The organism is Aquirhabdus sp., from assembly GCF_046462495.1.
GTDB lineage: Bacteria > Pseudomonadota > Gammaproteobacteria > Pseudomonadales > Moraxellaceae > Aquirhabdus.
Genome location: NZ_JBKGVE010000010.1, coordinates 230,687 through 288,357, shown reverse-complemented (window position 1 = coordinate 288,357; position 57,671 = coordinate 230,687). Strand labels below are relative to the sequence as shown.

Annotated in this window: 52 protein-coding genes and 3 tRNA genes (2 of these 55 running past the window's edge); 32 read left to right on the top strand and 23 right to left on the bottom strand. The window is 44.5% G+C overall.

What is annotated here, in order from left to right:
- Window positions 1–377, bottom strand: the 5' portion of a protein-coding gene (locus tag ACLHG7_RS13375; protein WP_410211484.1) for a YebC/PmpR family DNA-binding transcriptional regulator. It extends 373 nt beyond the left edge of the window; 377 of the gene's 750 nt are visible here — the first part of the coding sequence; its start codon is at window positions 375–377; its stop codon lies beyond the left edge, outside the window.
- 206 nt (window positions 378–583) lie between these two features.
- Entirely contained in the window at window positions 584–1,114 is a 531-nt protein-coding gene (locus tag ACLHG7_RS13370; RefSeq protein ID WP_114898449.1) for a DUF6231 family protein, read from the bottom strand.
- 316 nt (window positions 1,115–1,430) lie between these two features.
- On the opposite strand from ACLHG7_RS13370, the gene ACLHG7_RS13365 reads away from it, so the two are divergent.
- A complete protein-coding gene (locus ACLHG7_RS13365; RefSeq protein WP_410211483.1) occupies window positions 1,431–2,282 on the top strand; it encodes a DUF2797 domain-containing protein in 852 nt (283 codons plus the stop codon).
- 61 nt (window positions 2,283–2,343) lie between these two features.
- Window positions 2,344–4,944 (top strand): aminopeptidase N, encoded by a 2,601-nt coding sequence (gene pepN, locus ACLHG7_RS13360; RefSeq protein ID WP_410211482.1) that lies wholly within the window; start codon window positions 2,344–2,346, stop codon window positions 4,942–4,944.
- Between the two features lie 51 nt (window positions 4,945–4,995).
- Here the strand turns inward: pepN and ACLHG7_RS13355 are convergent, their stop codons facing one another.
- Window positions 4,996–6,303: a DUF445 domain-containing protein gene (locus tag ACLHG7_RS13355; protein ID WP_410211481.1), complete on the bottom strand. Its 1,308-nt coding sequence runs from the start codon at window positions 6,301–6,303 to the stop codon at window positions 4,996–4,998.
- Between the two features lie 109 nt (window positions 6,304–6,412).
- Window positions 6,413–7,408: a transaldolase gene (gene tal, locus ACLHG7_RS13350; RefSeq protein ID WP_410211480.1), complete on the bottom strand. Its 996-nt coding sequence runs from the start codon at window positions 7,406–7,408 to the stop codon at window positions 6,413–6,415.
- 237 nt (window positions 7,409–7,645) lie between these two features.
- On the opposite strand from tal, the gene pheA reads away from it, so the two are divergent.
- From pheA to ACLHG7_RS13335, 3 genes are all read left to right on the top strand, one after another.
- Window positions 7,646–8,788, top strand: coding sequence for a prephenate dehydratase (gene pheA, locus ACLHG7_RS13345; RefSeq protein ID WP_410211479.1), 1,143 nt, complete (start codon window positions 7,646–7,648; stop codon window positions 8,786–8,788).
- 60 nt (window positions 8,789–8,848) lie between these two features.
- The gene (gene hisC, locus ACLHG7_RS13340) at window positions 8,849–9,976 is read left to right on the top strand and encodes a histidinol-phosphate transaminase (RefSeq protein WP_410211478.1); all 1,128 of its coding nucleotides are present in this window, start codon (window positions 8,849–8,851) and stop codon (window positions 9,974–9,976) included.
- 69 nt (window positions 9,977–10,045) lie between these two features.
- A complete protein-coding gene (locus ACLHG7_RS13335; RefSeq protein ID WP_410211477.1) occupies window positions 10,046–12,319 on the top strand; it encodes a bifunctional prephenate dehydrogenase/3-phosphoshikimate 1-carboxyvinyltransferase in 2,274 nt (757 codons plus the stop codon).
- 89 nt (window positions 12,320–12,408) lie between these two features.
- On the opposite strand, the gene ACLHG7_RS13330 is transcribed toward ACLHG7_RS13335, so the two are convergent.
- From ACLHG7_RS13330 to cyoA, 6 genes are all read right to left on the bottom strand, one after another.
- Window positions 12,409–14,397: an Ig-like domain-containing protein gene (locus ACLHG7_RS13330; protein WP_410211476.1), complete on the bottom strand. Its 1,989-nt coding sequence runs from the start codon at window positions 14,395–14,397 to the stop codon at window positions 12,409–12,411.
- A 282-nt stretch (window positions 14,398–14,679) separates the two neighbouring features.
- Entirely contained in the window at window positions 14,680–15,534 is an 855-nt protein-coding gene (cyoE, locus tag ACLHG7_RS13325; RefSeq protein WP_410211475.1) for a heme o synthase, read from the bottom strand.
- Between the two features lie 11 nt (window positions 15,535–15,545).
- Window positions 15,546–15,881, bottom strand: a complete 336-nt coding sequence (gene cyoD / locus ACLHG7_RS13320; RefSeq protein ID WP_114898458.1) for a cytochrome o ubiquinol oxidase subunit IV — start codon at window positions 15,879–15,881, stop codon at window positions 15,546–15,548.
- A complete protein-coding gene (locus ACLHG7_RS13315) occupies window positions 15,881–16,516 on the bottom strand; it encodes a cytochrome o ubiquinol oxidase subunit III (protein WP_410211474.1) in 636 nt (211 codons plus the stop codon). Before ACLHG7_RS13315 ends, cyoD begins: the two co-directional genes overlap by 1 nt.
- Complete coding sequence (cyoB, locus tag ACLHG7_RS13310; protein WP_410211473.1) at window positions 16,509–18,512, bottom strand: cytochrome o ubiquinol oxidase subunit I; 2,004 nt, start codon at window positions 18,510–18,512, stop codon at window positions 16,509–16,511. The genes ACLHG7_RS13315 and cyoB overlap by 8 nt, the downstream gene beginning before the upstream one ends.
- A gap of 18 nt (window positions 18,513–18,530) precedes the next feature.
- On the bottom strand, window positions 18,531–19,502 hold the full coding sequence (cyoA, locus tag ACLHG7_RS13305) for a ubiquinol oxidase subunit II (RefSeq protein WP_410211472.1): 972 nt from the start codon (window positions 19,500–19,502) through the stop codon (window positions 18,531–18,533).
- A gap of 549 nt (window positions 19,503–20,051) precedes the next feature.
- On the opposite strand from cyoA, the gene ACLHG7_RS13300 reads away from it, so the two are divergent.
- The 13 genes from ACLHG7_RS13300 to pyrF all read left to right on the top strand — a co-directional run bounded on the left by ACLHG7_RS13300 (window position 20,052) and on the right by pyrF (window position 31,717).
- A complete protein-coding gene (locus tag ACLHG7_RS13300) occupies window positions 20,052–21,434 on the top strand; it encodes an MFS transporter (RefSeq protein WP_410211471.1) in 1,383 nt (460 codons plus the stop codon).
- An 81-nt stretch (window positions 21,435–21,515) separates the two neighbouring features.
- The gene (ung, locus tag ACLHG7_RS13295) at window positions 21,516–22,232 is read left to right on the top strand and encodes a uracil-DNA glycosylase (RefSeq protein WP_410211470.1); all 717 of its coding nucleotides are present in this window, start codon (window positions 21,516–21,518) and stop codon (window positions 22,230–22,232) included.
- Between the two features lie 49 nt (window positions 22,233–22,281).
- On the top strand, window positions 22,282–23,406 hold the full coding sequence (locus tag ACLHG7_RS13290; protein WP_410211469.1) for an enoyl-CoA hydratase/isomerase family protein: 1,125 nt from the start codon (window positions 22,282–22,284) through the stop codon (window positions 23,404–23,406).
- 12 nt (window positions 23,407–23,418) lie between these two features.
- The gene (locus ACLHG7_RS13285) at window positions 23,419–24,042 is read left to right on the top strand and encodes a DUF4844 domain-containing protein (protein WP_410211468.1); all 624 of its coding nucleotides are present in this window, start codon (window positions 23,419–23,421) and stop codon (window positions 24,040–24,042) included.
- A gap of 118 nt (window positions 24,043–24,160) precedes the next feature.
- A complete protein-coding gene (tadA, locus tag ACLHG7_RS13280; protein ID WP_410211629.1) occupies window positions 24,161–24,631 on the top strand; it encodes a tRNA adenosine(34) deaminase TadA in 471 nt (156 codons plus the stop codon).
- 42 nt (window positions 24,632–24,673) lie between these two features.
- On the top strand, window positions 24,674–25,171 hold the full coding sequence (gene moaB, locus ACLHG7_RS13275) for a molybdenum cofactor biosynthesis protein B (protein WP_410211467.1): 498 nt from the start codon (window positions 24,674–24,676) through the stop codon (window positions 25,169–25,171).
- A gap of 135 nt (window positions 25,172–25,306) precedes the next feature.
- On the top strand, window positions 25,307–26,644 hold the full coding sequence (locus tag ACLHG7_RS13270) for a cation:dicarboxylate symporter family transporter (RefSeq protein WP_410211466.1): 1,338 nt from the start codon (window positions 25,307–25,309) through the stop codon (window positions 26,642–26,644).
- Between the two features lie 21 nt (window positions 26,645–26,665).
- Entirely contained in the window at window positions 26,666–27,097 is a 432-nt protein-coding gene (locus ACLHG7_RS13265) for an SRPBCC family protein (RefSeq protein ID WP_410211628.1), read from the top strand.
- Entirely contained in the window at window positions 27,097–27,810 is a 714-nt protein-coding gene (cmk, locus tag ACLHG7_RS13260; RefSeq protein ID WP_410211465.1) for a (d)CMP kinase, read from the top strand. The genes ACLHG7_RS13265 and cmk overlap by 1 nt, the downstream gene beginning before the upstream one ends.
- A 226-nt stretch (window positions 27,811–28,036) precedes the next feature.
- Window positions 28,037–29,722: a 30S ribosomal protein S1 gene (gene rpsA / locus ACLHG7_RS13255; protein ID WP_114900632.1), complete on the top strand. Its 1,686-nt coding sequence runs from the start codon at window positions 28,037–28,039 to the stop codon at window positions 29,720–29,722.
- Window positions 29,723–30,048: 326 nt separating this feature from the next.
- Window positions 30,049–30,345, top strand: a complete 297-nt coding sequence (locus ACLHG7_RS13250; protein ID WP_265935989.1) for an integration host factor subunit beta — start codon at window positions 30,049–30,051, stop codon at window positions 30,343–30,345.
- 155 nt (window positions 30,346–30,500) lie between these two features.
- Window positions 30,501–30,866: a LapA family protein gene (locus tag ACLHG7_RS13245; RefSeq protein WP_410211464.1), complete on the top strand. Its 366-nt coding sequence runs from the start codon at window positions 30,501–30,503 to the stop codon at window positions 30,864–30,866.
- A gap of 170 nt (window positions 30,867–31,036) precedes the next feature.
- The gene (pyrF, locus tag ACLHG7_RS13240) at window positions 31,037–31,717 is read left to right on the top strand and encodes an orotidine-5'-phosphate decarboxylase (protein ID WP_410211463.1); all 681 of its coding nucleotides are present in this window, start codon (window positions 31,037–31,039) and stop codon (window positions 31,715–31,717) included.
- 57 nt (window positions 31,718–31,774) lie between these two features.
- Here the strand turns inward: pyrF and ACLHG7_RS13235 are convergent, their stop codons facing one another.
- Window positions 31,775–35,434, bottom strand: coding sequence for a DUF748 domain-containing protein (locus tag ACLHG7_RS13235; protein WP_410211462.1), 3,660 nt, complete (start codon window positions 35,432–35,434; stop codon window positions 31,775–31,777).
- A gap of 250 nt (window positions 35,435–35,684) precedes the next feature.
- A complete protein-coding gene (gene rpsT, locus ACLHG7_RS13230; protein ID WP_114898474.1) occupies window positions 35,685–35,951 on the bottom strand; it encodes a 30S ribosomal protein S20 in 267 nt (88 codons plus the stop codon).
- 306 nt (window positions 35,952–36,257) lie between these two features.
- On the opposite strand from rpsT, the gene ACLHG7_RS13225 reads away from it, so the two are divergent.
- From ACLHG7_RS13225 to secA, 4 genes are all read left to right on the top strand, one after another.
- A complete protein-coding gene (locus tag ACLHG7_RS13225; protein WP_410211461.1) occupies window positions 36,258–37,010 on the top strand; it encodes an NAD(P)H-binding protein in 753 nt (250 codons plus the stop codon).
- Window positions 37,011–37,061: 51 nt separating this feature from the next.
- Window positions 37,062–37,574, top strand: a complete 513-nt coding sequence (gene rraA, locus ACLHG7_RS13220; protein WP_114898476.1) for a ribonuclease E activity regulator RraA — start codon at window positions 37,062–37,064, stop codon at window positions 37,572–37,574.
- Between the two features lie 49 nt (window positions 37,575–37,623).
- Window positions 37,624–38,412 carry a glutathione S-transferase N-terminal domain-containing protein gene (locus ACLHG7_RS13215; RefSeq protein ID WP_410211460.1) on the top strand — a complete coding sequence of 263 codons (789 nt, stop codon included), beginning with the start codon at window positions 37,624–37,626 and terminating at the stop codon, window positions 38,410–38,412.
- Window positions 38,413–38,753: 341 nt separating this feature from the next.
- Window positions 38,754–41,507, top strand: coding sequence for a preprotein translocase subunit SecA (gene secA / locus ACLHG7_RS13210; RefSeq protein WP_410211459.1), 2,754 nt, complete (start codon window positions 38,754–38,756; stop codon window positions 41,505–41,507).
- Between the two features lie 144 nt (window positions 41,508–41,651).
- Here secA and ACLHG7_RS13205 read toward each other — a convergent pair whose 3' ends face one another.
- The 9 genes from ACLHG7_RS13205 to ACLHG7_RS13165 all read right to left on the bottom strand — a co-directional run bounded on the left by ACLHG7_RS13205 (window position 41,652) and on the right by ACLHG7_RS13165 (window position 50,287).
- Window positions 41,652–42,098 (bottom strand): hypothetical protein, encoded by a 447-nt coding sequence (locus ACLHG7_RS13205; protein ID WP_410211458.1) that lies wholly within the window; start codon window positions 42,096–42,098, stop codon window positions 41,652–41,654.
- Between the two features lie 152 nt (window positions 42,099–42,250).
- Complete coding sequence (gene folE / locus ACLHG7_RS13200; protein WP_410211457.1) at window positions 42,251–42,937, bottom strand: GTP cyclohydrolase I FolE; 687 nt, start codon at window positions 42,935–42,937, stop codon at window positions 42,251–42,253.
- 149 nt (window positions 42,938–43,086) lie between these two features.
- Complete coding sequence (locus ACLHG7_RS13195; protein ID WP_410211456.1) at window positions 43,087–43,800, bottom strand: Smr/MutS family protein; 714 nt, start codon at window positions 43,798–43,800, stop codon at window positions 43,087–43,089.
- 40 nt (window positions 43,801–43,840) lie between these two features.
- Window positions 43,841–44,641 carry an indole-3-glycerol phosphate synthase TrpC gene (gene trpC / locus ACLHG7_RS13190; protein ID WP_410211455.1) on the bottom strand — a complete coding sequence of 267 codons (801 nt, stop codon included), beginning with the start codon at window positions 44,639–44,641 and terminating at the stop codon, window positions 43,841–43,843.
- Window positions 44,642–44,696: 55 nt separating this feature from the next.
- Entirely contained in the window at window positions 44,697–45,761 is a 1,065-nt protein-coding gene (trpD, locus tag ACLHG7_RS13185) for an anthranilate phosphoribosyltransferase (RefSeq protein ID WP_410211454.1), read from the bottom strand.
- Window positions 45,751–46,344, bottom strand: a complete 594-nt coding sequence (locus ACLHG7_RS13180) for an aminodeoxychorismate/anthranilate synthase component II (RefSeq protein ID WP_410211453.1) — start codon at window positions 46,342–46,344, stop codon at window positions 45,751–45,753. The genes trpD and ACLHG7_RS13180 overlap by 11 nt, the downstream gene beginning before the upstream one ends.
- A gap of 357 nt (window positions 46,345–46,701) precedes the next feature.
- A complete protein-coding gene (locus ACLHG7_RS13175; protein ID WP_410211452.1) occupies window positions 46,702–48,018 on the bottom strand; it encodes an adenylosuccinate synthase in 1,317 nt (438 codons plus the stop codon).
- Window positions 48,019–48,099: 81 nt separating this feature from the next.
- Window positions 48,100–49,299: an ATP phosphoribosyltransferase regulatory subunit gene (locus ACLHG7_RS13170; RefSeq protein WP_410211451.1), complete on the bottom strand. Its 1,200-nt coding sequence runs from the start codon at window positions 49,297–49,299 to the stop codon at window positions 48,100–48,102.
- Window positions 49,300–49,549: 250 nt separating this feature from the next.
- Complete coding sequence (locus ACLHG7_RS13165; RefSeq protein WP_410211450.1) at window positions 49,550–50,287, bottom strand: Bax inhibitor-1/YccA family protein; 738 nt, start codon at window positions 50,285–50,287, stop codon at window positions 49,550–49,552.
- Window positions 50,288–50,587: 300 nt separating this feature from the next.
- Between ACLHG7_RS13165 and ACLHG7_RS13160 the strand changes: the two genes are divergently transcribed.
- The 7 genes from ACLHG7_RS13160 to ACLHG7_RS13130 all read left to right on the top strand — a co-directional run bounded on the left by ACLHG7_RS13160 (window position 50,588) and on the right by ACLHG7_RS13130 (window position 54,713).
- Window positions 50,588–51,532: an NAD(+) kinase gene (locus tag ACLHG7_RS13160; RefSeq protein ID WP_410211449.1), complete on the top strand. Its 945-nt coding sequence runs from the start codon at window positions 50,588–50,590 to the stop codon at window positions 51,530–51,532.
- Window positions 51,522–51,809: a YeaC family protein gene (locus tag ACLHG7_RS13155; protein WP_410211448.1), complete on the top strand. Its 288-nt coding sequence runs from the start codon at window positions 51,522–51,524 to the stop codon at window positions 51,807–51,809. Before ACLHG7_RS13160 ends, ACLHG7_RS13155 begins: the two co-directional genes overlap by 11 nt.
- A 204-nt stretch (window positions 51,810–52,013) precedes the next feature.
- Entirely contained in the window at window positions 52,014–52,988 is a 975-nt protein-coding gene (gene sohB, locus ACLHG7_RS13150; RefSeq protein ID WP_410211447.1) for a protease SohB, read from the top strand.
- Between the two features lie 61 nt (window positions 52,989–53,049).
- On the top strand, window positions 53,050–54,117 hold the full coding sequence (gene nadA / locus ACLHG7_RS13145) for a quinolinate synthase NadA (RefSeq protein ID WP_410211446.1): 1,068 nt from the start codon (window positions 53,050–53,052) through the stop codon (window positions 54,115–54,117).
- A 176-nt stretch (window positions 54,118–54,293) separates the two neighbouring features.
- A tRNA-Pro gene (locus ACLHG7_RS13140) sits at window positions 54,294–54,370 on the top strand.
- A 92-nt stretch (window positions 54,371–54,462) separates the two neighbouring features.
- Window positions 54,463–54,539, top strand: a tRNA-Arg gene (locus tag ACLHG7_RS13135).
- Between the two features lie 98 nt (window positions 54,540–54,637).
- Window positions 54,638–54,713: transfer RNA gene (locus ACLHG7_RS13130), tRNA-His, on the top strand.
- A gap of 119 nt (window positions 54,714–54,832) precedes the next feature.
- On the opposite strand, the gene ACLHG7_RS13125 is transcribed toward ACLHG7_RS13130, so the two are convergent.
- On the bottom strand, window positions 54,833–55,324 hold the full coding sequence (locus tag ACLHG7_RS13125) for an energy transducer TonB (protein ID WP_410211445.1): 492 nt from the start codon (window positions 55,322–55,324) through the stop codon (window positions 54,833–54,835).
- 370 nt (window positions 55,325–55,694) lie between these two features.
- Here ACLHG7_RS13125 and ACLHG7_RS13120 point away from each other — a divergent pair, with 370 nt between their 5' ends.
- A complete protein-coding gene (locus ACLHG7_RS13120) occupies window positions 55,695–55,895 on the top strand; it encodes a PA3496 family putative envelope integrity protein (RefSeq protein WP_410211444.1) in 201 nt (66 codons plus the stop codon).
- 222 nt (window positions 55,896–56,117) lie between these two features.
- Window positions 56,118–56,645: a YecA family protein gene (locus tag ACLHG7_RS13115; protein WP_114900635.1), complete on the top strand. Its 528-nt coding sequence runs from the start codon at window positions 56,118–56,120 to the stop codon at window positions 56,643–56,645.
- Between the two features lie 47 nt (window positions 56,646–56,692).
- Here ACLHG7_RS13115 and ACLHG7_RS13110 read toward each other — a convergent pair whose 3' ends face one another.
- Window positions 56,693–57,229: a DUF421 domain-containing protein gene (locus ACLHG7_RS13110; RefSeq protein WP_410211443.1), complete on the bottom strand. Its 537-nt coding sequence runs from the start codon at window positions 57,227–57,229 to the stop codon at window positions 56,693–56,695.
- 160 nt (window positions 57,230–57,389) lie between these two features.
- Here ACLHG7_RS13110 and ACLHG7_RS13105 point away from each other — a divergent pair, with 160 nt between their 5' ends.
- Window positions 57,390–57,671: the start of a phosphoglycerate kinase gene (locus ACLHG7_RS13105; protein ID WP_410211442.1), read on the top strand. It continues 906 nt past the right edge of the window; 282 of the gene's 1,188 nt are visible here — the first part of the coding sequence; the start codon lies at window positions 57,390–57,392; its stop codon lies off the right edge, out of view.

The following is a 57,671-nucleotide window of genomic DNA, read 5'->3' as shown; positions in this document are numbered from 1 at the left end:
GTTCCTAAATTACCGCCTGTTTTACTAAATGCATGGCGTACTTCGGGAACGGTACGATTGATGTTGTCTGTCATGGTGTTTACGAGAACCGCTACACCGCCAACACCATAGCCTTCATAGCTAATTTCTTTAAGGTCATCGCTCTCGGTGTTTCCTGCACCCCGTTGAATCGCGCGGTTGATGGTGTCACGGGTCATGTTCACAGACAATGCTTTTTCAACGACTGCACGCAGTTTTGGGTTTTTTGCAGGATCTGCATCACCTTGCTTTGCAGCACTGACCAGTTCGCGGATATATTTGGTAAATACTTTGCCTTTCGATGCGTCTTGGCGCGCTTTACGATGCTTAATATTGGCCCATTTGGAATGTCCAGCCATGGTGGAGAGCTCCTAAGAAGTGTAACGAACGTCAGAAGACTGATGTTCTGAATTGTTTCGCGATTGATTGGGTCAAATGTGATTGCCAAGGCTTATGTAGACAATCACAGACTCGAAAATGGCGCAAATATTAGCAGATTCAGGTGATTTTGATAAGGTATCAGTATGAAGTGTTAGCCATTGATCAAGATCAATCATGCTGCAGACTACCAGCGATATTTGCCCCAGTTTTCAGGATTTGCCCAATAGCGTGAGTTCAGCCAGTCTGGCGTTTGTTTGTATTCTAAAATGTTGAACTGCCAGAGCTCCCAGCCTTCGATTTGTTCGATTTGGCTAAAGCCTAATGCGCGCAGTCCGGCAGATTGATCCCCAAAAGCAACGACAAGCACACGTCTGGCCAATAAGTCACGTAAATGGGTAAGTCCGTGTGTGATGACATGGGTAGCTGTGGTGTGCGGGGAGTTGGCAAGGGTTGAGTTAGGCACAAGTTTTGTGAAGGTGTTTTCATCTAAGTAAGCTTGATCCAGCACGATGACTGCTAGGTCAAAGCGTTGCTGAAAGGGCAGGCTAGTCAGCAGCCAGAGCTCTTGTTGTTGCCATTCTCCAGGCCATCCTGCACTCCACTCTTTCAGTGATGCCAGTTCACGAGAGATCAGTAGTCCATGTTCAATGGGCTTTTCCTCCGCCAAGCGATGAATCAGTGGCAAAATCTGAGGAGGTAATTGAGAAGAGGGCATTGGGCTAAATCCTTTTGCGGGTGGCATGTTTTTTTATGATGACTTGCGAAGTAATCATTGATGCATTTAATGACGATACATCAAGTACCGCAGCAATCTTTGTCTATAATAACGCACTCAATCTCATTGCAATGCACTGATCATCAAGATTAAGCCATTTTATTCAGTGGCGATTTGGTTAATGGTACGTAAATCACGATTAAAATAGAGAAATCCGCCCCCATTATTTGATCACCGAATTAAAAAACGCAATTAAACAATGCAACTGATTTGCAAAATATTCTCGATGCAATAAGCAGCACAATAGGAACAAGTTATGGAATACGAAGGCATTTGCCACAAAATGCGCACAGCATTAGGTGAGACCGTTGAAACAGATCGTGGCACGCTGGCTGCAAGCGTTGAGTATCATTTGGTCTTGGGTTCATTTGATTGTCCTTTGACCTCAAGCATTGGTCAGGAGATCGAGCTTGAATGGACGGGTCGGATTTTTTGTTTGTCCTGCGGGACCAAAACACCGAAGTCTTATTCGCAAGGGCATTGCTATAAGTGCTTAATCAGCAAGGCCTCATGCGATATGTGCATGATGAAGCCCGAGACTTGTCACTTCCATTTGGGAACATGCCGTGAACCCGATTGGGCATTAGATGTCTGTTTTCAGCCCCATATTGTTTATCTCGCAAACTCATCTGCTCCCAAGGTTGGTATTACGCGGATTACCCAGATGCCTACGCGCTGGCTTGATCAAGGGGCTACACAAGCCTTACCGATTATGCAGGTGAATAGTCGTAAACTTTCAGGTCTCGTTGAGGTTTTACTTGCGCAAGATATCGCGGATAAGACGGATTGGAGAGCGTTGCTCAAAGGTGCAGCTGATCCGATCGATTTAATTGCTATTCGCGATCAATTGATTGGAAAACACCAAGTGGAACTGGATCAATTGCAGCAAGAATCACCACACGAGCTTGTCATGCTTTCTGATGAGCGCATTCGTGAGTTTTCTTATCCGGTAAACCATTACCCCGCGAAAGTGACGGCGCATAATTTTGATAAAAAACCTGTGATTCATGGGAAGCTTAACGGCATCAAAGGTCAGTATTTGTTACTGGATACTGGCGTATTGAATTTGCGCAAGTTCGGTGGTTACGAGTTAAAAGTGCGCGTTTAATCAGGCATTGTTGCTTTATTACATTGTGAAAAATCATTTAACGAATTAGGACTTAATGAATATGAATATTGCCGTCAATCCCGATGATCATGCGGTACATCCGACTATCTATCTTAAGGATTATCAGCCACCTGTATTTGGTGTGAGCACGATTGATTTGGATATTCGTATTCATGATACCGAGACGCTTGTGGTTAGTACACTGGAAATGCAACGTTTGCATGCTGGTGAGCTTGTGCTACTGGGTCGTGATTTAGAGCTGCTCAATGTACAGTTAAACGGCTCAGATTTAGCGCCTAACAGCTATCGTTTAGATAAAGAAACGCTCACGATATTAAATGCTCCTGATCAATGCACGATTAAAACTGAAGTTCGTATTCATCCTGAAAATAATACGCAACTCGAGGGGCTGTATAAATCTGGTGGGATGTATTGCACTCAAAATGAGCCTGAAGGTTTTCGTAAAATCACCTTTTTTCCTGATCGTCCAGATGTATTAGCCGTCTATACCACGCGCCTTGAGGCGGATAATCAATATCCAACGTTGTTGGCCAATGGCAATCTGATTGAAGCAGGTCAAGTCGGTGCGGATCGTCACTATACGATCTGGCAGGATCCGACCAAAAAGCCGAGTTATTTATTTGCGTGTGTAGCGGGTGATCTGGCTGTACTCAAAGATAGCTTTACCACGATGGAAGGCAAGCCTGTTGCACTTGAGATTTATACCGAAGAGAAAGACATTGAAAAATGCCATGTCGCGATGCAAGCGCTGAAAGATTCAATGCTGTGGGATGAGGAGCATTATGGCCGTGCATATGATCTCGATAATTATATGATCGTGGCAGTAAGTCAGTTCAACATGGGTGCAATGGAGAATAAGGGTTTAAATATCTTCAATACCTCTTGCGTATTATCCAGTCCAGAGACCTCAACGGATGCCTCGAATTTCTATGTGAAGTCGACGATTGCCCATGAATACTTCCACAATTGGACCGGTAATCGTATTACCTGTCGGGATTGGTTCCAATTGTGTCTGAAAGAAGGTTTCACGGTATTTCGTGATCAGAGTTTCTCAGATACGTTGCAGTCACCTGCAGTACAGCGCATTGACGATGTCTCAAGCTTAAAATCAGCTCAATTTGCAGAAGACGCAGGCCCGTTATCACATCCACCGCGTCCTGATCATTTTGTGGAAATTAATAATTTCTATACCGCTACGGTTTACGATAAAGGTGCCGAAATTGTCCGTATGATGGCGACCTTGTTGGGCGAAGAAAATTTCCGTTTAGGTACTGATGAGTACTTCCGTCGTCATGATGGTGAAGCGGTCACTGTTGAGGATTTGATCGGTAGCCTGAGTGATGGTTCTGGTACTGACTTATGGAATTTCTTGCCTTGGTATAGCCAGCCTGGCACGCCAGTTGTGACTGGACAGGGTGTTTATGATGCCGAGACACGTCGCTACACGTTGACCTTGTCACAGAGCATTCCGAAGAAACCCAACTATCCAGCACCACAGCCATTACCAATTCCGGTCAAGATCGCATTGTTTAATCAACAAACAGGTCAACCGTTGTTGCTCGATGCACAAGGGGAAACCGAAACAGTTCTCATGCTGAATCAGAGTAAACAGGTTTTTGTATTTGAGCATATTGCAAGCCAACCGATCGTTTCGTTATTGCGGGATTTTTCAGCGCCTGTATTGCTTAATTTTGATTATCAAGATCAAGAGCTGGCTTTCCTGATGCAGTATGAGACCAATGGTTTTAATCAGTGGCAGGCCGCACAGCAACTGCTTGAACGTATTTTATTGCAAGGGCATGATGCGAGTGCGTATTTGGAAGCGTTACTTGTAACGCTTCCAAAAGTCGCCAGTGTCGATCCTTTACTGGCTTCACGTTTACTGGACATTCCGACTGAAACCTTCATTGCCAGTCGTATTGACAGCAATTATGACCCAGTCGCAGTTCGTTCTATCCGTGAAGCTTTGATGAATGCGATTGCTGCCGAGCTTAAAGATTTTTGGTCTGCATCATATGCAGCATTGCCTATCGTGCCTTATGCGGATACCAGTGAAGCTATGGGGCAGCGCGCACTGCGCAATGCAGTTCTTGCTTTTGCTAGTCGTGCAGGCATTGCCAATGCATTGACTCTTGCCAGTCAGCAGTATGATGTCGCTGTTTGTATGACTGAGCGTTTAGGCGCATTGCGTCAACTGGTTAATTATGATGCTGTCGATCATGACGCTAAACTTACCGATTTTTATCAGCGTTTTGAGAATGAGGCTTTAGCCATCGACCTGTGGTTTGGTTTGCAGGCCAGTAAGCCGAATGCAACGATCGATGAAATAACGCGTTTAAGTCAGCACCCTCAGTTTGATCTCAATACGCCAAATCGTGTGCGCTCGATTACGGGTAATTTTGCCACCAATCCAGTCGCAGTCTGGACAACCGAAGGTGCACAATTTTATGCAAATTTGGCGAAGACCTTAGATGCAAAGAATCCAATTTTGGGTTCACGTATTCTACAAGTCTTATCGCGTTGGTATACGCTCAAAGAGCCACTGCGTACTCAGGTGAGAGCTGTGATTGATGGTTTACAAGGTCAAGTGACGTCGAGTAGTGTAGTCGAGACTTTGGCAAATTTGCAGAAGGCTGGGTGATTTATTGAGGGATGGCGGAAACGCCATCCCTGATTTCTTTCACAGGATGCCTTACCCAATCCCTTCAATCGCAAACCGCACCAAACCCAAAATAATCCCAATCATGAAACCGACCACCACGCCGTTGACACGGATCATGTGCAAGTCGCCACCCACTTCGGATTCAATCTTGCCAATCATATCGCGTGTATCCCAGTTGTGGATTTGTTCGCTGATATATTGAATCACCGTATCTGCATAGCGATTTGCTGCGTATTCGGCGAACTGGGCAATTTCATGGTTTAAGGCTTGACGCACGGCAATATCTGAGGCGAGCTGATTGCCAATCCGCATCATCAGGCCTTGCAAACTACGACTGATTGCGGATTGCTCAGATTGTAGATCTTCGATGATGCCTTGCATGATGCTTTCATAGATGTGAAAACCAAAAGCAACTACGGTTGGCGATTGCACGAGGCTTTGTTTGAACGTCTCTAGTTTCTGAGATTCTTCTGAGTTGTCATCTTCAAGTGCAGTCATCCACTGGGCGATGGAATGATTAAGCATCAAATGGATATGGTGATCCGGCTGCGTATTGAGATCACGCACTGTGCGGAGTACGCCCCAAACCACATTGCGCTTTACATCAAAACCGAGAATTGTTGCTCCACGCGACAAGTGCCCGAACACTCCGGTTTCATCCAATATTTTTTGAATAATCTCTTCTGCATACTCTGGATTATTATGAATCCAGTTATCGACGCTATTTAAAATTAAGCTGATCACATCTTGGTGGATTTTATTGTCAAACACAGCTTTCATTGTACGTGCAACAGCTTGATTGATGGGCGTGTCACTTAGCCATTGAATGGAGCTTTGCTTGATAAATTGATTAATCGTTTCGTTCTGAGCAATCTTGAGGAAACGCGGAACCAGACGTTTAAGTTCTTCAGACAGCATCTTGGCATTAGCAGGTTCTGCGAGCCAATTTGCGACGTAGAGCGACATATCAATTGCTTCAAGCTTATTGCGAACGATCTGCGGTGCCAGAAAGTTTTCTTGAACAAAGCGTCCCATCGATTCTGCGATTCGTGCCTTATTTCTTGGAATGATCTCAGTATGTTCGCGGATAAACTTTGGTACCCAGATATGCTTAAACGGATCACGGAAAAGTACTGTGATGGCGTACCAGTCTGCCAAGCCGCCCACCACACCCGCCTCTGCCCCTAAGGTGAGAATATGAATGACACCATTATATTGAGGGAAAAAGCGACTGGAGAAGAGTAGAATCAACCAAATTACAACCATCGTTACAAGTAACACAGTTGCAATTCTTTTATTACGAGATAAGTTGAGTTCTGGACTTAGCAGTGAGTTCAAAAAGTGCTCTCCATGAATCAGTATTGCTTAAAATATTTAAGTTATTATCAGTATTGATTGTTTCAGTCGGCTTATTTCATCATGACAATAAGCCGAAGTCATTGGCAGATTAACGGTGAATATCAGGAATTCCAGCCATTTGACGAAGTTGGCTTGTCAGCTGTTCTCGGGCTTTAACAAAGCCTCCGATACCGCCTTGGAGCAATTCAAAAGCCATCAGGTTGTCGTTGTGCATTTTTTCAAAGACCTCTTGGGTCATGTTGATCGACGCAATCGGCGGTTGCTTCGCATTTTCAATAGAGAGCTGCTGAGTGAGGACGCCAGTTTCTTCCGAGAGCTCAGCAAGTAAAGCCGGAGCAATGGTGAGTAAGTCACAACCTGCAAGTGCAGTCACCTGAGCGATGCTCCGGAAACTCGCACCCATAACTTCGGTTTTGTGACCATGCTGTTTGAAATATGCATAAATTTCACGTACTGAGAGTACACCTGGGTCAAGTTCAATCGGGTAGCTGTCCTTGCCGTCATGCTTCTTGTACCAATCTAGGATTCGACCAACAAAAGGCGAAATGAGTGTGATCCCCGCATCTGCGCAGGCAATGGCTTGATGCAGGCCAAAGATCAGGGTTAGATTACAATGAATGCCTTCTAGCTCCAGAGCCCGTGCCGCCTGAATACCTTCCCAAGTTGCAGCAATCTTGATCAGTACTCGTGATTTATCAATACCCGCTTGTGCATAGAGATCAATGAGTTCGTGTGCTTTGGCGATGGTTTCTGCAGTGTCGTAGGATAGGCGAGCATCGACTTCAGTGGATACGCGACCTTTGATCAGTTTCAGGATTTCAATTCCCAAGCGTACCGTGAGTAAATCGATGGCACGATCCACCAAAGCATCTGCGACTAAGCCTTCAGCGCGCGCATCATGAAGCGCTTCTTCGATGAGAGGTAAGCTTGAGGGCAATGATGCAGCAGCCGTAATCAGCGAAGGATTCGTTGTAGCATCAATAGGACGAAACCGCTCAATTGCACCAATATCACCGGTATCGGCGACGACGGTAGTCATGCTTTGAAGCTGGGATAAAAGTGTCTGTGTCGTGTTGTTTGTCATATGAGTTTACTCTGAGTTCTATTAGGCAATACTATTTGTTCGATTTTAGACAGGTTTGATGATGTTTTGACAGGGCTGTGCCTGCCGTTTAGTGGTTTTTTTGCTACACTAAGAGTTCTGAGTATCTTTGAGATCAACAGGATCATTATTTATTTTGATCGGTCGTCATCGTATTCCAAAGCCGCGCAATGTATCACTTCCATGAATTATTCTTGATTAGACAAGGAAACAACGCTGATGAGTAACAGCGATAGTACAACAAATGGCACCGCAAAAAATGGTTGGCTATTTAATTCAACCAAACCTTCATTAGACCAAATCCGCACTCGGATTGACTCGGTAGACCAAGAGATCCATCGTTTATTGAATGAGCGTGCGACGCTTGCCGAGCATGTTGCAATCTCGAAAAAGGCCAATGAAGATAGCCCTTTGTTTTATCGCCCAGAACGTGAGGCACAGGTTTTACGTGCGGTCATGCAGCGGAATCAAGGTCCTTTGTCTAATGAAACGGTCGCGCGTCTATTTCGGGAAATCATGTCAGCGTGTTTGGCCTTAGAAGCACCCCAGACGGTCGCTTATCTCGGACCTCAAGGGACCTTTACGCAAGGCGCGGCACTGAAGCACTTTGGCGCCGATGCAGTGACGGTACCGATTGCAAATATTGATGAAGTATTTCGTGAAGTGGAGTCGGGCAATGCTCATTACGGTGTAGTGCCGATTGAAAACTCCTCCGAAGGTGTGGTGAATCATACTTTAGACAGTTTTATTTCCTCACCACTCAATGTGATTGGCGAGGTGGAGTTACGTATCCACCAGAATTTATTGATCAGCGATACCACTCGTGTTGATTCTATCACCCGTATTTATTCGCATCAGCAATCTCTAGCCCAGTGTCGTAAATGGTTAGATGGGCACTTCCCGAAAGCTGAACGTGTAGCGGTGAGTTCAAATGCGGAAGCGGCACGCAAGATTAAAAGTGAGTGGCATTCTGCAGCCATTGCAGGTGAAGTCGCTGCCAAAGAATACGATTTAACAATTTTAAATGCCAAGATCGAAGACAATCCAAATAATACCACCCGATTTTTGATCATTGGTCGTGAGGCTGTACCTGTCAGCGGCGATGACAAAACCTCGTTGCTGATCGCTGCGCATGATAAGGCGGGTGCATTATTGGATATCCTCCAGCCATTTGCAAAGCATGGAATCTCATTGACCAGTATTGAAACACGTCCTGCATTACCCGATAAATGGGCCTATGTTTTCTTCATAGATTTGGTCGGTCATCAGGATCAGCCTCATGTTCGTGCTGCACTTGATGAGATCCGCGCCACGGTGAAAGAGCTTCGCGTGTTGGGCTCATATCCGCGTGCAGTTTTGTGATACTGATGTGGACGTTCATTTGAACGTTCATTTGATTTTAAGAAATTGTTGGAAATGACCATGCTGAATCAAGATGCGAATAACAATACTCAAGCCTCGTTAAGCCTTCAAGCGGCAAATCAAGGGATAACTAACATTGCTCCCTATCAAACGGGAAAACCGATTGATGAGCTCAAACGTGAGTTGGGCCTAGATGACATCATCAAACTGGCGAGTAATGAAAACCCATTAGGTTGCTCACCGCTGGCTAAGCAAGCGATGCAAGATGAGCTTTCCGAAGTGGGTCGTTACCCTGACGGCAGTGGTTACACCTTAAAAGCCACCATTGCGCGAACGTTTAATGTCGAGATGCCTCAAATTACCTTGGGCAATGGTTCAAATGACATTTTAGAGTTAGTTGCACGTACATTTGTTTCTGCTGATCATAGTGTGGTGTATAGCCAGCATGCCTTTGCCATCTACGCTTTAGTCACTCAAGCGGTAGGAGCGACAGGCATTGAAGTTCCCGCTAAAGATTTTGGCCATGATCTTGTTGCGATCGCAAAAGCCGTGCGTACTGATACACGGGTGGTTTTTTTGGCCAATCCAAATAACCCCACGGGTACTTGGTTTGAAGAAGCTGAGTTCACGACTTTTATGCAAGCGGTGCCAAAGTCAGTCTTGGTTGTTTTGGATGAGGCTTATGTTGAGTACTTTCCAGATAATTTTGATAGTTTAAAGTTTTTGAAGCAATACCCTAATTTATTGATCAGTCGTACTTTTTCCAAAGCCTACGGCTTGGCATCGCTTCGTGTTGGGTTTGCATTAGCAACCGCAGAGGTCACAGATCTACTGAACCGTGTGCGTCAACCCTTCAACGTAAATTCTTTTGCTTTAGCCGCGGCCAATGCGGCACTGGGTGATACTGACTTTCTTGCGCAAACCCGTGCTTTGAACCATGCTGGTATGGCGCAGCTAGAAGCGGGCTGTACGGCGTTGGGCTTAACGTGGATTCCTTCTCGAGCTAACTTTTTAAGTATTCATGTCGAACGTAATGGTGCACAAGTTTTTCAGGATTTATTGAAATTGGGTGTGATTGTGCGTCCGATCGGTGGTTATGGTTTGCCTGACTATATTCGCGTGTCTATTGGAACCGCTGAAGAAAACCAGCGTTTCTTACAAGCACTGGCTCAGGTACTTGGTCGCTAGGTCATTTTAAAGATTCTATATGAAGATGATCAATCTGCTTAATTGCAACATAAAAAAGGATTTTTGATCATGTCTGAACCTGTAACGACTGCTCAAGATCTGACTCAAAAAGTCATTTTTGACAAGGTTGCTTTTATCGGGCTGGGTTTAATTGGTTCGAGTCTTGCCCGCGTATTGCGTGCTAATCATTTGGCGCGTCAGATTGTAGCGAGTACTCGTTCACAAACCACACTGGACCAAGCCAAAACACTTGGGGTGATTGATGCTGGTTTTTCAGATCCGATCGCAGCGGTTAAAGATGCCGATCTCATCGTGCTTGCAATGCCAGTCGGTGCTACAGAAGCAGTATTACGTTTGATCGCAGGTTCAATTCGGACCGATGCCATTATTACGGATGTGGGCAGCACGAAAGGGAACGTTGTTCAGGCAGCAATCAATGTTTTTGGCGAGCAATTGCCGAGTGGGTTTGTCCCAGCACATCCGATTGCAGGTGCTGAAAAAAGTGGCGTGATGGCCGGTAAGGTTGATTTATTTCGCCATCATAAAGTCATTGTGACCCCACTGGACTCAACCAGTGCTGAGGCTTTAGAAAAAGTCATCATGATGTGGAAGTCTGCAGGCGCAGATGTTTTGAAGATGACGGTCGCTGATCATGATGAAATTTTAGCACATACCAGTCATTTGCCTCACCTACTTGCTTTTAACCTCGTTGAGCAGCTTGCAAGTCGCGCTGATAATCTTGATATTTTCCGTTTTGCGGCAGGTGGTTTCCGTGATTTTACCCGCATCGCTGCCAGTGATCCGCAGATGTGGCATGATATTTTTCTCGCCAATAAAAAAGCAGTTCTCGCTGCCATCGATGGCTTTACGGGGCAACTGCAACAACTGAAGTTATTGATTGAACAGGATGATTCGAGATCGTTAATCGGCACGTTGACCCGAGCCCAAGCTGCACGAACTCACTTTACCCACATGATTGAAAAAACGCCTTATTTGGAAGCCGCTATGAGTAACAGTACCACCTCTCAACAATTTATCGTTCAACCAGGCGGCACCATGTCGGGAACTCTTACTATTCCCGGCGATAAGTCGGTGTCACATCGTTCGATCATGTTGGGTGCGCTTGCGGAAGGTACAACGCATGTCACAGGTTTCTTAGAGGGTGAAGATGCACTGGCGACCTTGCAGGCATTTCGAGATATGGGCGTCGTGATCACCGATCCAAAGAACGGTGAAGTCACCATCCATGGTGTTGGTTTACAGGGTTTGAAGCCGCCTAAAGGTGCGCTGTACATGGGCAACTCCGGGACAACGACGCGTCTCATTTCAGGCATCTTGTCCGCACAATCATTTGATACCGTGCTGACAGGCGACCCTTCACTGACCAAACGTCCGATGGAGCGTATAGCTAAGCCCTTACGCTTAATGGGTGCAAAAATCCAAACTACGGGTGAAAAGGGCACACCACCGATCAGCATCAGTGGTGGTCAAGCATTACAGGGTATTGATTATTTGTTGCCTATGGCCAGTGCTCAAGTGAAGTCGGGCATTTTGCTTGCAGCATTATGGGCCAAGGGTAAAACTACCGTGACGGAACCAGAGCCTACACGTGACCATACCGAACGCATGCTTACCGCTTTTGGTTATCCTGTCAGTGTTGATGGCAATAAGGTGACCGTTGAAGGTGGAGGTAAGCTCACAGCGACTGATATTCAAGTCCCTGCGGATATCTCCTCGGCGACCTTCTTTATGGTTGCCGCCGCAATTACCGCCAACTCCAATGTGGTACTGCGTCAAGTCGGTATCAATCCAACGCGTACTGGCGTGCTCGAAATTTTGAAGCAAATGGGTGCTAACATCAGTCTTGAAAATCAAGCCATGGCTGGTGGTGAACCTGTTGCGGATATCCGCATCCAAGCTGGAACTTTGAAGGGTATTCATATCCCTGAAGATCAAGTGCCACTGGCGATTGATGAGTTCCCTGCACTGTTTATCGCTGCTGCATGTGCGGAAGGACGTACGGTACTGACGGGTGCCGCCGAGCTTCGTGTGAAAGAGTCTGATCGTATTCAGGTGATGGCGGATGGCTTGCGCATTTTAGGTGTGGATTGTACGCCAACCGAAGATGGGATGATTATCGAAGGCAAGGGCAACCTAGCTGCTGTATTTGGCTCAGGTATAATCGAGAGCCATCATGATCATCGTATTGCGATGAGTTTTGCGATAGCAGGATTACGAGCAAGTGGTGTAATCACCATTAATGGGACTGAAACTGTTGCGACGAGTTTTCCGAATTTTACGGTGTTGGCGCAGCAGGCTGGGCTGACGATCGGGGTGAAGTAGTTGCCCCGGTTTGAAATGTTTTTTTACTTAAGTTAGATTAAAAATAGCCCGCAAGTATCTGCAGGCTATTTTTTCATTTTGTACAATGACTAATTAACAATCTTGACATTCGTAGTCACAGTAATCTCTTCAGAAAAAACATTCTTATATTTAGCTGTCAGAGTCACTTGACCATCTTTATGAATGAATGTTGAACCCGTATTAGAGTGTAACGCAGTCCCAACCTCCAATATCGTTTGGTCAGATGTATACCAATAAACCTGAGCAGGTCGTTCGGGATCTAAACCATTGATCAAAATATTATCTTCCTGATTGGAACTCGTCAAAATGTATCCTATTCTTTGGGTTTGATAATTTTGCACGACTATTGGCCCAGCTATCCAATAGCTTCTAAAACTCGGTGTTATCACTGTGGTATTGCCGATCACACCATTAAATGTTGCTGAAATGTTAGTTTGGCCTGCGGTTATGGATTGAGCCAAACCCGTTGAACTGACCGTGAGATTGGCGGTATTTGAAGAGCTCCATATCGGATTTGGAATGGCTTGTGTTGTTCCATCGGTATAAGTTCCTGTTGCCGTGAATTGTTGCGTTCCTACAGTGCCGCTGGATGCTGCTGGCTGTATAGTGATAGAGGTTAGAGCAGCTGTCGTGACAGTTAAAGTAGTACTGCTGGTAAAACCATTATAGGTAGCGGTAATTGTAGTTACGCCCGGAGCTAAAGCGACAAAAATATCTCTTGCTAATGTCGCATTGGACAATGTTGCTACAGTATTGTTGGATGAGCTCCATGTCATTGTCGGGTTCGTGAGTGATGGCGTTGGAATAACTTGTAATGTTCCATCGGAATAATGCGCTGTCGCAGTAAATTGCTGTGTTAAGCCTACAGCCATAGATGACGTTAATGGGACTATGGAGAGGGATTGAACAATAGCGTTGGTTACTTTCAATGTCGTGCTACCAGAAACTCCATTGAATGATGCCGTAAGATTGATTGTTCCTGGGTTTAACGTTTTAACTAATCCTGTTGAGCTTACCGTTGCAACAGAAGGACCTGATGAGCTCCAAACTGGATTAGAAATGATTTGAGATGTTCCGTCTGAATATGTCCCAGTCGCTGTGAGTTGCTGGGTCAAACCAGCGGCAATACTCGATGCTGTTGGTGTTACTGTGATGGCTTTTAGTGTTGCAGCAGTTACTGTTAAAGTTGAACTTCCTGTAACGCCACCAAATGAAGCAGTGATATTGACAGAGCCTGCGGTTAGAGATTTAACCAGTCCTGCAGTGTTAACTGTTGCTATGGAAGGGTTAGACGAACTCCATGTTGGGCTGGCAATGGGCTGCGAGGTTCCATCTGAATAAATCCCCGCCGCACTAAACTGCTGAGTTAGACCAGCTGCAACACTTGGTGCCGTTGGAATCACCGTAATGGATTTTAGAATTGCGCTGGTTATGGTGAGCGGTGAGCTGCCCGTGAAGCCATTAAACGTTGCTGTGATATTGACTGAGCCTGCGGTTAAAGACTTCACTAGCCCAGTTGAGTTAACTGTCGCTATATTAGGATTAGAGGAATTCCATATCGGGTTTGTAATTGCCTGAGTGGAGCCATCAGAATATATACCCGTCGCACTAAATTGTTGCGTGAGGCCTGCTGCAATACTTGATGTTGTTGATTCTACGTGGATAGATTGGAGTATTGCGCCCGTTACGGTTAAGTCAGTACTACTCTTGAGTCCGTTAAAAGACGCTGAAATCTTCACTGAGCCTGGCGATAAGCTCTTTACCAGACCTGCAGAGTCAACACTCGCGACAGAGGTGTTGGATGAACTCCATGTTGGGTTGGGAATGGTTTGCGAAGTTCCATCCGAATAAATACCCGCAACGCTAAGCTGTTGGGTTAAACCCGCAGCCATACTGGGCTGGGCTGAAGTAATAAGGATGTTATTTAATACAGTGACTGGCGGAGGAGGGCTACTGTCATCTCCACCACCTCCACAGGCAGATAATATCAAACCCAGAAACAAAATTAGGTAATAGCTCAAACTCTTCTTAATTAGGGTATTGTAAGTTAATGACATTTCTTATTCCTTGTATTAAATGGGTTTAGAAAATTAATTCATTTTTCATTATTATCATTTGCTTTAGACAGAGTGTAAGGGGAGCAGTTTTTATTAATAGGGTCGTAGTCGACGGTGTCTAAATACACTTGGCGTTTACTGTATAGTTTTTTTATTCCATTCGGCAAAAAAAGAACATCGCCTATTGTTAAAAGATGTTTCAAAAGCGTGTAGTCAGGTTCATAGGCATAAAAAAGGCGAATAACTTTCGCTATTCGCCTTTTTGATAAAACCGCTTAATACCTAGTGCTGATAATCAACCGCCATCAAGACACTCAAAATCGTGATAATGATCACCGAGACTAGAAAGAGTTTCTTTGCCCATACTTGGTCATCACTGGCGGTAAAGCCTTTGATCGCTAAATAAAGCCAATAGAGCCCCATAACAGCCGCAGCGACGAAATAAACATAACCTGTATATCCCGCTAGCGTAAGTGATAGTGTCGCAAGCGTATAAGCAATAATCCAGCCGACTATATGCTTCTTAGCCGTCTGGATTCCTTCTTTTACAGGGAGTACTGGGATCGATGCTGCTGCGTAATCTTGGAAGCGATAAATTGCAATGGCAAAGGAATGGGGCATCTGCCAAATGCTAAAAATCACGAGCAAGATTAATGCGCCTAAATCGAATTGATTGCTAACTGCACAATATCCGATTACAGGGGGCATTGCACCCGAAATACTACCAACTAAAGTGCCATAAACCGAATGACGCTTGAGGTACAAACTGTAAAACCCAACATAGACCACAAAACCTAATACGACAAGCAAGGTTGCAAGTAGATTAGTCATCGTATAGAGGAGGGTAATCCCCAAGAGTCCTAGAACGCTGGCATAAATCAGCGCATGGTGAGGTGAGATAAGACCTGTGACCAACGCTCTATTCTTTGTGCGTTCCATTTTTACATCAATATCACGATCAATGTAATTATTAAATACACATCCAGAAGCCACAATCAGTGAAACACTGACTGCGGTTGCTAAGAATAGAACGGGATCAAAGTTTCCTTTGGAAGCCAGTAAAAATCCACCGATTAACGTAATTAAGTTACCGAAGATAATGCCTGGCTTGGTTAACTGCAAATAGTGCCTAAACATAAAAATAGGCTCTAGTCACCCATAATCATTGTATTGTGATTCAGGTTTTGCATGATCCAAATCGATCCACCGATCACAAGAACGATGATAATCGCAGTGAAGACAAAAGAAACTACAGTATCACGTGATGCCGGTGATAGATCCATATGCAGGAAGTAATGCAAATGAACGACAACCTGCACGGCTGCAAGGATAAATATCCAAGCAATCGTTGCACTGGTTGAAGTCACAGGATGCATGACTAGCGCAAAAGGAATAGCCGTTAAGATCACAGACAGAATGAAACCGATAGCGTATGACTTAAAGCTGCCATGTGATCCTGAATGATCGTTATGTCCGTGTCCCATTACAACACTCCCAATAAGTAAACAACGGTGAATACACAAATCCAAACCACGTCAAGGAAATGCCAGAACAAGCTGAGGCAAAGCAAACGTGTTTTGTTGGTTGATGTGAGACCTTTCTGGCTGACGAGGGCGATCATTGTTGCCATCCAGATCAGACCAGAGGTCACGTGCAATCCGTGTGTACCAACTAGAGTAAAGAATGCAGACAGGAAAGCACTGCGATCCGGACCATGACCTTCAACGATCAGATGGTGGAACTCATTGACTTCCATACCGATAAAGCCGGCACCCAAGAAGAAGGTGATAATCAGCCAGCCGATCACTTGGGCTTTGTTGTTTTTGTACATTCCTAGGATTGCAAAACCATAGGTGATACTACTGAACAACAGTAATGCAGTTTCGCCAAGTACGTAGGGTAGTTCAAAAATATCTTTACCCGTTGGGCCGCCTGCATAGCTGTCATGCAGTACAGCAAACGTTGCAAAAAGTGATGCAAAGAGCATCAAGTCACTGAGAATGTAGATCCAGAAACCATAGATCTTCATCGGACCCGCATCATGGTGAGCATGGTCGTCATGACTGTCATGATGAGCATCATCATGAGTATGTGGCGTGCTTAATACTTCATTAGACATGATTTACATCCTGATACGCTTTTTTCTCTTGGATATGTAGGTTTTCAATGCGCTCTACTTCTGCAGCAGGCACATAGTAGTCAGTTGAGTCATCATAACTACGGACAATAACAGTCACGATAGTTGCAACTACACCAACCGCAACAAGCCACCAGATATGCCAAATCAAAGCAAAACCGAACAAGAAGCTAAAGATACCAACGACCACGCCTACAGCAGTGTTTTTTGGCATATGAATGTCATTGTATTTGACAGGGTGGTTGTTTACCGAACCATCCTTTTTCATTTCCCAAAATGCATCGAGGCTATGAACAGTTGGAATAACCGCAAAGTTATAGAACGGCGGTGGAGATGAAGTTGACCATTCTAAAGTACGGCCATCCCATGGGTCGCCAGTCACATCGCGATTTTTTGCTTGGTTTTTGAAACCAAAGAACAATTGAACGAACTGCAAGAAAATACCCAGTGCAATCACGAGCATTCCAAAAAATGCAACGATCAGCAAAGGTTGCCATGCTGGGTTATCGTAATGGTTCAGACGACGAGTCATACCCATGAAACCAAGGATATATAGCGGAACGAATGCCAAGAAGAAACCTGAAATCCAGCAGAATGCAGAATATGCACCGATTTTGTCACTCAGTTTGAAACCAAATGCTTTCGGGAACCAATATGCAAAACCTGCCAGATAACCAAATACAACACCACCAATAATTACGTTATGGAAGTGGGCAATCAAGAACAAACTGTTGTGCAATACAAAGTCAGCACCAGGAACTGCCAAGAGCACACCGGTCATACCGCCCACAGTAAATGTGATGAGGAAGCCGATAGTCCAGATGATTGGTGGGGTGAATTGAATACGACCTTGATACATGGTAAACAACCAGTTGAAGATTTTGAGCCCTGTTGGGATCGAAATAATCATGGTCGCGATACCGAAGAAGGCATTGACGTTTGCGCCAGCACCCATGGTAAAGAAGTGATGTAACCAAACGACAAATGACAAGATGGTGATAACGCCAGTTGCCCAAACCAGTGAGGTGTAACCAAACAGTTTTTTGCGAGAGAAAGTTGCAACAACTTCTGAAAAGATACCAAATGCAGGCAAAATCAGAATATAAACTTCAGGATGTCCCCAAACCCAGATCAGGTTGACGTACATCATCTGATTTCCACCTAATTCATTGGTGAAGAAGTGCATGTCAAAATAACGATCAAGGGTCAGTAATGCGATAGTCACAGTCAAAACTGGGAACGCAGCAATAATCAGGATGTTGGTACACAGAATTGCCCAGATGAATACTGGCATTTTCATGAGTGTCATCCCTGGGGCACGCATCTTCATGATGGTCACGAAGAAGTTAACACCAGTCAGCAATGTACCAATACCTGCAATCTGAATACTCCAGATCCAGTAATCCACGCCAACACCTGGACTATAAGCCAAACCTGAAAGAGGAGGGTAGGCCAGCCAACCAGTACGCGCAAACTCACCTACGAATAGGGAAAGATTGATCAATACCGCACCGACGGCGAATAACCAGAAGCTGATTGAGTTTAGGAAAGGGAAGGCAACGTCACGTGCACCAATTTGTAGGGGCACAACGATGTTCATCAGACCAACCATCAACGGCATTGCCATGAAAAGAATCATGATCACACCGTGTGCGGTGAAGACTTGATCGTAATGGTGAGGTGGCAAGAAGCCAGGATTATCGCCCTGCGCAATCATCAACTGCGTACGCATCATGAATGCATCGGAGAAACCGCGGACAAGCATAACAAGTGCAACGACGATATACATCACGCCGATTTTTTTATGGTCAACAGTGGTGAGCCACTCAGTCCATAAGTATTTCCATTTACCGTAGTACGTTATTGCACCGAGCAGGGCGAGACCCAGCAAGGATGCTGCAATAAACGTGACAACCAGAATTGGTTCGTGATAGGGAATCGCCTCAAGCGTTAAATTCCCCAATAAGTTTACAGACATTGATTATTCCTCTGATACTTAATGTTGTGTGGTAGTCATAGGCATGTTATGCATGTCTTCACCGCTCATTGCTGCGTGTTCCTCATGGCTCATTGCTGCGTGTTCCTCATGGCTTACTGCTGCAGGTGGATTAGCGCCTTTTTGAGCATTCACGATGATGGTGTCAAACAGATCTGGAGTGACGGTTGAGTAGTACTCAACTGGATGCTTAATGGTTGGTTTTTCTAATGTCTTGTAGGTATCAGCATTTAAAGCTTGAGGTGCCTGTTTGACTTGTTTAACCCATGCATCAAATTCAGCAGGTGAGTTTGCAATTGCCTTAAATGTCATATCAGAGAAACCTGCACCACTATAGTTTGCAGATAGTCCAGGGAAGGTACCTGCTTCATTAGCAATGAGATGCAACTTACTCTGCATGCCGCCCATCGCGTAGATTTGGCTACCTAATTGCGGAATGAAGAAGGAGTTCATGACTGTACCAGAAGTGATACGGAACTCTACAGGGACGTTTACAGGGAAGGCGATTTGATTAACCGTTGCAATCCCTTGTTCTGGGTATATGAATAGCCACTTCCAATCAAGGGCAACCACTTCAATCACTAAAGGCTTTGCTGAGGACTCAATAGGTTTTTGCGGGTTAAGCGCATGTGAGCTTTTCCAGGTCACGATCGCAAGTGCAATGATGATGATACATGGAATCGTCCAAACGACGACTTCGATTTTATTGGAGTGCGACCAGTCTGGGGTGTATTTTGCTTTCGTGTTAGAGGCCCGATATTTCCATGCAAAGTAAATTGTCATGAAAATAACAGGAATAACAACGATTAGCATAAGACCCGTTGCCGTAAGGATGAGGTTTTTCTCATCGATACCGACTTGACCTTTTGGGTTAAGCAGGGCCATGTCGCAACCGCTCAAAAGGCCTGCGGCAAGCACGATACCCAGTAGAGGGAGCATGCGTAAAAGTTTAGTGTATGGTTGGTTACTCATCTTGCGACCTTAACTAGAAATTAGAGGGAGCAGCATATTCGATACATCGGGTGCTTCGTGATTGGAGACCAATGCAATTACTCGAACACTATACAACTTGTTCCTTTCGACTGAAAAACAGTCAATAAACGCAAAAAATGACGTTTTTGCAGACAAAATAGGTCTGTAATGAACGGAAAGCTTTGCAAATAATGCAATAAAGCACCCTTTTAGATTAAAAAGAGACTTCTTTGTGAATTATATCAGGATGTTTGTATCGAAAACATTGCTTTGGTGCGTTTATTACAATTCGTTTTATAAAAACTATTAATATTCATGTAATTAGTAAAAACATTTTGTTTTAGTGAAACATTTGAAAAGGGCTTTATATTAAAAGCAACTTCTGAAAGTAACTAGAGACATTGCCAAAGCACATGGCGGTGTATGCTAAATTACGGCATAATCTGGCTTCGTTATATTTCACTTTGCTGTGTCATCTGGCAAATTTGTAGATTCTCTTTTTTTTGCAAAATTGATTCACAAGATTGATGCCTAGAGCTCCAAACCACTATGAATGTCTCTGAACTACGTGCCACGTTTGCATTAGGTAGTATTTTTGCCTTGCGAATGCTTGGGCTATTTATGATTGTCCCAGTATTTGCAATCTACGGGCAAGGCTATACAGGTGCAACCCCTGCATTGATTGGTCTTGCGATTGGGGTGTATGGCTTATCTCAAGCGATTTTACAAATTCCTGTTAGTCTGTTGGCCGATCGAACCGCACGTAAACCGTTAATTGTTATTGGTCTATTGATTTTTGCTCTTGGCGGTGCCATTGCCGCGATGTCGACTTCAATTTGGGGAGTCATCTTAGGTCGTGCGATTGCCGGTGCAGGTGCGATATCCGCAGTAGTGATGGCGCTTTTGGCCGATGTGACTCGTGAGCAACACCGCAGCAAGGCAATGGCCGCGATGGGTATGAGCATTGGCTTATCTTTTATTATTGCTTTCAGCTTAGGTCCCTTTTTAACTAAACATGTGGGGCTATCGGGTTTATTTTGGTTGACCTCTATTGCAGGTATTTTAGCAATAGGGTTGTTGGCTGTTGTGCCATCGCCATTGCGTCTTTTGAAGCAGAATCCTCTTGGTTTTGGGGTGCAGCTTAAGTCGGTCCTCGTTTTGCCTGATTTAAATCGTTTACATGTCTCTATTTTTGCGCTTCATTTAGTCATGACTGCAGCTTTTGTGATGCTTCCACAGCAATTAGTCCGGTACGCGCACATTCCTGTTGAGGAGCATGGTTGGTTGTATTTACCACTCTTGCTGCTAGGTGCAGTAATGACGATTCCAGCGATTATTGTGGCTGAGGTCAAACGGCGGATGCGGCGTATTTTTATCGGTAGTGTTGCATTGGTTGTGATGTCATTGGCTGTTTTAACGGCTGACCACACACGGGTTGGTTTGTTGCTTGGACTGGGTTTATTTTTCATCGCATTTAATCTGCTTGAAGCAATGATTCCTTCATGGCTTGCTAAGCGTGCACCTGCTGCTGCTAAAGCGACCGCAATGGGTATTAATGCATCGAGTCAATTTCTTGGTGCTTTTGCGGGTGGGGTATTAGGCGGTCAGTTACTCACCTTTGCAACCCCTCAACTAAGTTGGGCAATCTTGGCGGCAATAGCTTTGGTGTGGTTTTTGATCATTGTTGGTTTAAACTCACCCCCTTATTTATCGAGCTTATCGATCCGTTTGCCAGAGTTCCCACACGGTACTCAGCATGTGAATGCCAAGATGAATGACTGGGCTGCATGCTTACTGGAAGTGGGTGGTGTCGAGGATGTAGTTGTTTTGCCCGATCAACATGTGGCTTACTTAAAAGTGGATAAAAAGAAGATGAGTGATACTTCTCGTGAGCAATTGTCACAGTTAGTGGGCCAGCCAGTCGTATTTTAAGTTTTGAATAGGGAGCCAAAATACTTAAATTAAGTGCTTTGGCGTTTGATTCCATTGATTTAGACAAAATAGTAGTGGTTTATGAGCGAGATAGTAAACACAGAAAAAGCCGCCATTCTTGCCCGTGTGCAACTAGAGTCGGGTTGGAAAAGTGCGCTAGCAGATGCGCTAACCAGCGAGTCGATGGGTTCGTTACGTCAGTTTTTGACGGAACAAAAAAAGAAAGAGCTCGTGGTATTCCCGCCCAACAATTTGATCTTCAATGCCTTTAATACAACGCCGTTTGATCAGGTCAAAGTCGTTATTTTGGGACAAGACCCTTATCATGGCGCACGTCAGGCCAATGGTCTGGCCTTTTCTGTACAGCGTAGCATTCCAATTCCGCCATCATTGCGCAATATCATGCATGAACTGTCCACGGATTTGGGAATCAAACCTGCCGGGCATGGTGATTTGACTTCTTGGGCCGAGCAAGGCGTCCTACTCCTAAACAGTGTAATGACTGTCGTTGAGGGACAGCCCACAAGTCATCAGGGAAGAGGGTGGGAAGAGTTTACTGACCATGTGATCGATGTTGTGAATGAGCAGACGAATAATACGGTCTTTATTCTTTGGGGTGCTTATGCCCAGAAGAAAGGCCAGTTTATAGATCGAAATCGTCATTTGGTGTTGACCGCGGTCCATCCATCTCCGCTTGCGGCAAATCGTGGTGGTTTTTTTGGTCTCAAACCATTTAGCAAGACAAATCAATACTTAGTGCAACATGGTAAATCACCCATTAATTGGCAATTGAACTAGTTTCATGTAACTAAAATTAATTATAGAATGAACCTAATAGGGATATTAAATGACATCGTTGAATTTGGTTGATCATCCAGAGTTAATCACAGAGCGTGCAGGAAATGGTTGGACGATTCTGCGTTTAAATCGCCCAAAATCCTTACATGCGCTGGATGAGTCTTTATCTCGTGCGATATTCGAAGTTCTTATTCAGCTTGCTGTAGATGATGAGACGCAAGCGATTTGGTTTGATAGCTCAACGCAAAAATCGTTCTGCGCTGGCGGAGATGTGCGCCAGCTACGCCAGATGTCATTGGACGGCAATCCTGCTGGCGCTGATATGTTTTTTAAAGAGGAATATGCGGCAGACTTGATGCTGCATCAATTTAGTAAGCCGATCGTTGTCTGGGGTGAAGGCTATGTGATGGGTGGCGGTATGGGCTTACTCATGAGTGCACCATTTCGCTTAGTCACTCCAAACTCTAAACTTGCGATGCCTGAGATTAATATCGGTCTATTTCCCGATGTCGGTGGATCCAGATTTTTAGCTGAGCGCGGTTTAGTGGGGCTGTTTTTGGGTTTAACTGGTGCCATGTTGGATGCGGGTGATGCGCATGCATTAAATTGGGCCACCCATATCAGTTATCTGAGTAAAGAAGATGTGCTTGCAAAACTCATCCAGTTGGATTGGTCTGTCCAAGGATCAGCAACAGGGCATTATCATCTAGTCGCAGACGCCTTAGCGAACATTCATCATCCAGTTATTGGTGAGTCGCTCAGCCATAGCCTTGATCAGATTTTACAGGTTTGTCGTGGTGTCGATTTTTTGGAAGATTATCAAGCTATCACTGCACTATCAGAACTTTCAAGCAATCATTGGCTTAAGCAAGCTGCAGATAATCTTAGAAATGGTTCGCCATCAACGGCGGCATTAACTTGGCTGCTTTGGCAGTGGGCCAGTCGCGTTGACCGTCCTTGGCCGCAAGTCTTTAATCTTGAGCGCCAACTCGCGGAGTGGAAAATTCGTCATCCTGATTTTAATGAAGGTGTACGAGCACGATTGGTGGATAAAGATAATGCTCCAGTATGGCAAGTGCAGCATATTGAGTCATTGGTTCAAGCGCTTGGCGCTGTGCCCGAAGCAGAGGATGAAAGTTGGCGAGAGGTGTTAAAGCAGTTTGGTGTAATCTGATAGAGAGTTATTATGAGATGTTTTTCACTTATTGCATTGTTTATTGGTAGCATTTCGTGTTGTGCCAATCAGCAAATATACGCTCAAGAGTCTTCGACAATATTAGTGAGTCAATATAAAAATTCACTAGAAGGTTTGGTTGCCACTGAAAAGTTTACAGCAGATGGAATGTACACTGGCACTCACCCCGAAGTTAAGCGTATTCAATATGAAGCAAGTGTAAATAATTTAATTAAGCGTTTGATTTCGTATAATTCTCAAGAATTAACAAAGCAAGTTGTGTTGAGTGAATTCAAATCCACATTAAAAGAATTTGACGATGCAGATAGTGATGATAAAGATTGTATGCTCGGTTATCTAGAAAGGATCATGGGCATTTTAGGTATCGATAGTTCTGATGGAGTGCTTAATAAATGGCGTTATGGGTTGGATCCTAGAAAGTCTAGAGAGCAGGAGAATATTGAGGCAATTGCTCAGATGACACCGAGTGAGCAGCAACTTTTGTCGAAGCTTAAAGTCCTTAAAGCAGCCACAGCGTTAACTCGTTTGATAGCTATATTGGGCCCACCATCCTCCTATGTAGTAGAATCCTATGTTTGGTTTTTAGATGAAAAAAGCAAGATTTCATTTCTTTAAGTTCTGTAAATAATCAACAAGTTTTAATATGGATGACTGTGGGTCGATTCTCTTATTCGCAGAAAATTGAATAAGTTCATAATATTTAAGTTGTGAGGCAGAATAAATTTTTTCACCAATATTAGAAGTATTTACCGCCCAAGACCATATTTGGATGACGGCTGCTCTAAACCTTGCCAAACGCGCAGCAGAACTTGGCGAGGTTCCCGTGGGCGCACTTTTGGTGCATGATGGGCAGATTATTGGTGAGGGATTTAACCAGCCGATTACGCTAAACGACCCAACGGCCCATGCGGAGATATGTGCGCTCCGTGATGCATGTCAGCGATTGAAAAACTATCGTTTACCTCAAGATGTTACGTTATATGTAACGCTTGAGCCTTGCACACAGTGCGTCGGTGCCTTGATTCATGGGCGCGTCAGTCGGGTGATCTATGCAGCTGATGAACCTCGAGCAGGTTCATTGGTCAGTGCACGACAATTGTTAAGTGATGGTTTTTATAATCATAAATTTACATTTGTTGGCGGGTTGTTAGCTGAAGAAAGTGGCGCATTACTCAAATCTTTTTTTAAGTTACGACGTGGTTAATATCGTTGAATTCTACATTCAAATTCATTGGAATATAGTTACATGAAACCATTAAATATTGCTGTTTTGACCGTCTCAGATACGCGTGAACTGGCTACCGATACTTCGGGTCAGTATCTGTGCGACACCTTGATTGCCGCAGGGCATCATTTGGCTGACCGCGCCATTGTTAAAGATGATATTTATCAGCTACGTGCAATTGTTTCAAAGTGGATAGCCTCTGATGACGTGCAAGTGGTTATTACAACTGGTGGGACAGGCTTCTCAGGCCGTGATAGTACCCCTGAAGCACTGCAGCCTTTATTTGATAAGAATGTTGAGGGGTTTGGTGAGTTATTCCGTCATTATTCTTTGCTTGAGATTGGAACGAGTACACTGCAGTCCCGTGCACTTGCTGGCATGGCAAATCGTACGCTGATCTTTTGTGTACCTGGATCTACAGGTGCATGTAAAACCGCATGGAGCACTATCCTTGAGTCACAATTAAACAGCGAAACGAAACCTTGTAATTTTGTAAATCATGTAAATTCACCTAAGTAACTATTTTTAGATGTAAAAGTTACAGTTTAAAACGCAGCGGTTCGCAAATAATAAGCGACATGGATTCGTTTGGTCTGAATATCGCATGTAATATCTTTAAGACTTGAACTCTAAATTTATCAGGATTGATACCTTATGGCCGACATTGACAAACCAACAGCCGAGGTGAGACACCTTGATTACGCGGCTCCGCCGCCTCCGAAAAAGTCGGGTCTAAAGTTTCCTTCACTCGCATGGCAGATTGTCATAGGCTTAATTGCGGGTATCGTAGTCGGTTGGCTTTTTGCTGGGCAGGAGTGGATTACGACGTGGGTTGCACCGCTTGGCGATATTTTTATTCGCCTTATTAAAATGATTGTTGTACCGATTGTGATCAGTACATTGATTGTGGGTGTGGCGGGTACGGGTGACATTAAGGCGCTTGGGCGTCTTGGTGGGAAGACATTACTGTATTTTGAGCTGGTGACCACGGTTGCCATTATTGTCGGGATGTTTTTTGCGGATATCTTACAGCCGGGTACGGGCATTCAATTATCAGGTTTGACCAAGACTGATATTTCAAGTTACGTCGCAACTGAGCATACAGTTGCTCATCATTCATTTGCGGATACTTTTGTCCACGTTATCCCAACCAATATTATTGATGCGCTTGCAAAAGGTGACATGCTGGCGATCATTTTCTTTAGTGTGATGTTTGGTCTGGGGCTGGCTTCATTGGGTGAAAAAGGCAAGCCCATGGTCAATATGTTTGCATTGACTGCAGATAGCATGTTTTGGATCACACGAAAAATCATGCAATTGGCGCCTTTGGGTGTATTTGGTTTGATGGCTGTGGCAGTGAGTAAATTCGGTCTGTCCGCACTTATTCCATTGGCAAAACTGGTTGGCGTTGTTTATTTGGCCATGTTTACTTTTGTTTTTGTGGTCTTTGGTCTGATTGCACGTTGGGTAGGCATACGCTTGCTTGAGCTCATTAAGCTTTTGCGCGAAGAGTTGGTTTTGGCATATAGTACGGCAAGTTCAGAAACAGTTCTGCCGCGTCTGATTGAAAAAATGCAGACTTTTGGGGTGCCAAAGCATATTGTCGCTTTTGTCATTCCAACGGGCTATTCATTCAACTTGGATGGCAGTACGCTTTATCAATCCATTGCCGCGTTGTTTTTAGCGCAGTTGTATGGCATTGATCTTTCATTGGGACAGCAGATCACGCTTATTTTGGTCTTGATGTTAACCAGTAAAGGGATTGCTGGTGTTCCGGGGGTGAGTTTTGTTGTTCTGCTGGCGACATTAGGTTCAGTGGGTATTCCTGCCGAAGGGTTAGCCTTTATCGCAGGGATTGACCGAATCATGGATATGGCACGTACCGCGGTGAATGTCATTGGTAATGCTTTGGCATCGGTTGTGATCAGTCGCTGGGAAGGTCAATTTCGCACTGGCGATACGACAACGATTGCAGAGATAAAAGAAAGTTAAGTTTTAAATTTTAAGGAAACAATCATGGCTACAATTACAATTCAACAGCGTTTTACGCAGTCCCCAGAGCAGGTGTTTGCGGTTCTTGGAACGCATGCAGGCTTGGGTGCATGCTTTGCACCGTTACAAGTAACGCGAGTTCAAGATTCTGCTGATACCCATTATCCTGATGGCGTAGGCTCGGTACGCAAAATGGGTATCGGTTCTGTGACGCCGCTTTATGAACAGGTTACTGAGTATGAACCGAATAAGTTTATTGAGTATGTGTTGATCAATAATCCTTTGATTAAGCATCATGTCGGCCGTTTGATTTTTACACCAGCAGGTACTGGCACTTTATTAAATTACACAATTGAGTTAGAAGGAAAGGTTCCAGGTTCAGCGCCAATTATTTTAGCTGGGCTAAAAGTGGGTATTGTTCAAGGGCTTAAGAAATTGGCTAAAACACTATAATGACGTACGAATCTGCAAAAGTGCCTAATGTAATTACGATTGATGGTCCAAGTGGCTCAGGTAAAGGGACCCTTGCTGCACGTCTGGCCGTGCATTACGGTTATAACCTTTTGGATTCTGGCGCCTTGTACCGCTTGCTCGGATTAAAAGCTAAACAAGTGGGTTTATTTCACGAAGGCGCGTTTCGTGGAAATGTAATCCCGACTGAGCAATTGGCTAATCTGGCTTTAACGCTGGATATCCAATTTATTCCCGATGCTGACCGGCAATTATTGGTTTTACTTGATGGTCATGATGTCACACAGGTCATTCGTACTGAACAAACAGGTCATTTAGCATCACAGGTTGCCGTGATTCCAGAAGTACGTGACGCTTTGCTACAGCGACAAAGAGATTTTGCGGTGCAGCCTGGATTGATTGCAGATGGTCGTGATATGGGCACTGTTGTTTTTCCAGATGCGCCAGCCAAAATTTATCTGACAGCGTCGGCCAATGCACGTGCGGAGCGTCGGGTAAAGCAATTGCAGAATATGGCAATTGATGCTAATATAGACAATATTTTATCAGACATCGTTGCTCGTGACCGACGTGATATGGAACGAGCGATTGCACCCTTGAAACCTGCTGATGATGCTCTCATTGTGGATAGCTCATCGAAAGGGATTGACGAAGTGCTGGCTGAGTTAATTCGTTACATAGATTTACATGTGTAATTGATTTTGATATTCACGAGTCAATTACATCGTAGTATGTTTTAAATTTCTAGCTTTCAGTTGGCTTTGCTTTTTTTGAGTAAAGTGCATTGAAGGCTTTTTGGTTTTTCTAAAAGCCAAGTGAAAATATGGTCAATGATCTGTTTTTAGATCAAGTGTTTTCATTTGACTCAATCCGATCCGCAGCAGATTGACCCTGCGCGGCTATACACAAACAGGTTATACCATGATGGAATCTTTTGCCGCCCTATTTGAAGAAAGCCTAAAAGGCAAAGGGCTTGACGTCGAAAAGGGCGCGGTGATTCAAGGTACAGTAGTAAACATTGATAGCGATTGGGTCACTGTTGATACTGGACTAAAATCCGAAGGCGTAGTGCCTCGTGAAGAGTTTTTGAGCGAATCTCGTGAACTTGAAGTTGCGATTGGCGACACTGTTGATGTGGTCGTTGAAGCACTTGATAATGGTATGGGTCAAACTGTACTGTCACGTGAAAAAGCAAAACGTGTTGAAACCTGGACTAAACTTGAGCGTCTGTTTGATGCACAAGAAATCGTTACCGGTATCATCTCTGGTAAAGTTAAAGGCGGTTTCACCGTTGATATCGGTCCAGTTCGTGCGTTCTTGCCAGGTTCATTGGTTGACACTCGTCCAATCCGTGACACCACTCATCTTGAAGGTATCGATCAACAGTTCAAAATTATCAAGCTTGATGCTAAACGCAACAACGTTGTTGTTAGCCGTCGTGCAGTTATGGAAGCTGAAAGTTCAGCTGACCGTGAACAATTGCTTGGTAAACTGGAAGAAGGCCAAACCGTTACTGGTTTGATCAAGAACCTCACAGACTACGGTGCGTTCGTTGATCTAGGTGGTATTGATGGTCTCTTGCATATCACCGATATGGCATGGAAACGTATCAAGCATCCTTCTGAAGTGGTTGAAGTGGGTCAAGAAGTTACTGTTAAGGTTCTCAAATTTGACCGTGATCGTAACCGCGTAAGCTTGGGTCTGAAACAATTGGGTGAAGATCCATGGGTAGCAATCATGAACAATTATCCAAAAGGATCAATTGTTGCTGCGCGCATCACCAACTTGACTGATTACGGCTGTTTCGCTGAAATCGCTGAAGGTGTTGAAGGTCTGGTTCACGTTAGTGAAATGGATCACACCAACAAGAACATCCATCCATCTAAGGTTGTTCAAATTGGCGATGAAGTGAATGTGATGGTGCTTGAAGTCGATCAAGAGCGTCGTCGTATTTCTTTGGGTATCAAACAAACCCGTGCTAACCCATGGGATGAGTTTGCTAAAGCGCATGAAAAAGGCGAAAAAGTATCAGGTACTATCAAGTCAATCACTGACTTCGGTATTTTCATCGGTCTGCCTGGCGGTATCGATGGTCTGGTTCATTTGTCTGATATTTCTTGGAGCGAGCAAGGCGAAGAAGCCATCCGCCGCTACAAGAAAGGCGACACCGTTGAAGCGGTTATCCTTTCTGTTGACGCAGAAGGCAATCGTATCAGCTTAGGCGTTAAGCAAATGAGCAACGACCCATTCAACGACTACACAGCGACTAATGATCGCGGTGCACTCGTGAAAGGTACTGTGACTGCAGTTGATGCAAAAGGCGCAACCGTGAACCTCGGTAACGATATCGAAGGAACACTGAAAGCTTCTGAAATCAACCGTGATCGCGTAGAAGATGCCACTAAGCATCTGACTGTTGGTCAAGAAATCGAAGCGAAAATCATCAACGTTGATCGTAAAACACGTTCAATCAACTTGTCGATTAAAGCGAAAGATGAAGCTGAAGACCGTGATGCAGTGAACAACTTGAAAGCAACAACTGCTGCTGCTCAAGAAGGCGCTGGTCCACGTACTATCGGTGATTTGATCAAAGCTCAAATGAAATAAAACTAATCGGAACACTTTTTTGAGTGTTTTGGTTGTTGAAAAAAGCCACCCTAAATAGGGTGGCTTTTTTATGCGCGATGTTTGCTTTGTGTCAATCGACTACATTATTGTATATAAGGAGTATTTTGGGGTAGACGCGCGTGATGACTTGGTGTTATGTTCCAGACCAAGATAGCCGTATTGTTCTTTATGAACAACAGGTTCGGTTGTATCACTTGTTAATTTAACGTATTACTCTGGCTGCAAGTCATTAAGGATTGTTCGACGCAGTAGACGTGCCGATGAGTAAGATACACTGCCAAAAGAATATAAGGAGTGACATTGTAATGACCACTGGATTAAATAAATCTGACATCATTGATCGTATGGCTGGCCAATATCATCAACTTTCTGAACCTGCAATCGAAGATGCAGTGAAAGTAATGCTTGAACAAATGATTGATACCTTAACTGATGGTAATCGTATCGAAATCCGCGGCTTTGGCAGTTTTGCTTTGCACCATCGCGCAGCTCGTGCAGGGCGTAATCCAAAAACTGGTCAATCTGTTGCTGTTGAAGCAAAATCGGTTCCACATTTTAAACCTGGTAAAGCGTTGCGTGACGCTGTTAATCCAGAAAAATAAAGCGCTAACAGAATGGTCTTGGCGATATTGATTTAGGCATATATCGCTTCAAGAAAGATTCGATAGAAGAAAGATCATCTTGGATGTGCATTTTATTAGGTATGCACATTATTCAAAGATAGGGTCTCGAGTCCTTTTAATTTCGGAGTAATATCGTGCGCTTTATTTTAGTGATTTTATTGGTTGCTGTATTTGGTTATTCATTAACCTTAGTGCTGTTTAATCAATCAGTTACACAGGTTGACTTACTGTTTGCACAAGTTCCAACCATGAATTTAGGTTTGTTGCTCGTGATTACGCTGGGCCTCGGTATCATTGTTGGTTTATTGCTGGGTGTTCTGGTGTTTCGTGTAGTGCAAACACGTTGGGAAATTAAGCGTCTTAATAAAGAGCTGGATGTCGTACGCGCACGTCATATTCAGGCCGCCGCCGCAGCTGCAGCGGCTACCGCAGCTGCTGCATCAGCAGCGCCTGCACCAGTAAAACACGAAGAAACAAACATCGTACCGCCGATGATGTAAAGATGTAGGGCGGTGTCGCAGATAATAAAAAGCCGAGATTAATTCTCGGTTTTTTTATGGAGAGTATTTGGTGATATTTGCTGCATATTGGCTTTTATCACTTCTGCATCTTATGGCGTAGCGACCGAGCTGAGTTATAATGTCGCAAAAGCAAAGAAGAGAATGAAGACGTGAGTTTAATAGTTGCATTGGACACCCATTCACTAGACGCCGCACTGGCGATTGCTGATCAGCTTGACCCTACATTGTGTCGAGTTAAGGTGGGTAAAGAGCTTTTTACCTATACGGGTCCTGTAGTGGTTCAGGCACTACATGCACGTGGTTTTGAAGTTTTTCTTGATTTGAAATTTCATGATATTCCCAACACTACTGCCCACGCTGTTCAAGCCGCTGCAGATTTAGGTGTATGGATGGTGAATGTGCATGCTAGTGGTGGTCGTCAGATGATGCAGACGAGTGCGGCACGTTTAAAGCAACGCGGCTATGCGACGCATCTGATTGGCGTCACAGTACTGACTTCCATGTCCGCTGAAGATCTGTTGGATGTCGGGATTACAATTAGTCCGGCAGAGCAGGTTGTGCGTTTGGCGCAGCTTGCCTATGACAGCGGATTGGGTGGTGTAGTGTGTTCGGCGCAAGAAGCTGCACTCTTGCGGGCAAAGTTTGGTCCTGAGTTCTTATTGGTGACGCCGGGAATTCGCCCAGCGGGTAGTAATGCAGATGATCAAAAAAGAATTGTGACGCCCGCCGATGCAATGTGTCAGGGTGTAAGCCATATCGTTGTTGGACGCCCCATTACTCAAGCAGCTTCACCGAAACAAGCTGTACTTGATATCCTGGCCAGCATCTAAGAGCGACGCTTTATCTGAGTTGGATGGAAATCTCAGCGCAGATAAAGCGTTTAATGCTTATTTCAGCACAAAATCAACACGATTCGGTCCTCCTTTATCTTTGATTCCGTCACTGGTCAATTTTGGCGCGATTAAGAATATTCGATCAGATCCAATTTCACCTTTAGTCTGTAAATAGGTACGAATCGCTTCTGTCCGCTGATTGGCTAATGAAATCAAATCATCTTGGCTTACGGCTGTATTGGTCACAATGAGCTTTTCCATTTCGGCAGGCGGAAGAGATTTATTCAGACCAATAAAGTTATGAGGCTTCTCAAATTTTGAAGCGCTGTAGACTTTACCCATATACTTTTGTTTATCCGCATCGGTAACTGGGTTCTCTAATGCGTCTGCATCAGCATTCTGTTCCGCACCATCTTTGCGTTTTAGAGATTTAATCTTGCGATTCAACAAGTTTTGACTGATGCCAATGCTATCTGTTTTGGGGTCTGCGCGACCGACCAAATCCATTTTAAGTGCGGGGCGATCAATGAGTGCTTTTGCAATCGTATCAAGCTTACCTTGAGCCTCTGAGGTTAGCACAGCAGAACCTGGTGCAAATTCCGCATAGCCTAACTCATCCCCTCCGCCAAATGCTGAACTGATCAAGGCGAAAGGAGAGGTAACGGCTTTGGTAATCAAGTTAATAAAGATACGCACAATGATGCCACCAATCGAGAACTCTGGATCAGAGAGCGTTCCTGAGATCGGCAAATTAATATTAATTTGGCCATGACGATCTTTAAGTAGTGCAACGGCGAGGAGTACTGGCAGTTTAGTTGCTGTAGGACTTTCTATACGGTCACCAAAAGTCAATTGGTCGATACGGACATTATTTTGCGCAACGAGCTTATCGTTTTCAATGTGATAGTTCACATCCATCGACAGCTTTCCTTTTTCAATGGCATAACCAGCATATTTAGCTGCATAGGGAGTTAAGCGGGGTAGTTCGACACCATTTGCACTGGCCTTGATATCCAGAAACATGGGTTTAAAGAGCGGGTTGAGCGAACCTGATATGGTAACAGGGGCATCGTTGTCGATTTTGCCATTGAGGTCGATCGGGGCTGCTTGTGGTTTATCTGATGAAACGGCGCCAATACTACCATTCATATTGGTGAGGTTGGCGGTGTAATGCGGCTTCACGAAATTGTCCGTGTAATTGATATTGCCACGTTTGAGGATGACTTGACCAATTTTAACCACTGGGCTGTTGGATTTGGGTTCGCTGACAGTCGCAACAGCAGCAGTAGGTTTTATTTCGGTTTTAGGTGCATCTGGCCTTGGGGTATCCGCGGGTGTATCCGATGTGACTGATTTTGGCGCTGTGCCTGGCGGTGTATTTTTGGCAACGATCACATCCTGCAGATTGAGTTTTGCCGTCTCAGAAAGAATGAGGCGAGCGTAGAAATTATCCAAGGTAATCTTAGATAGCGTGACATTCTGTGCCGCACCGCCAATGTTGGTAGTAATGCCGCTGATATCTAGCGTATTCCATTTTAGAAAGCCATCTGAGGTGACTTTATCGATGGCGCGTAGATTATTGACGCGGAAATTGCCATTATAAGTCGCATGTAGTTGCTGATGGGCAACGGGGGGTGTCAGTTGAAGCTTGCCTTTGGCACTGGCTTGTCCTGCTGCAAGGACGATATTGAGATAATCTGTGAAATAGGGCTGTACTGCTATGATCGGGAGGTTTTGAGCATCAATTGCGAGATTCAGTGATTTAAATTGTGCGGCGATCATCCCATCTACTACCAGTTTCCCGGTCTTATTTAACTGTGTTTTTAGACCGACTTTGAGTGGGGTATCCAGTTTACTTGAGATGTTCTCAACCGTGAGATTGAGTCCATCGGCACGAAGTTCAACAGCAGGTTTGACGGCATTATCCGTCAGAGTCACATGACTATCGTTGATTGCCAGTTGATTAAGATGGACAGACCAGTCGTTTTGAGTTTTTTTGGTTGATGGATTTGCTTGAGTCGAGGCAGATCGCTTTGTATTTTGGGTAGGCAAGATAAATTGCTCAAGATTGATTTTACCCTGTACATCACGACGAATATCACTTTGGAGACCTTGCAAGCGAACCGCGCTGATATTTGCGGTCTTGGTTAATGTACTGACATTGCTACTTTCAAGGCTAATTTTTTGTGCACTGATGGTGTTGACTGGTGTAGAGCGTGAAGTTGCTTTGAGCGCATTGACTTCTGCCCCTAATTCTTTGAGTTCCAATTGCCCATTATGAATATCCAGTAATGTATTGAGCGAGAACTCACCGGAAATTGATGCTGCAAGTGCACGGTTCATATAGGGTTGATATAACGCGAGTGGGAGTGCTGCAATATGAACCTTGCCCGACAGATCACCGTTCAGTGGACTTACAGTGCCGACAAATTGGATGTCTTGATTTTGTACAGTTCCGCTGGACAGTATGACATTACTCGGTGGAGCCTCTTTTGCTAAAGACAGCTTAGTTGCAGAGAATGCAATGTTTTTGAGCTGGGTATTAAATGCGGGGGATGCATTTGCTGCATCTTGCCAATTTAAAGTGCCTCCTTGGATATCCAGTTTTGTCAGGATAATCTTGGGGAGAGTCTCTGTAGTCGTATTTGGCGAAGCTTTAGATTTTATGGGGGAGGGCTTAGTCGGTCCTTTGAGCGTAGCCCAGTTCAATTGTCCTTGGCTGTTGAGGCTACTCCACACTTCAGGATTTTTGATTTCGATTTTATCGATCTCAGCATCACCATTGAGTAGATTCAGCTTATGAAGCTGGGTATTAATGCTCTGAACATGGAGCAGGGGGTTATTTTCTTTGTCTTTCAGCGCTAAATCATCCAGTTTAATTTTGCCAGACAGTGCCACTTCAGGCTGATTCTTATTTCGAGAGAAGGTGAGGTCCAGCTGCGTGGATAATTTACTGCTTTGAATATTGATAGGGAGTGCCACAGGAGAGAAGGCGACATAACTTGCTAGATCCAGTTGGTCGATATCAAAGGCTAATGAAGTTTCTTGATTGCCTGAAAAAGGTTTGCTTCGTCCTTTGAGATTAAAAGCGGTTCCATTAATGATCGCGGATAGATGCGGTTGGACAAAAATATCAATCTTGCTGGGAAAGTTAGAGACATATGGAAGTCCTACATTGAGTGACTCGATCTTAACTTTTTTGCCCGTGACCTGATCATCAAATTGGATGGCACCGTTTTCGAGTTGGATATTCGACACGGAGAAGAGTGTTGTTCCGCTATTTTTCGGTTTTGCGAGAATACGATCTAAAATATCTGAGAAGTTATAGCGCCCAGAATTTGCTGCACTCGTGCGTATGACATGAAGCTTAGGTTGGATCAGTTGAGCTTCGCTAAGAACCGGCGCAAGACGATAAATAGATGTCAGTGATGTGCTGAGTTCAAGTTTTTTTGCTGAAAATGCGGGAGTTACCTTATCGGGTTCGAAAAGTGAGAAGTCTGACGCGGTGAGGGTAAATGTCAGTGGATTAAAGCGAATCTCGCCGATTGTCGCCCGTCTACCGATTTGCGTTTCGATTTGCTGCTCGACGATGTGCTTCGCCAATGGCGGAACAGCAAACCAACTGATTATTGCTAACAGGGCTAGAATAAGTAGCGTGATAATAATCCAACGCAAGATTTTAGGGAGTATTGATGAGAAGTTGAGATTCTTCATGCCCTTTTTTCCTTATAGACGAAAATGTCCAGAAGCCCATCATATATACGATGGTTTGCAAAAGATGTGTAGCAGTTCGCGATATTATGCTTTAGCGATTGGAAGTTTACTGTAAGTATCTTGAAACAAAAGAACAAATACGAGAGGGTAAGCCGAGCTTAAGTTGGATATTATAGAGAGTGGATTGCTTAATTTTGTGCAATAAAAAACGCCCAATAAAGGACGTTTTTTGATCATTAAAAGCGAATGCTTATTTAGCAAGTGCTTTAATGTGAGCGTTCAAACGGCTCTTATGACGTGCAGCTTTATTCTTGTGAATAATGCCTTTGTCAGCAACGCGGTCAATAACTGGAACTGCTTGTTTGTAAGCAGCAGTTGCTGAAGCGTATTCACCAGTAGCAATCGCATTGACTACTTTCTTGATGTATGTGCGAACCATTGAACGTAGGCTTGCATTATGTTGACGTTGTTTAACGTTTTGACGTGCGCGTTTGCGAGCTTGGGCTGAATTTGCCACTCAAGCGACTCCTTTAGATGTAGGTAATTGACTTAGACAACATTCAAAACCAGTCATGCCAGAAGTCATGAACCCGCTCAAACGTGCTAATAGATCAAATTAAGGCGCGAATTATGCCGGAGTCGCATTTTAAAATCAAGCAAAACACTGCTCAAATTCTATGGAATTCTTAGTTTTTACAAAATCACCTTGATTAGAATCTCATGCAAAACCTGAAAACGGATAGGATAGGGCATTCATTGGGGGGATGTACTCTATTTTTTTGATATCAATGAACTTAAAAATAGATTAAATACAGGTGATTATATGGCTATTGTAACACAAGCTTCGAAAAGTCGGTCTTTAGCAATAGTAATTGGGGCAACGGGGTTGGTTGGACGTCTTTTAATCCAGCAGCTGCTACAGTCTGGGTATTATCAAACGGTTTATGCCGTTGTGCGTAAGCCTTTTGATTTATCTAGTTATGATTCAGTAGATGCGCAAACTCAACTTGCATGGATTCAGATTCCAGATTTCAACCAGCTCCATCAAGTGCTTTCGAATTATGATTTATCGGGTGCCGACGCATTTAGTGCGTTGGGGTCGACTCAAAAACAAGCGGGGAGTAAAACGGCTTTTTATCAGATAGATCATGATTTTAGTCTGGCTTTTGCCCAAGTGTGTTATCAGCAAGGAGCACGGCACTTATTGTTGGTTTCAGCAATGGGAGCAAATGCTCATTCATTGGTCTTTTATAACCGGGTCAAAGGCATTCTTGAGGCGGATATTCAAAAAATAGGCTTTGAACATTTTTCTGTATTTAGGCCTTCTTTATTATTAGGTGCGCGTGCTCATGAGAAACGCTGGGCTGAGGATATCGGTCAGAATCTATTTACTTGGGGGCAAAAGCTACTACCCGAGACATTTAGTGCACGTCCCATCGAAGCCAATCGCGTTGCACTTGCGATGAGTCAGGTTGCACGTTTGAAGGCTAACGACAACGCTTTAAAACCGTTGGCTCACGATATTTGCATTTATTCTAATCATGAGATGTTAAAAGCGACATTAAATACTACTTAATATGTTTATAATTTAGAAATTGAATTTAAAAATGACCATGGAGTATCGACAATGACTGTTTCTCAAGCTGTTGATTTTGTGACCTGTGATTTGTTGGATGATCATCCTGACACACAAGTGTGTAGCCCTTCGATAGATGGTAAGTCATTTCGTAATTTTGGTGGTCGTAAAGCGTTTGGTGGATTGGTGGTGACCGTCAAGTGCTTTGAAGATAATTCACGCGTCAAAGAGCTACTTGCAACGGAAGGTGCTGGCAAAGTATTGGTGGTGGATGGTGGTGCTTCTATGCGCTGCGCGCTGCTCGGTGACTTGATTGGCGAAAGTGCAGTTAAGAATCACTGGGCGGGTGTGATCGTCTACGGTTGTGTACGTGATGTCGATGCACTTGCGACTCTTGATCTGGGCGTACAGGCACTCGCTAGCATCCCACAAAAAAGTAATCGTAAAGGGCTGGGTGAGACTGATGTGACCTTGAGTTTTGGTGGTCTCATGATCGAGTCGGGGATGTATGTTTATGCGGATAATAATGGCATTCTGGTTTCAGATGTGGCTTTGATCAGCTAGTTGGTATTGTTTTCAATGCCGATTCAAATATTAAAAAATGGAATTTGTTATGATTGTGCATCAAATTAAAGTTTTGCAGTCGGTTGTTTCAACATTGCTGGAAGGGGGCCGTGGAGTCAGCGGTACAGCTAATCCGAAACAACCCGCACTGACGATTCAACTGTACGATATGGAAGGTTGCCCATTTTGCCGCCGTGTACGCGAAGTATTAACCATGTTGAACTTGGATTTCGAGGTTTATCCATGTCCTAAAAACGGCACTCGTTTTCGCCCTATAGCTGAACAAATTATTCAAGGGATTGGTGGCAGTGTTCAGTTTCCATTACTGGTTGATGAAAATACCGGTGTGAAGCTACAAGAGTCACAGGCCATTATTGATTACTTGTTTCAAACCTATGGCAAAACTGGGAAAACGCCAGCGAAATGGAGAAATCTATCCAAACAGCCTGTTATCGGTACTTTGGTGAGTGGTGCTCGTTTGATGCGTGGTTTGAAAGCAGCCCCTACCAATGCAACTAAAGCGTTACCTGCACAGTTGTTGCAGTTGTGGAGTTTTGAAGCCAGTCCTTATACGCGTTTGGTGCGTGAGCGTTTATGTGAGCTTGAGTTGCCGTATGAGTTGCATAATGTGGCAAAGGAACGTTGGCAAGATATGGGTCCCGCCGTACTGCGTTTGAAGCCAGGTCCTTATGTTCCTCTTGCAGGTGGTAAGCGTGAACGTGAGATCGTCAATATGCAAGGACGATTGCAGGTTCCTTACTTGATTGATCCGAATATGGGTGTTCATCTATTTGAATCAAAAGATATTATTGACTATTTGAATCATACATATAGTTAATTTTTTTTATAGCAGGCTCAGGTGATGGCAAACTGGCTCAAGAGGGCGGTGAAAGTTTGTTGAATTAAATCCACCGGATGTACGGGTTTACCCTTGCACTTCGGCAGCCAGTCACCATAATACACAAAGGTTAAGAATACCATATGGGTGAATATTAGCGCTTAGATCGCTATAACGGATTTAATCATCGTTTTTGTGGTTGTGTCGTTATCCTGCTTTAATTGAAATAGTTTTGCGTTAAAGTTTTATTGAGTTCGCGACAATGTTTGAGTCGCATCGTTTAGAGTCACTTTTAGTATAAGGTGACTTGTTTAAAATCATTTATTTAGAGTCGATAGTCAATGTTAGCTAGTCTGGTCGGTGGCATTTTTGGCACCAAAAATGAACGTGAACTTAAACGGATGCGTAAAAGCGTCGATGCCATTAATGCCTTTGAGTCGACAATTTCGGCACTTAGTGATGCTGAAATAGCAGCAAAGACATCCGAATTTAAAAAGCGTTATCAAGATGGTGCAACATTAGACAGCTTATTGCCTGAAGCTTTTGCGGTATGTCGTGAAGCCAGTAAGCGTGCGCTGGGCATGCGTCATTATGATGTGCAGCTAATCGGTGGTATCACCTTACATGAGGGTCGTATTGCTGAAATGCGTACCGGTGAGGGGAAAACCCTCATGGCGACACTGGCGTGTTATTTGAATGCGCTGAGTGGTGCTGGTGTCCATGTGATTACTGTGAATGACTATTTGGCTGCACGTGATGCAGAGCTAAACCGTCCATTGTTTGAGTTTCTAGGACTCACAGTTGGTGTAATTCGCTCCATGCAGAGTCAAGAAGAGAAGCATGACGCCTATCGTGCAGATATCACTTACGGAACCAATAACGAATTTGGCTTTGATTATCTGCGTGACAACATGGTGTTTACACCGGAAGAGAAGAAACAACGAGGCTTGAATTACGCGATCATCGATGAAGTTGACTCGATCCTGATTGATGAAGCGCGTACCCCGCTGATTATCTCTGGTCAAAGTGATGATTCTTCAAAACTTTATGCCATGATCAACCAACTGGCTCCAGAGCTGACACGTCAAAAAGAAGAAAAAGTTCCGGATGGCGGACATTTCTGGATCGATGAAAAACAACGCAGCATTGATATGACCGAAGCCGGTTATGAATATGTTGAACAGCGCCTGACTGATATGGGATTGCTGGAAGAAGGTGATAGCTTATATTCACCGAGCAAGCTGAATCTAGTTCATCATGTCCATGCGGCATTGCGTGCCCACAATCTGTTTCAGCGTGATGTGCACTATATTGTCAGTGAAGGTGAGATTGTGATCGTCGATGAGCATACGGGCCGTACTATGCCGGGTCGCCGTTGGTCTGAAGGTCTGCATCAAGCTGCTGAAGCGAAGGAAGGTTTGAATATTCAAAATGAAAACCAAACCCTCGCAACAACGACTTTCCAAAACTACTTCCGTCTCTATCATAAACTCGGTGGTATGACTGGTACTGCAGACACTGAAGCTGCCGAGTTTGCCCAGATTTATGCGCTGGATGTAGTGGTGATTCCTACGCATCGCCCAATGGTTCGTATCGATCAAAATGACCTAATTTTCCTATCTAAAGTTGGAAAATACAAAGCCATTATTGAAGAGATTAAGCGTATTCAATTGACTGGTGCACCTGTATTGGTGGGTACGGCGACGATTGAAGCCAGTGAATTTTTATCCAATATGTTGACGCAAAGTGGTATTCGTCATGAAGTGTTGAACGCGAAACAGCATGAGCGTGAAGCGTATATCATCGCGCAAGCGGGTAGCCCTTCAGCCATTACGATCGCAACCAACATGGCGGGTCGTGGTACTGACATTTTGCTCGGTGGTAACTGGAAAGTAGAATTGGAAGCCATTCCAGAGGCAACTGAAGCAGATGCACAGCGTCTCCGTGCTGAATGGGAAGTGAAACATAAACAAGTGATTGATGCGGGCGGTTTGCATATCATTGGTTCTGAGCGTCATGAGTCACGCCGTATCGACAATCAGCTTCGTGGTCGTTCTGGTCGTCAAGGTGACCCTGGTGTATCACGCTTCTATTTGTCACTCGAAGATGACCTGATGCGTATCTTCGCGGGTGATCGCGTCACCAACATGATGCGTGCGATGGGTCTCAAAGATGACGAAGCCATTGAACATAAAATGGTGAGTCGCTCAATTGAAAATGCGCAGCGTAAAGTTGAAGCGCGTAACTTTGATATTCGTAAAAATCTGCTCAAATATGATGACGTGGCGAATGAGCAACGTAAGATTATCTATGGCCAACGTGATGATGTGCTCTATGAACCAACGATTCATGAAGGCATCTTGAATATGCATCATGATGTGATCAATGGTCTAATTGATAACTTTATTCCACCACAAAGTATTGATGATCAATGGAATATTCCGGGTCTTGAGAACTCATTGTCGGTTGAGTTCGGCCTGAGTCTGCCTGTGCAACAATGGTTAAAAGAAGATCGTCGTTTAGATGAAGATGCATTGCGTCAGAAAATCGTTGATGCATCGGTTGCACACTATGAAGCACGTCGTGTTCAGATGGGTGATGAAACGGCGAATATGCTGGAACGTCATTTCATGCTGCAATCACTTGATCGCCATTGGAAAGAGCATCTGGCGGCAATGGACTATTTGCGCCAAGGGATTCATCTGCGTGGTTATGCTCAGAAAAACCCAGAGCAGGAATATAAGCGCGAAGCATTCACTTTGTTTCAAAATATGCTGGCTGCAATCAAGTCTGAAGTAATTCAAGATTTGTCGCGTATGCATGTGCCGAGTGCTGAAGAAATTGCCGAGATGGAAGCACAGCAGCAACGTGATGCTGAGGCGATGCACCTCCAATTCCAACATTCTGGGGTAGATGGTTTAACGGGCGAAGTCTCTCAAGACCCTGAGCTTGCAGCATTGAATCAAGCGGATATGCGTTTGAATGGAACCTTTACCGAAGTTAATCCTTATGCAGGGCAGAACATTGGCCGTAACTCGCCATGCCCTTGTGGATCAGGGAGAAAATATAAGCAGTGCCATGGTGCACTGGTTTAATCGTAGTGCATTAATCGTGTGAAAAAAAACGAACCTTGAGGGTTCGTTTTTTATTTCTGTCTAAAATTTTATTTAAATTGAAGAGGCTTGACGAAATACAGTTTTAAACTCAGCTGTCGTTCACGTCTATTAAAGACGTGTGGTTTAGCGGAGATAAGCGATATGGAATCGTTTATTTGATCCAAGTATAGAGTTTAATAAACTTTTAAAAATTTGATCCGTGATTAGAGTTTCTATTACAAAGGTTTTTGATCCCATTCGCAGATACATTATATAACCCAATCCACCTGAATCGTGGATACCCTTAATACGACAATAGCTGATGAAGGTTTCCCAGAGATCTATAATGAATGGATTAGAAAGATCGACTTCGGATAAATTGATATCAATTGAGTCTGGGGGAAGAACGCGTGGTGCCGTTTTTGGCCAATCATTAGGACCTCCAACAGCTATGATGACTTGTTTGCCTTTTTCTTTGTTTAAAGCGATGCGATTTTCAATCGTGAAAAGATGTTTTCCCTCTGCAGTGAAAACATCAGTAGTTTTATCTCGAATTATTAGCTTTACATCTCTATAACCAAGCGTTCTCAAAAGGATGGGGATGCTACACGTAATAAGAGAAGCCCTATTATTACAGTCAATAATAGGGTGGCTATTGGAATAATTTCTTCGAGAGACATAGAGCCTAAGTCGATAAAAGCTAATTAATTTAAATTATATATGTCATGTGACAGGCGGGGGGGCTAAAATCTCGACGCCGGCAACGCTCTTAAAAACTCATTCCGCGCCTGATTATCCGTCGTAAATTGACCGATCATGGCGACACTACGTGTACTGGAGTCCTGCTTTTGGACACCGCGCATCATCATACACATATGCTGTGCATCCATGACTACTGCCACACCGCGTGCGCCTGTTGCATCCATCACAGCTTGAGCAATCTCTTGGGTGAGGTTCTCTTGAATCTGTAAGCGGCGTGCATACATATCGACAATACGCGCCATCTTGGATAGACCTAGTACTTTACCTTCAGGGAGATAAGCAACGTGGGTGTGACCCATAAACGGCAATAAATGATGTTCACACATTGAGAAGAACTCAATGCCTTTAACCATCACCATTTCATGATTGTTGGAAGGGAAGATCGCGCCGTTGGTAACATCTTCTAGGGTTTGCGCATAGCCTTTAGTCAGAAAAGACAGGGCTTTTGCTGCACGGATTGGGGTATCCACAAGTCCCGGACGTGTTAGATCTTCACCTACACCATTAATCAAAGTCGCGTAAGATTGCTGTAGCGCAAGGAAGGTCGACTCTTGCGTGCTTTCCGCAGCACCTTGTTGCTCTGCAAGCTCTTGTTCAGCCAAAAGCTCTTCAGCAGTTTGATTGCCAGCATACAGGTGAACTGATGGCTGTCTTAAAGGTAATGTCATAACACCAAACTTCCAACATTGCGCTGTGATGCGCTTAAAAAAGAATATCTTTGTTGCATCTAGTCAATTTTCAATGACGATCACTTCAAAAAAGTGATATGGATACCAACAATGTGCATATCATAAAGCCAACGGCTCAGAATGATAAGTTATTTATCGTCATGTCCAAGTGAGCCACGTTTCAGCAGAACCAGTACGGCTCCCGTACCACCTTGTGCAACAGGGGCGCTGACAAAGCCCATGACTTCTGGATGCTGGCGCAACCAGCTATTTACATAGGTTTTTAGGGTGGCTTCAATGCCTTTACCATGAATGATTTTGATCACATTGGGTGACAATGCTTCTGGATCAGCTTGAGCCATTCGAATAATTTCTAAAACGGCCGCTCGGGCTTGTTCTGTGGTGCACCCATGTAAATCAACGGCATGAACCCAGCGCAAATTGCCCGACTTTAATTGGTCGAATACACGATGCTGTAAGGTTTTTTCGCGAAAAGACAGAGTGGCTTCACTGGCAATGGGATTGAGCAAAGCTTTGGTATCCGAAATGCCGTCAATACTTGCGCCATCTGTACCTATCGCAGCTGCCCTGCGTGCTAAAAGTGTTGGATTCAGCGCTTTTTTGATCGGCTTAGAGCTGCGTGGCACAGTCTGTTCTTGAGGGATGGGTTGAATCCCTTGCGTAGCTTTTTGAAAGAGAGCCGCAGCATCGGCATCTTGAGCGGCAAGTTTAGCCGCTTGTTCATCAGCTAGCCGTTTCTCCGCTTTTGCTTTCTCAAGCTCTGCTTGCTTCTTTAAGTCCGATTTCAAGACGTTTAGGCTGGCAAAAGCAGAGGAGGGATTTGGGATCGAGGGTTTAGACATAAGGAGGTTAAAACAGATTCCAATGAGCCTATTGCGCTGTTTAAATCAGCGCAGGCTTGCCAAAAAGATTCGTCAATGCATGACCTGCATGCGCTTCACGCATCATACTTTCACCAACTAGGAAAGCATGAATCCCTTGAGATTGCATAAGCATCACATCGTTCGGTGTAGTGATGCCACTTTCTGTGACGAGCGTGCGATCTGAAGGAATGTATTTGCTCAAGCTTAAGGTGGTATTTAAGCTTACTTCAAAGGTTTTGAGATTGCGGTTATTGACACCAATCAGGTTGGTTGGAATTTCCATCGCACGATCCAGTTCGGCATGATCATGGACCTCAACCAGTACATCTAGATCTAAGCTTACTGCGGTATCATAGAGCTCACGCATTTGGCTATCTGACAAACATGCAGCGATCAAGAGTACACAATCAGCACCTAATGCACGACTTTCGATGATTTGATAGGGGTCAATCATGAAGTCTTTGCGAATCACGGGCAGCTTAGATACGGCTTTGACTTCTTTAACATACAAGTCATTGCCTTGGAAGAAGTCCACATCGGTAAGTACTGATAAACAGGCGGCACCTGCTTGTTCATATTGCACGGCGATTTGGGCTGGACGAAAATCAGCACGAATAATGCCTTTTGAGGGTGAGGCTTTTTTGATTTCAGCGATCACGGCTGGGCGATGATGTTGCATGCTTTTGGTAAAACCACGCACAGGATCTAAGGTTAAAATCTTTTGTTCCAAGTCATGCTGCGATATTTTATTGCGGCGTTCAACCAGTTCAACGCGTTTACGCGCAACGATTTTATCAAGAATAGTAGGGGCGTTGCTCATGCTGATGCTCGTATATCTAAATAGGTTTTGCAGACTTAATAATGCTGATACATCATTAAGCGGATTGCTTTAAGGAGTGCGTGAATTCAGCCAACATGGTGAGCTTTTCTAAAGCTTGGCCACTGTAAATCACATCTTGAGCGAGTTCCACGCCTTGCTTAATGCTATGGGTTACGCCCGTGATAAACAGCGCAGCACCGGCATTAAACGAAATCATTTGTATCGCGACTTGGCTGGCTTCAGTCGTCTGTTTACCAAAGGCATCCTTAATCAGTCGTAATGAATCTTTAGCATCGACGATCTCAAGAAGTTCAATAGACTGTGTTTTTAAACCGACATCTTCAGCACGAAGCTGATATTCAGTAATGACGCCATCTTTGAGTGCTACAACTTGATTCGGCGCGGCGATGGATAGTTCATCAAGCCCATCATGACTGTGAACAACCAATGCATGCTCACTGCCGAGCTGCGACAAAACTTCGGCCATCGGGCGACACCACTCCAGTGCATAGGCACCGATGAGGTGATGAGTCAGTCCCGTTGGGTTAGTCATCGGGCCAAGTAAATTAAAAATGGTCCGTATGCCCAAAGCACGGCGTACACCGATCGCATGCTTCATTGCAGGATGATGCTGTGGGGCAAACATAAAGCCAAGACCTAACGTATCGATACAACGTGCAATTTGTGGACTATCCAGCTCTAAGCTGACACCTGCTGCTTCTAGTAAGTCAGCACTACCTGATTTACTGGATGCCGAGCGATTGCCATGTTTTGCGACGCGTGCTCCTGCCGCAGAGGCCACAACAGCAGCAGCGGTTGAGACATTGACTAAATTTGCCCCGTGGCTTGTACCGCCAGTTCCGACGATGTCGATTGTTCGTTCTAGCTTAGAGAGCGGCACACGTTTCATCAAGGCGCGCATCGCACGTACTGAGCCTTCAAGCTCAGAGGCAGACTCGCCTTTGATTCGTAGCGCGACTAGAAATGCGGCAATCTGTGCATCATTTGCTGCACCCTGCATGATGTCGAGCATGACTTCTTGCATGCTTTCCATAGACAGGGATTGGCCTTGCAGCAGTGGATCTAAGGCGGCGCGAATCAGCTTAGAGTCAGGCTGCATAATCTTTCCATTCTTCCAGAAAACTTTTCAGTAAATCATGGCCATGCTCGCTCAAGATTGACTCAGGGTGAAACTGTACCCCTTCAATCGGCAGTGTCTTATGGCGCAGACCCATAATTTCATCAAGCTTGCCATCAAGCGATGTCCAGGCCGTGACTTCTAAACAGTCGGGTAGGGTATTTTTATCCACGACCAGTGAATGATAGCGGGTAGCATCGAAGGGTGTTTTTAACCCTTTAAAGACACCTTTATCTGCATGATGGATCGCTGAAATTCGTCCATGCATCACCTCACGCGCGCGAATCACATCTCCGCCAAAGGCTTGGCCTATAGCCTGATGGCCAAGACAAACACCCAGCAGCGGAATTTTGCCTGCAAAATGGTGAATCGCGGCAAGAGAGATACCCGCTTCGTTTGGAGAGCATGGGCCGGGTGAGATCACCAGATATTGCGGCTTCATCGCTTCGATATCTGCAATCGTCAGTTCATCGTTACGCACGACTTTGACGTCTTGACCCAACTCGCCAAAGTACTGCACGATGTTGTAAGTGAAGCTGTCATAATTATCGATCATTAAAAGCATTTTGCATTCAACTCTATGATAAATATGAATTCTGTTTTGTGTATCTGCAAAGCATACGCAAATCCATACTCATACTAATAAATATAGCCATTCGTTTTACCACTTGCGTGAATAGCGCAAGCTTTTGACTCAATACGACATTGTATCATCATCACGATGTATTGCGTGTTTAAGCTTGATGACTAAAAATGAATTGCTATATTCATTTACGTCTTCATGCTTAGCAAAACTTCGATCAAAAAGCACATCAAATAAAAAAACGACCATCAAGATGATGGTCGTTCTTTGAACGCGTCATAGGCTTGCTTAATAGAGCATTTATAGTGCAAGCGTGATGACAGTTAAAAGACGTTGACCTTATTCAAAGGGATGACGCAATACAATCGTTTGTTCACGGTCTGGACCTGTAGAAATAATATCAACAGGGCAGCCAACCAGCTCTTCAATGCGCTTAATATAAGCACGTGCATTAGCCGGCAGTTGTTTTAAAGTCGTTGCACCGATGGTCGATTCCGACCAACCAGGCATGCTTTCATAGATTGGGGTGACGTTTTCAAATGCAATCGCGTCTGAAGATCCGATACAACCACCATTATTACCTTGCTCGTAACGTACACAAACTTCGATGGTATCTAGACCATCCAAAACATCCAGCTTGGTTAAGCAGATCCCGCTGATTGAGTTTAGCTCAACTGCACGGCGCAATGCGACCGTGTCAAACCAACCGCAGCGACGCTGACGACCAGTAGTTGCACCAAATTCATGACCTACAGTACCCAGATGCTTACCGATCGCACTGCCAATATCCGTGCTTGCATCGTAGTGCAGTTCGGTTGGGAAGGGGCCTGCGCCAACACGGGTGGTGTAGGCTTTGGTAATCCCGAGGACATAGTCGAGGTACAATGGACCGAAACCTGTGCCGGTGCTAACACCGCCTGCAGTGGTGTTGCTGCTGGTGACATAAGGGTAGGTACCATGATCGATATCGAGCAATGTGCCTTGTGCACCTTCAAACATCAGTGATTTGCCTTCGCGACGATAGTCATGCAAAGTCTCGGTGACGTCACAGACCAGAGAGCGAATGACTTTTGCCCACTCGCGTGCTTGTTCTAGAGTTTTCTCATAGCTAACGGCTTCAACACCGTAGTATTGGGTCAGACGGAAATTATGGTATTCCATGATTTCACGTAGACGATCAGCAAAATCAGTATCGCGAATCAGGTCAGCCAAACGTAAACCACGCCGCGCAATTTTGTCTTCATACGCAGGTCCAATTCCACGACCTGTCGTACCGATTTTTGAGGCACCACGACGAATCTCACGTGCTTGATCCAGTGCGATATGGTAAGGCAGGATCAATGGGCAGTTAGGAGACACACGCAGGCGCTCACGAACAGGAACCCCTTTATCTTCCAGCGTTTTCATTTCTTTGATCAACGCATCGGGCGCAAGGACTACGCCATTGCCGATCAAACACAATACATTTTCACGCAAAATGCCTGATGGGATCAGATGCAGGACGGTTTTTTCACCACCAACAACGAGGGTATGACCCGCATTATGACCGCCTTGAAAACGAACTACTGCGGCAGCTTGATCGGTGAGCAAATCCACGATCTTGCCTTTGCCTTCATCGCCCCATTGCGAGCCTAGTACGACAACATTCTTACTCATACCACTGATTCCCATTGATGATTCTTACTGATAGTACATAAACGACTAATAACAACTAAATTCAATATGCTTGCTAGCGGTTTAGCTTTCTAGCTTAACGATTTGCCAGATTTTATCGATTTGAACCAAAGTGTGTGTTGCACGATGGTCGATTTCGAGTGCATTTGTGCTCTTGCCGAAACTCAATGCTTGAACAACGACATGTCCTGCGCTCCGTGCTTGTGCAATGGCAGTCAGTAAGCTGGCTTCACGTCCTGCTGGGGCCGCAATCACAATTTGTTCTTCTTGAGTCAGATAACCCGTCAGCATGTAAAGGTCACAACTAAAACCAGTTGCAGGACGTGCACGTCCAAATGCCTGACCTACGCCATCATAACGCCCGCCTTTGGCTAGCGGCACTGCAAGGTTCGGTGCGTAAACCGCAAACACAAGACCCGTATGATAGTGATAGCTGCGCAGTTCAGTCGCATCGACGCTGACATCAACCTGTGGCCAATGTGTCTGTACATGTGCCAATGTCGTTGCCAGTTGATCCAAAGCATTGCGAACATCTACATTCTGACGTGCTTCAGGGGAAAGTTGAGCCCCAAGCGCAGATAAATCATGACCTAAACGTCCGAGCACAAGGAAGTCGTTGCCATGAGCAATGTTTTGGCAGAACTCTTTCAGTTCTGGAATCGATTTGCGTTGATAGATGTTTGATAAAACTTGTTCTTGTTCTGCGCTTAAGCCAGCAATGGCAGCCAGTGCGCGGAATACGGCAACATGACCCAAATCCAAGTGAAGATTTTGGGTGAGTCCGGCATCAGCAAGGATAGTGAGCATGAGATCAATCATCTCAAGATCGGCTGCTAGCCCTGAATAACCAAAAAGCTCAGCACCGAGTTGTAATGGTGTACGAGAGGCTGAGAGTTCTTGAGGGCGAGTGTGCAGTACTGTGGCCGCATAGCAATATCGTGCAACGCCTTCAATAGGATGCACGTGGGCGTCAATGCGGGCGACTTGTGGGGTGATATCGGCGCGAACCCCCATCAAACGACCTGTAAGTTGGTCGATTAGTTTAAATGTCACCAAATCCAGATCATGGTTGTTACCACCACCGACATTGTTTGTCGTCAGTAGAGACTCGACATATTCGATAAATGGCGTGTACACCAGCGCATAGCCGCGTACCGCAAAGGTATCCAATAAGCGACGACGCAATGACTCTATTGTGTGTGCTTGGGTAGGTAAAATATCTGCTACGCCATCAGGCAACAACCAAGTTTCCGCAACTGGCATGAATTTGTCCCATGCAAAATAAAGCAAACAACGCATTATCAATTATTAACAGCAATTCAATTGATAATACATTAGAAATCAAGAGATTGAACTTACAATCAATCAGGCGTAAAAAAATCGGGAGACGTCCCGATGTCGGCATATTCTAACACGATAGATGCAGGGGATGCAGCAATTTCCCCCATAAAAAAGCCCCTGATTTGATCAGAGGCCCTGTTTGTAGCAAGCTAACAATACGCAAACATGCGGTTTAGTTGCGTAAAATACTGAGTAAACGTAAGAAAGAAATATACATCCACACCAGTGTGGCAAGTAATGCGGTCGCACAGAACCATTCCATATATTTCGGTGCGCCCAGTTCGGCACTCCGCTCAATGAGATCAAAATCCAAGATTAGATTCAGTGAAGCAATAATCGCGACAAATGCAGCAAAGCCAATTGCGACCACACCAGTTTGTTCAAACAAACCTGGAATCGATGATTTGAATGCAAGACTCATAACCATTTGCACGACAAACACTAAAGCCAGAGCAATTGTTGCAGAGATCACAACCGATTTAAACTTCTCGGTCGCACGGATAATGCCTGCACGATACAGCCCAAATAGGCTCAGTGTCGTCACAAAAGTGGCCAGCAATGCTGATGCAGGGACACCCGGGTAGCGCAGTTCGTACATGGCCGAAACGCCGCCTAAGAACAAGCCTTCCATGACGGCATAGGGTAGTGCGAGTGTTGAGCTTAAATGTGCTTTAAATGTCATGATGAGCACGAGCACAAAGCCACCGATACCACCGACCACAGCGGCAAGACCTGCAGGGCTTGCTACACCTTGCTGCATCAAGGAAATTGAATAGGCATAGAGTGCAATAGCAACAAAAGCCGCAACAAGGGTCAAAATAATGGATTTGTTAATGGCACCAGCCACAGACATCGGTTGACTGGTCGGAATAAACTCCGCTCGGCGTAGCATTGGATTGTCACTTTGCATAAAGCCCCCTGCGTGGTGATAAACTTCTTTATATAAGAAGTCTTATGTTGAATGAAATTATGATTAACCCAGCTATTAGACGTGTTAATTGTGTGATGTACAATCTAAGTTTTAGAGCAAAATAGTAACGGCTTATTGCGGAAGAAGATGGCGCATTTATCAAAATGACTTAATTCCATGTTAATAATTGCGCCCCTTAATGCGCATTAAATATGCGGCATATCGCGTGATTCTGCGTTAGTCCGCTGTCCTTGTGAATGTTTAATGCTATGATTTACACAGAAGTACGCAATGGAGCGAATGAGGGTGTCAAAACCAGCCAAAAATGCTGCGGTGAAAACAGTCGCATCGAAAACTACCTATTTTCGAAATATTGGATTGATTGGACGACCCGGTAAATCTTCGGTTGTCGATACGTTGCGTTTAATTCATGAGCATATCAATAAGCAGGGATTAAATCCTATTTTTGATGAAGCGACTGCAGAATTAGCAGGTCTGACTTCTGTGCAAGTCATTTCTCGGCCACTGCTGGGCGAAGTCTGTGATTTGGTCATTGTTGTGGGGGGGGATGGCTCTTTGCTCCACGCAGCACGTGTGTTGGCACGTCATCAAACCCCTGTGCTTGGTGTAAATCGTGGACGACTGGGTTTCTTAACCGATGTTTCGCCTGATGAAGTCTTGTTTAAGCTGGATCAAGTGCTAAAAGGCGAGTACTCCCTTGATAAGCGCTTTTTACTGCATATGGAAATTCGCTCAGGTGGGCGAGTGACTCATGAAGGCGTGGCATTGAATGATGTCGTATTACACGCGGGTAAGTCAGTCCATATGATTGACTTTGAGCTAAATATTGATGGTCATTTTGTTTATCGTCAGCATAGTGATGGTTTGATTATTGCGTCTCCTACTGGTTCAACGGCGTATTCACTTTCTGCGGGTGGGCCGATTATGCATCCATCCATGCATGGGATTGTGATAGCACCCATGCACCCACATACACTGTCTAGCCGACCGATCGTGATTGGTAGTGAAAGTGAAATTAAGATCAAGATTAAAGATACCCGTGTACACCCGATGGTGAGTGCCGATGGACAAACCAGCGTGACTTTGGAGGAGGGAGATTTGCTGCATATTCGCAAGCATCCCTTTAAGTTATGTTTGATTCATCCGCCTGGGTATGATTTTTATGCAGCCTGCCGTACGAAGTTGGGCTGGAGCCACTATAAGGAAAATGATGATGAGCATTGATGTGTTAGATACTGAAGCAACTTTAGCCGCACTGACCCCTGAGATCGTCGATCGCTTGCGAACTGCGGTTGAGATTGGTAAGTGGCCAAACGGTGATCGCCTAACGCCTGAGCAGCGGGCAACATCGATGCAAGCCGTATTGATCTGGGAAATGAAACATTTACCTGAGAATCAGCGCACAGGCTATATTGATAAGGGCAAAAAAGAAGGCGAGGCGTGTGATACCGACCATAACCATGCCCCTCATGATGAAGAAAGACCGCTGCGCTTGATCTAAGTGATTTACACGTGATGATCTACTTATGTAGCTTCGTGTAATTCTCATGAATTGCTCACTTGAACTTATTGCTCGCAATCTCAATCATTAAATCGTGGCGCTGTGCAATGTGCATGGTCCATGGAGTCAGCAGCAAAAAAAATGCTCAGATGCATTCGACTCGTCGGTTTAATCATTAGTGATTGATTACAGGATATCAAGATTATGTTATTCCATACGCCAAAATTTCAGTCAGAAATGCGGATTACCCATTTAAATGAAAGACTAGAGTCGCATCAGCGTTTTCTTGCTGGCGCAGCATTTCCGAAAGCTGAACAAAAACTTTTGGCTAAGAACCAAGAAAAGAGTAAAAAGCTCAGAACTAAAGATGGTCAACGGGTTTATGTGCTCGACTTTAAGGGTGATATCCAAGCCAGTGCTGTAGAACACCTCCGCGAAGAAATCACCGTGATTTTGTCCATGGCGCGTGCTGGTCGTGATCAAATCGTTTTGCGCCTCGAAAGCCCCGGTGGCCTAGTACATGGCTATGGTTTAGCAGCTGCACAGCTTGCTCGCCTGCGTGAGGCAGGTTTTCATTTGACCATCTGTGTCGATAAGGTCGCCGCAAGTGGCGGTTATATGATGGCTTGTATCGCTCAAGAAATTATTGCTGCACCGTTTGCAGTAGTCGGTTCTATAGGTGTTGTTGCACAGATGCCGAATTTTCATAAATTGCTGCAATCTTTGAAAATTGACTTTGATGTTTACACCGCAGGTAAATACAAACGTACCGTCACCATGTTTGGCGAAAACTCTGAGGAAGGTAAAGAGAAGTTTGAAGAGGAGCTTGAGCAAACGCATCAACTCTTTAAACACTTTGTTGAAAAGTATCGTCCGAAGCTGGATGTCTCAATCATCGCGACAGGCGAACATTGGTATGGTGAGGATGCGCTAAATTTGAAATTGGTTGATCAGTTGCAGACCAGTGACGCTTACTTGCTCTCCTTGCTGCCAACCCGTGATGTCTATGTGATTCAGTCACGTCGCAAAATGACCTTGGCAGAAAAATTTGGTTTACAGGCTGCGCAAATGGCGGGCCAAGTTGCACTACAAATTATCCCTACCCTTGAGCAAAAAATGCAAGCAGGTTTTGCACAGTTGAGTCGTCGTTTACCTGAGTTTCGTGATCCGACACTTTAAGCATTGTTTGCAATGCTTAATTTTCCAGCCACGATTAATCAAATAGCTAGAGTCTTTTTATATGTCCACACTGATTGACAATCATGCCAAGACCGTTGTCAAAGAGCATCTCGATCGTTTAAACCACTTCGATCACAATGCTGAGCTGAAGTTGACGGATGTCGAGCGCGCACGTCGTTTTGAAGAGATAGCTGAAGAGCTGAAAAAGCGTGATGCAGTGATTGTCGCTCATTATTATACCGATCCTGATATTCAGGCTTTGGCTGAGGCAACGGGTGGTTGTGTATCTGACTCATTGGAAATGGCGCGTTTTGGCCGAGATCATGCCGCATCGACATTGTTGGTTGCGGGGGTGAAGTTTATGGGGGAAACCTCAAAGATTCTCAGCCCAGAAAAAACAGTTTTGATGCCTACATTGGAAGCCACTTGCTCACTAGACCTTGGCTGTCCAGTCGATGAGTTTACTGCATTTTGTGATCAGCACCCTAACCACACGGTTGTGGTGTATGCCAATACGTCGGCAGCCGTGAAGGCGAGGGCAGATTGGGTGGTGACATCCAGTGTTGCTGTGGACATTGTTGAGCATTTAGATAGTCTGGGTGAAAAAATTATCTGGGCACCCGATCAACATCTTGGACGTTATATTCAGAAGAAGACTGGAGCAGATATGCTGCTCTGGGATGGCTCCTGTATCGTTCATGAGGAGTTCCGTGCGCGTGGGCTTGAACAAATGAAGGCGCTTTATCCTGATGCAGCGATCCTTGTTCATCCAGAGTCACCTGAATCAGTGATTGCTCTGGCTGATGCCGTAGGTAGTACGAGTCAGTTGATTAAGGCCGCGCAAACGCTTCCTCAGAAACGCATGATCGTGGCTACTGATCGGGGCATCTTCTACAAGATGCAACAAGCGGCGCCGGACAAGATTCTCATTGAGGCACCCACGGCTGGCGAAGGTGCAACATGTCGCTCATGTGCGCACTGTCCTTGGATGGCTATGAACAGCTTGGACAATATTTTGGCAGTACTGCGAAATGGTGATCAAGAAATTCATGTCGATCCGGCGTTGGCGCTGCGTGCAAAAGTACCACTTGATCGAATGCTAGACTTTGCTAAGACGTTAACACGCTGATTTTTTGATATTTAGTATAAAAAATGAACTTATTAAGACAAATATTGAAAAATACAGTGCAACTGCTGTAAAATCATCCGCCTCGTGGTTGACGTGATGGGCTGAACTCTCTAGAATGCACCCCATCACGACGCAAGTCGATGATGATGTAAGATGTAGATGTTAAGCTGTTTATTCGGAGTGTGGCGCAGTCTGGTAGCGCACCTGGTTTGGGACCAGGGGGTCCAAGGTTCGAATCCTTGCATTCCGACCAAATAGTATTGTAAAAGAGTGAGATGTAAGTAGGCAGTTGTCGTTTAACAGTGTGTTTAAGAAATTCGTTTTAACTGACCTGTTTGCGATTATGCGCCTGTAGCTCAGTTGGATAGAGCATCCGCCTTCTAAGCGGATGGCCGCAGGTTCGAATCCTGCCAGGCGCACCATGCCTTATCCAAACTTTGATGTAGTTTAGTTTCTCCGCTGTGCTCCACCTAAGCCTAGATTTGTATGTGATACAAATGGTGATTGGTTGGCTTCTATGGTGGCTATAGCTCAGTTGGTAGAGCCCCGGGTTGTGATCTCGGTTGTCGTGGGTTCGAGTCCCATTAGCCACCCCATATATTCGTAATAATTGATTTAAATTAAAAAAGCCTAGTGATCTCAGATCCTAGGTTTTTTGTTGTCTGATTTTTCTGTGTTGAGTAAAAAATTGTTTAAAAATTATAGGGCATCCCTTTTAAGATTTCTTACGTCCGCCACCACGTTTTTGTTTAGGTTGATCATCAGACTTTACATCAGTGACTTGATGTTGCTTAAAGCTATACACAGAATTGGTATAAACATGGATAGGCTGCCCTGTGCTTTTATCGATATAAGGCAAAAAAGTTGTTTTTAAGATGGCTTTCTTGGCCGCATTATCTAGCTCTTCAACGCCAGATGATTTTACGACTTCAGCCTCAACGACTTCTCCGCGATTGTTCACCAAAATTTTCAATGTCGCATTCTTTGTTTCCCCTGCCGCCAGCAGTGAATTTGAATAAGTAGGCTCTTCAAATCTTAAAAGTTCAAGACTCTCCGTAAAGCCGAGAGGAGAGTTGTCTTCGGTCAGGGAAGGGGGAGTATAAATAGGGCGAGTTTTGATAGTGGGATTTGTGGTTTCGTCTGTAGCGTGGGCATGTGGCATAAGAGTGAGTGTTAAGCAAAGGCCTAATATTTTATAGTGCGACATCATATTTCCAATAATAAAAAGATCAACTTTAGATAGTGTTATCTCATTTCATGTAGTGAGAATGGGTTGAATATGATGGAATAAGGAGTCTCTGTGTTTTTATGTGACGGCTTTGTTAAGTACTTATCACCGTATAGTGGAGATTAATGGGTGTAAACCATCTATTATCTATTTTGCTAATTCCTTCAAAAATCTTGTTTTATAGAAACTTTTAAAAGCTAATCTTGCGTGTGAAATATATGAATCTTATGTTAACTTTTGTTTCACTTCTGGGTGCTTTGTTGACAATGTCATCTTTTTGAAATATTAAGTATATATATAGTCTCAAGAGATTCTTTGTTCACAAAGTTTTTTGCCCAAGGAGAGCGTAATGAGTAGCGCAGGTAACCAAGAGTTCGAGCTCGATGAAGCATTTTTAGATACTGAGGCATTACCTGTTAGTGAGACCAGCCGATCTGGTTCAAACAGCAAAGCTTCCTTACTCAAACGCCGTTTAATTGACGATATTTTGCAAGAAAAACGTTTGCAAAGTCATTTGAAAGAGTATGATTTTGACCTTGAAGATGATTAATCCTTGTGTGTTAATCATTGAAGAGAAGCGATTAGACATTGATCTCGTCGCTTTTTTTTATGCAAAAACTAGAAGTGGTTGTCTGACTGTGCAGTGATCTGTGTTATTTACATGCTTTTGGTATGTTTGTTGTTCAAAACGATGTGCTTTATTACGCCAGAGTGTCATCAAATTTGTTAGAGTAGCGCAATCTTATAATGCAATGGAGTGTGTCTCATGGCGATCCCTGAACTTGATTTAGATCTGCTGGTTGACTACTTAGACGGTGAAGGCAACGAGTTTGGCTTGGACTTTGCAGCAACGCATGGTTTTTTGTGTGCCACGGTTGTGGGTCCAGAGCTTAAAGGCTGGCGTAAGCATTTGTTTGATGAGCATGAAAAAGATGTGCCTAGTGAAATACTGGAGCAGGTTGAATTGTGGCGTGCAGATATCCTGCAAACGCTGCTTAATGAAGAGGAAGTCGGCTTTCCTGTCGAAATTGAAGAGATTTCTGTTGACTCGAGTCTGGGCGATTGGGCTGTTGGATTTGTTGATGCCTTATTTCTTAATGACGAAGCTTGGTTTGAGCAAGCGGACGAGGAAGAAGATGTCATTATGCTCACTCTACCCATGATGGTCTTCAGTGGCATTGAGGGTGAGCCGGATCTGGAAACCGTGCGTAAAAATCCCGATTTAATGGAAGAGATGGCTGATGAGATTCCTGACAATCTAACCAAGCTCTTTTTGCTTTATCACGCGCCAGCAGGCTAATTCTCTTCAAATCGGTTGTATTGTAAACTCTATATACTGGGTAGACCTCAAGAGTTGAGGCTTCCCAGCGTTTTGTGAATTTTCCGACGCTTATGCTGTGTTTGTTGTAGGTTTTGGGCATCACCACTAATAATACTAATATTGCCATCGATTTCCAGCATTGCTAGTTTGACATCCGTTAATTTATCTACACCATGCTCACGCATCGCCTCTTTGATTTCATCATGGCTTATCCCTAACTTGTCAAGAATTGCAGTATTGACGATTCCGTCATGAATCAGAATTTCAGGATGTTCGGAAATGATGTTTCTTAGTTTTTTATTTTTAAACATGACTTTCTTGAGCAGGTAATTTGCAAGAAACAGCACTCCTGCAGCGAGTAAGCCGCCTGAGAGACTGGTATTTGTACCGACCATGGCATTCTGTACGGCATTACTGATTAATAGAATGAGAACAACATCTGTCGTATTGAGTTGGGATAACTCCTTTTTTCCTGTGAGTCTGATCGCAATCAACATAAATAAATACACTGCAAGGCTTCGCAGTGCGACATCGAGATAAGGATTGGCAAGAAAAAAGCTCATGATATTTCTCTAGTGATATGTTCTATGTGGTGCACGATACACGAATTCTACCAAAGCTTTGCTTTAGGGCATCTAAAATGCACATATAGCCCAACACGCTATATTTCTTTACAATACCACTCCCATCGCGATTGACTGAGATTTTTTGACTATGAGCAGTATGAACTTCAAACGAATGACGGATTTAGATTTAAACGGCAAACGTGTATTAATCCGCGAGGATCTGAATGTTCCCGTAAAAAATAGTCAAATTACCAGTGACGCACGTTTAAGAGCAGCACTACCAACGATTAAAGCAGCATTGGCGCAAGGTGCGGCAGTTATTGTCTGTTCCCATTTAGGCCGTCCGACTGAAGGTGAGCATTCTGCTGAAAACTCTTTAGCGCCTGTCGCTGAATATTTGTCGAAAGCATTGGGTCAAAATGTGCCATTAGTGACTGAT

Bases quoted from the DNA above. Each gene is read 5' to 3' on its own strand.
- ACLHG7_RS13370 (WP_114898449.1), bottom strand. From the start codon at position 1,114: ATGCCCTCTTCTCAATTACCTCCTCAGATTTTGCCACTGATTCATCGC.
- ACLHG7_RS13365 (WP_410211483.1), top strand. From the start codon at position 1,431: ATGGAATACGAAGGCATTTGCCACAAAATGCGCACAGCATTAGGTGAG.
- pepN (WP_410211482.1), top strand. From the start codon at position 2,344: ATGAATATTGCCGTCAATCCCGATGATCATGCGGTACATCCGACTATC.
- tal (WP_410211480.1), bottom strand. From the start codon at position 7,408: ATGACAAACAACACGACACAGACACTTTTATCCCAGCTTCAAAGCATG.
- pheA (WP_410211479.1), top strand. From the start codon at position 7,646: ATGAGTAACAGCGATAGTACAACAAATGGCACCGCAAAAAATGGTTGG.
- hisC (WP_410211478.1), top strand. From the start codon at position 8,849: ATGCTGAATCAAGATGCGAATAACAATACTCAAGCCTCGTTAAGCCTT.
- ACLHG7_RS13335 (WP_410211477.1), top strand. From the start codon at position 10,046: ATGTCTGAACCTGTAACGACTGCTCAAGATCTGACTCAAAAAGTCATT.
- ACLHG7_RS13330 (WP_410211476.1), bottom strand. From the start codon at position 14,397: ATGTCATTAACTTACAATACCCTAATTAAGAAGAGTTTGAGCTATTAC.
- cyoE (WP_410211475.1), bottom strand. From the start codon at position 15,534: ATGTTTAGGCACTATTTGCAGTTAACCAAGCCAGGCATTATCTTCGGT.
- cyoD (WP_114898458.1), bottom strand. From the start codon at position 15,881: ATGGGACACGGACATAACGATCATTCAGGATCACATGGCAGCTTTAAG.
- ACLHG7_RS13315 (WP_410211474.1), bottom strand. From the start codon at position 16,516: ATGTCTAATGAAGTATTAAGCACGCCACATACTCATGATGATGCTCAT.
- cyoB (WP_410211473.1), bottom strand. From the start codon at position 18,512: ATGTCTGTAAACTTATTGGGGAATTTAACGCTTGAGGCGATTCCCTAT.
- cyoA (WP_410211472.1), bottom strand. From the start codon at position 19,502: ATGAGTAACCAACCATACACTAAACTTTTACGCATGCTCCCTCTACTG.
- ACLHG7_RS13300 (WP_410211471.1), top strand. From the start codon at position 20,052: ATGAATGTCTCTGAACTACGTGCCACGTTTGCATTAGGTAGTATTTTT.
- ung (WP_410211470.1), top strand. From the start codon at position 21,516: ATGAGCGAGATAGTAAACACAGAAAAAGCCGCCATTCTTGCCCGTGTG.
- ACLHG7_RS13290 (WP_410211469.1), top strand. From the start codon at position 22,282: ATGACATCGTTGAATTTGGTTGATCATCCAGAGTTAATCACAGAGCGT.
- ACLHG7_RS13285 (WP_410211468.1), top strand. From the start codon at position 23,419: ATGAGATGTTTTTCACTTATTGCATTGTTTATTGGTAGCATTTCGTGT.
- moaB (WP_410211467.1), top strand. From the start codon at position 24,674: ATGAAACCATTAAATATTGCTGTTTTGACCGTCTCAGATACGCGTGAA.
- ACLHG7_RS13270 (WP_410211466.1), top strand. From the start codon at position 25,307: ATGGCCGACATTGACAAACCAACAGCCGAGGTGAGACACCTTGATTAC.
- cmk (WP_410211465.1), top strand. From the start codon at position 27,097: ATGACGTACGAATCTGCAAAAGTGCCTAATGTAATTACGATTGATGGT.
- rpsA (WP_114900632.1), top strand. From the start codon at position 28,037: ATGATGGAATCTTTTGCCGCCCTATTTGAAGAAAGCCTAAAAGGCAAA.
- ACLHG7_RS13250 (WP_265935989.1), top strand. From the start codon at position 30,049: ATGACCACTGGATTAAATAAATCTGACATCATTGATCGTATGGCTGGC.
- ACLHG7_RS13235 (WP_410211462.1), bottom strand. From the start codon at position 35,434: ATGAAGAATCTCAACTTCTCATCAATACTCCCTAAAATCTTGCGTTGG.
- ACLHG7_RS13225 (WP_410211461.1), top strand. From the start codon at position 36,258: ATGGCTATTGTAACACAAGCTTCGAAAAGTCGGTCTTTAGCAATAGTA.
- rraA (WP_114898476.1), top strand. From the start codon at position 37,062: ATGACTGTTTCTCAAGCTGTTGATTTTGTGACCTGTGATTTGTTGGAT.
- ACLHG7_RS13215 (WP_410211460.1), top strand. From the start codon at position 37,624: ATGATTGTGCATCAAATTAAAGTTTTGCAGTCGGTTGTTTCAACATTG.
- secA (WP_410211459.1), top strand. From the start codon at position 38,754: ATGTTAGCTAGTCTGGTCGGTGGCATTTTTGGCACCAAAAATGAACGT.
- folE (WP_410211457.1), bottom strand. From the start codon at position 42,937: ATGACATTACCTTTAAGACAGCCATCAGTTCACCTGTATGCTGGCAAT.
- ACLHG7_RS13195 (WP_410211456.1), bottom strand. From the start codon at position 43,800: ATGTCTAAACCCTCGATCCCAAATCCCTCCTCTGCTTTTGCCAGCCTA.
- trpC (WP_410211455.1), bottom strand. From the start codon at position 44,641: ATGAGCAACGCCCCTACTATTCTTGATAAAATCGTTGCGCGTAAACGC.
- trpD (WP_410211454.1), bottom strand. From the start codon at position 45,761: ATGCAGCCTGACTCTAAGCTGATTCGCGCCGCCTTAGATCCACTGCTG.
- ACLHG7_RS13180 (WP_410211453.1), bottom strand. From the start codon at position 46,344: ATGCTTTTAATGATCGATAATTATGACAGCTTCACTTACAACATCGTG.
- ACLHG7_RS13175 (WP_410211452.1), bottom strand. From the start codon at position 48,018: ATGAGTAAGAATGTTGTCGTACTAGGCTCGCAATGGGGCGATGAAGGC.
- ACLHG7_RS13170 (WP_410211451.1), bottom strand. From the start codon at position 49,299: ATGCCAGTTGCGGAAACTTGGTTGTTGCCTGATGGCGTAGCAGATATT.
- ACLHG7_RS13165 (WP_410211450.1), bottom strand. From the start codon at position 50,287: ATGCAAAGTGACAATCCAATGCTACGCCGAGCGGAGTTTATTCCGACC.
- ACLHG7_RS13160 (WP_410211449.1), top strand. From the start codon at position 50,588: ATGAGGGTGTCAAAACCAGCCAAAAATGCTGCGGTGAAAACAGTCGCA.
- ACLHG7_RS13155 (WP_410211448.1), top strand. From the start codon at position 51,522: ATGAGCATTGATGTGTTAGATACTGAAGCAACTTTAGCCGCACTGACC.
- sohB (WP_410211447.1), top strand. From the start codon at position 52,014: ATGTTATTCCATACGCCAAAATTTCAGTCAGAAATGCGGATTACCCAT.
- nadA (WP_410211446.1), top strand. From the start codon at position 53,050: ATGTCCACACTGATTGACAATCATGCCAAGACCGTTGTCAAAGAGCAT.
- ACLHG7_RS13125 (WP_410211445.1), bottom strand. From the start codon at position 55,324: ATGTCGCACTATAAAATATTAGGCCTTTGCTTAACACTCACTCTTATG.
- ACLHG7_RS13120 (WP_410211444.1), top strand. From the start codon at position 55,695: ATGAGTAGCGCAGGTAACCAAGAGTTCGAGCTCGATGAAGCATTTTTA.
- ACLHG7_RS13110 (WP_410211443.1), bottom strand. From the start codon at position 57,229: ATGAGCTTTTTTCTTGCCAATCCTTATCTCGATGTCGCACTGCGAAGC.